At 68.0% G+C, this 57,671-nt stretch carries 45 protein-coding genes and 2 tRNA genes (2 of these 47 running past the window's edge); 20 read left to right on the top strand and 27 right to left on the bottom strand.

Translation table 11 applies throughout. The features are described 5' to 3' along the window. The 3 genes from fixJ to HWX31_RS32010 all read left to right on the top strand — a co-directional run. Window positions 1–92, top strand: the 3' portion of a protein-coding gene (gene fixJ / locus HWX31_RS32020; protein ID WP_006493245.1) for an oxygen response regulator transcription factor FixJ. 547 nt of this gene lie to the left of the window's left edge; the window shows 92 of its 639 coding nt (coding positions 548–639); the start codon falls outside the window, past its left edge; its stop codon occupies window positions 90–92. A 235-nt stretch (window positions 93–327) separates the two neighbouring features. Then, on the top strand, window positions 328–1,185 hold the full coding sequence (gene folD, locus HWX31_RS32015; RefSeq protein WP_010091935.1) for a bifunctional methylenetetrahydrofolate dehydrogenase/methenyltetrahydrofolate cyclohydrolase FolD: 858 nt from the start codon (window positions 328–330) through the stop codon (window positions 1,183–1,185). 200 nt (window positions 1,186–1,385) lie between these two features. Further along, on the top strand, window positions 1,386–3,473 hold the full coding sequence (locus HWX31_RS32010; protein ID WP_174963476.1) for a M3 family metallopeptidase: 2,088 nt from the start codon (window positions 1,386–1,388) through the stop codon (window positions 3,471–3,473). 60 nt (window positions 3,474–3,533) lie between these two features. Here HWX31_RS32010 and dinB read toward each other — a convergent pair whose 3' ends face one another. Then, complete coding sequence (gene dinB / locus HWX31_RS32005) at window positions 3,534–4,697, bottom strand: DNA polymerase IV (RefSeq protein ID WP_174963474.1); 1,164 nt, start codon at window positions 4,695–4,697, stop codon at window positions 3,534–3,536. Between the two features lie 132 nt (window positions 4,698–4,829). Here dinB and HWX31_RS32000 point away from each other — a divergent pair, with 132 nt between their 5' ends. Next, window positions 4,830–5,522: an aspartate/glutamate racemase family protein gene (locus HWX31_RS32000; RefSeq protein WP_174963472.1), complete on the top strand. Its 693-nt coding sequence runs from the start codon at window positions 4,830–4,832 to the stop codon at window positions 5,520–5,522. 13 nt (window positions 5,523–5,535) lie between these two features. After that, entirely contained in the window at window positions 5,536–5,976 is a 441-nt protein-coding gene (locus tag HWX31_RS31995) for a hypothetical protein (protein WP_174963470.1), read from the top strand. A gap of 170 nt (window positions 5,977–6,146) precedes the next feature. Here the strand turns inward: HWX31_RS31995 and HWX31_RS31990 are convergent. After that, window positions 6,147–6,223, bottom strand: a tRNA-Met gene (locus HWX31_RS31990). 187 nt (window positions 6,224–6,410) lie between these two features. Here HWX31_RS31990 and HWX31_RS31985 point away from each other — a divergent pair. The 9 genes from HWX31_RS31985 to xth all read left to right on the top strand — a co-directional run bounded on the left by HWX31_RS31985 (window position 6,411) and on the right by xth (window position 19,545). Beyond that, window positions 6,411–7,682, top strand: coding sequence for an MFS transporter (locus HWX31_RS31985; protein WP_174963468.1), 1,272 nt, complete (start codon window positions 6,411–6,413; stop codon window positions 7,680–7,682). A gap of 36 nt (window positions 7,683–7,718) precedes the next feature. Next, the gene (locus HWX31_RS31980; RefSeq protein WP_174963466.1) at window positions 7,719–9,104 is read left to right on the top strand and encodes a NarK family nitrate/nitrite MFS transporter; all 1,386 of its coding nucleotides are present in this window, start codon (window positions 7,719–7,721) and stop codon (window positions 9,102–9,104) included. A 213-nt stretch (window positions 9,105–9,317) separates the two neighbouring features. Beyond that, complete coding sequence (locus tag HWX31_RS31975) at window positions 9,318–13,043, top strand: nitrate reductase subunit alpha (RefSeq protein ID WP_174963464.1); 3,726 nt, start codon at window positions 9,318–9,320, stop codon at window positions 13,041–13,043. Further along, on the top strand, window positions 13,040–14,593 hold the full coding sequence (gene narH / locus HWX31_RS31970; RefSeq protein ID WP_174963462.1) for a nitrate reductase subunit beta: 1,554 nt from the start codon (window positions 13,040–13,042) through the stop codon (window positions 14,591–14,593). The genes HWX31_RS31975 and narH overlap by 4 nt, the downstream gene beginning before the upstream one ends. A gap of 19 nt (window positions 14,594–14,612) precedes the next feature. Next, a complete protein-coding gene (gene narJ, locus HWX31_RS31965) occupies window positions 14,613–15,266 on the top strand; it encodes a nitrate reductase molybdenum cofactor assembly chaperone (protein ID WP_174963460.1) in 654 nt (217 codons plus the stop codon). A gap of 34 nt (window positions 15,267–15,300) precedes the next feature. Continuing rightward, window positions 15,301–15,987 (top strand): respiratory nitrate reductase subunit gamma, encoded by a 687-nt coding sequence (narI, locus tag HWX31_RS31960; protein WP_076474924.1) that lies wholly within the window; start codon window positions 15,301–15,303, stop codon window positions 15,985–15,987. Window positions 15,988–16,067: 80 nt separating this feature from the next. After that, window positions 16,068–17,993 carry a type IV pili methyl-accepting chemotaxis transducer N-terminal domain-containing protein gene (locus tag HWX31_RS31955; RefSeq protein ID WP_174963458.1) on the top strand — a complete coding sequence of 642 codons (1,926 nt, stop codon included), beginning with the start codon at window positions 16,068–16,070 and terminating at the stop codon, window positions 17,991–17,993. 12 nt (window positions 17,994–18,005) lie between these two features. After that, window positions 18,006–18,689, top strand: coding sequence for a response regulator (locus HWX31_RS31950; protein WP_174963456.1), 684 nt, complete (start codon window positions 18,006–18,008; stop codon window positions 18,687–18,689). Window positions 18,690–18,768: 79 nt separating this feature from the next. Continuing rightward, window positions 18,769–19,545: an exodeoxyribonuclease III gene (xth, locus tag HWX31_RS31945; RefSeq protein ID WP_174963454.1), complete on the top strand. Its 777-nt coding sequence runs from the start codon at window positions 18,769–18,771 to the stop codon at window positions 19,543–19,545. A 19-nt stretch (window positions 19,546–19,564) separates the two neighbouring features. Here xth and HWX31_RS31940 read toward each other — a convergent pair whose 3' ends face one another. The 4 genes from HWX31_RS31940 to glnA all read right to left on the bottom strand — a co-directional run bounded on the left by HWX31_RS31940 (window position 19,565) and on the right by glnA (window position 26,044). Further along, window positions 19,565–21,673, bottom strand: coding sequence for a prolyl oligopeptidase family serine peptidase (locus tag HWX31_RS31940; RefSeq protein WP_174963452.1), 2,109 nt, complete (start codon window positions 21,671–21,673; stop codon window positions 19,565–19,567). Window positions 21,674–21,762: 89 nt separating this feature from the next. Then, window positions 21,763–23,271, bottom strand: coding sequence for a nitrogen regulation protein NR(I) (gene ntrC / locus HWX31_RS31935; protein ID WP_059649833.1), 1,509 nt, complete (start codon window positions 23,269–23,271; stop codon window positions 21,763–21,765). Between the two features lie 38 nt (window positions 23,272–23,309). Continuing rightward, a complete protein-coding gene (gene glnL / locus HWX31_RS31930; RefSeq protein ID WP_174963450.1) occupies window positions 23,310–24,452 on the bottom strand; it encodes a nitrogen regulation protein NR(II) in 1,143 nt (380 codons plus the stop codon). Between the two features lie 176 nt (window positions 24,453–24,628). Then, on the bottom strand, window positions 24,629–26,044 hold the full coding sequence (glnA, locus tag HWX31_RS31925; protein WP_029226484.1) for a type I glutamate--ammonia ligase: 1,416 nt from the start codon (window positions 26,042–26,044) through the stop codon (window positions 24,629–24,631). 396 nt (window positions 26,045–26,440) lie between these two features. On the opposite strand from glnA, the gene HWX31_RS31920 reads away from it, so the two are divergent. Continuing rightward, the gene (locus tag HWX31_RS31920; RefSeq protein ID WP_010091916.1) at window positions 26,441–26,905 is read left to right on the top strand and encodes a rhodanese-like domain-containing protein; all 465 of its coding nucleotides are present in this window, start codon (window positions 26,441–26,443) and stop codon (window positions 26,903–26,905) included. A gap of 97 nt (window positions 26,906–27,002) precedes the next feature. Here HWX31_RS31920 and HWX31_RS31915 read toward each other — a convergent pair whose 3' ends face one another. From HWX31_RS31915 to hrpA, 5 genes are all read right to left on the bottom strand, one after another. Further along, window positions 27,003–27,821 (bottom strand): competence/damage-inducible protein A, encoded by an 819-nt coding sequence (locus tag HWX31_RS31915; protein ID WP_174963448.1) that lies wholly within the window; start codon window positions 27,819–27,821, stop codon window positions 27,003–27,005. After that, window positions 27,818–28,645: an EI24 domain-containing protein gene (locus tag HWX31_RS31910; protein ID WP_174963446.1), complete on the bottom strand. Its 828-nt coding sequence runs from the start codon at window positions 28,643–28,645 to the stop codon at window positions 27,818–27,820. Before HWX31_RS31910 ends, HWX31_RS31915 begins: the two co-directional genes overlap by 4 nt. Window positions 28,646–28,787: 142 nt before the next feature. Beyond that, window positions 28,788–29,762, bottom strand: a complete 975-nt coding sequence (locus HWX31_RS31905; protein ID WP_174963444.1) for a sterol desaturase family protein — start codon at window positions 29,760–29,762, stop codon at window positions 28,788–28,790. A 16-nt stretch (window positions 29,763–29,778) separates the two neighbouring features. Beyond that, window positions 29,779–30,768, bottom strand: coding sequence for a YVTN family beta-propeller repeat protein (locus HWX31_RS31900; protein ID WP_174963442.1), 990 nt, complete (start codon window positions 30,766–30,768; stop codon window positions 29,779–29,781). Between the two features lie 165 nt (window positions 30,769–30,933). Next, window positions 30,934–35,157 carry an ATP-dependent RNA helicase HrpA gene (gene hrpA, locus HWX31_RS31895; RefSeq protein ID WP_174963440.1) on the bottom strand — a complete coding sequence of 1,408 codons (4,224 nt, stop codon included), beginning with the start codon at window positions 35,155–35,157 and terminating at the stop codon, window positions 30,934–30,936. A gap of 23 nt (window positions 35,158–35,180) precedes the next feature. On the opposite strand from hrpA, the gene argA reads away from it, so the two are divergent. Together argA and HWX31_RS31885 are read left to right on the top strand one after the other, a co-directional pair. Beyond that, complete coding sequence (gene argA / locus HWX31_RS31890) at window positions 35,181–36,560, top strand: amino-acid N-acetyltransferase (RefSeq protein WP_076474912.1); 1,380 nt, start codon at window positions 35,181–35,183, stop codon at window positions 36,558–36,560. 50 nt (window positions 36,561–36,610) lie between these two features. Next, on the top strand, window positions 36,611–36,886 hold the full coding sequence (locus HWX31_RS31885) for an oxidative damage protection protein (RefSeq protein ID WP_009692666.1): 276 nt from the start codon (window positions 36,611–36,613) through the stop codon (window positions 36,884–36,886). A gap of 123 nt (window positions 36,887–37,009) precedes the next feature. On the opposite strand, the gene HWX31_RS31880 is transcribed toward HWX31_RS31885, so the two are convergent. From HWX31_RS31880 to HWX31_RS31870, 3 genes are all read right to left on the bottom strand, one after another. Further along, window positions 37,010–38,407 (bottom strand): MFS transporter, encoded by a 1,398-nt coding sequence (locus HWX31_RS31880; protein WP_174963438.1) that lies wholly within the window; start codon window positions 38,405–38,407, stop codon window positions 37,010–37,012. A 105-nt stretch (window positions 38,408–38,512) separates the two neighbouring features. Continuing rightward, on the bottom strand, window positions 38,513–39,706 hold the full coding sequence (locus HWX31_RS31875) for a CaiB/BaiF CoA transferase family protein (RefSeq protein ID WP_174963436.1): 1,194 nt from the start codon (window positions 39,704–39,706) through the stop codon (window positions 38,513–38,515). Next, complete coding sequence (locus tag HWX31_RS31870) at window positions 39,703–41,463, bottom strand: acyl-CoA dehydrogenase family protein (RefSeq protein ID WP_174963434.1); 1,761 nt, start codon at window positions 41,461–41,463, stop codon at window positions 39,703–39,705. Before HWX31_RS31870 ends, HWX31_RS31875 begins: the two co-directional genes overlap by 4 nt. A gap of 130 nt (window positions 41,464–41,593) precedes the next feature. Here HWX31_RS31870 and HWX31_RS31865 point away from each other — a divergent pair, with 130 nt between their 5' ends. Continuing rightward, complete coding sequence (locus HWX31_RS31865; protein ID WP_174963431.1) at window positions 41,594–42,496, top strand: LysR family transcriptional regulator; 903 nt, start codon at window positions 41,594–41,596, stop codon at window positions 42,494–42,496. Window positions 42,497–42,509: 13 nt separating this feature from the next. Here HWX31_RS31865 and HWX31_RS31860 read toward each other — a convergent pair whose 3' ends face one another. From HWX31_RS31860 to HWX31_RS31845, 4 genes are all read right to left on the bottom strand, one after another. After that, on the bottom strand, window positions 42,510–43,934 hold the full coding sequence (locus HWX31_RS31860) for an amino acid permease (RefSeq protein WP_174963429.1): 1,425 nt from the start codon (window positions 43,932–43,934) through the stop codon (window positions 42,510–42,512). Window positions 43,935–44,022: 88 nt separating this feature from the next. Then, window positions 44,023–45,093, bottom strand: a complete 1,071-nt coding sequence (locus tag HWX31_RS31855; RefSeq protein ID WP_174963427.1) for a porin — start codon at window positions 45,091–45,093, stop codon at window positions 44,023–44,025. Between the two features lie 54 nt (window positions 45,094–45,147). Further along, window positions 45,148–45,537: a RidA family protein gene (locus HWX31_RS31850; RefSeq protein ID WP_059616338.1), complete on the bottom strand. Its 390-nt coding sequence runs from the start codon at window positions 45,535–45,537 to the stop codon at window positions 45,148–45,150. A gap of 32 nt (window positions 45,538–45,569) precedes the next feature. Next, on the bottom strand, window positions 45,570–46,781 hold the full coding sequence (locus HWX31_RS31845; protein WP_174963424.1) for an amino acid aminotransferase: 1,212 nt from the start codon (window positions 46,779–46,781) through the stop codon (window positions 45,570–45,572). A gap of 215 nt (window positions 46,782–46,996) precedes the next feature. Between HWX31_RS31845 and HWX31_RS31840 the strand changes: the two genes are divergently transcribed. Both HWX31_RS31840 and HWX31_RS31835 read left to right on the top strand, forming a co-directional pair. Then, entirely contained in the window at window positions 46,997–47,479 is a 483-nt protein-coding gene (locus HWX31_RS31840) for an Lrp/AsnC family transcriptional regulator (protein WP_174963422.1), read from the top strand. Window positions 47,480–47,562: 83 nt separating this feature from the next. Beyond that, window positions 47,563–47,637: transfer RNA gene (locus HWX31_RS31835), tRNA-Val, on the top strand. Window positions 47,638–48,759: 1,122 nt separating this feature from the next. On the opposite strand, the gene HWX31_RS31830 is transcribed toward HWX31_RS31835, so the two are convergent. The 9 genes from HWX31_RS31830 to hutI form a co-directional block, all read right to left on the bottom strand. Further along, on the bottom strand, window positions 48,760–49,809 hold the full coding sequence (locus tag HWX31_RS31830) for a hypothetical protein (RefSeq protein ID WP_174963420.1): 1,050 nt from the start codon (window positions 49,807–49,809) through the stop codon (window positions 48,760–48,762). A 453-nt stretch (window positions 49,810–50,262) separates the two neighbouring features. Beyond that, complete coding sequence (locus HWX31_RS31825; RefSeq protein WP_174963418.1) at window positions 50,263–50,517, bottom strand: type II toxin-antitoxin system RelE/ParE family toxin; 255 nt, start codon at window positions 50,515–50,517, stop codon at window positions 50,263–50,265. Window positions 50,518–50,527: 10 nt separating this feature from the next. Beyond that, complete coding sequence (gene relB / locus HWX31_RS31820; protein ID WP_004550170.1) at window positions 50,528–50,986, bottom strand: type II toxin-antitoxin system RelB family antitoxin; 459 nt, start codon at window positions 50,984–50,986, stop codon at window positions 50,528–50,530. A gap of 254 nt (window positions 50,987–51,240) precedes the next feature. Continuing rightward, the gene (locus tag HWX31_RS31815; protein ID WP_174963415.1) at window positions 51,241–52,668 is read right to left on the bottom strand and encodes an aspartate aminotransferase family protein; all 1,428 of its coding nucleotides are present in this window, start codon (window positions 52,666–52,668) and stop codon (window positions 51,241–51,243) included. 28 nt (window positions 52,669–52,696) lie between these two features. Next, window positions 52,697–54,034: a glutamine synthetase family protein gene (locus HWX31_RS31810; RefSeq protein ID WP_174963412.1), complete on the bottom strand. Its 1,338-nt coding sequence runs from the start codon at window positions 54,032–54,034 to the stop codon at window positions 52,697–52,699. Between the two features lie 12 nt (window positions 54,035–54,046). Continuing rightward, a complete protein-coding gene (locus HWX31_RS31805) occupies window positions 54,047–54,856 on the bottom strand; it encodes a gamma-glutamyl-gamma-aminobutyrate hydrolase family protein (protein ID WP_174963410.1) in 810 nt (269 codons plus the stop codon). Between the two features lie 566 nt (window positions 54,857–55,422). Next, window positions 55,423–56,220 carry an N-formylglutamate deformylase gene (gene hutG, locus HWX31_RS31800; protein WP_174963408.1) on the bottom strand — a complete coding sequence of 266 codons (798 nt, stop codon included), beginning with the start codon at window positions 56,218–56,220 and terminating at the stop codon, window positions 55,423–55,425. Between the two features lie 58 nt (window positions 56,221–56,278). Then, complete coding sequence (locus HWX31_RS31795) at window positions 56,279–57,655, bottom strand: formimidoylglutamate deiminase (protein ID WP_174963485.1); 1,377 nt, start codon at window positions 57,653–57,655, stop codon at window positions 56,279–56,281. Window positions 57,656–57,666: 11 nt separating this feature from the next. Next, a protein-coding gene (gene hutI, locus HWX31_RS31790; RefSeq protein WP_174963406.1) for an imidazolonepropionase crosses the window boundary here: on the bottom strand, window positions 57,667–57,671 show its final stretch. Its footprint extends 1,219 nt past the window's final position; the window shows 5 of its 1,224 coding nt (coding positions 1,220–1,224); its start codon lies beyond the right edge, outside the window; it ends in the stop codon at window positions 57,667–57,669.

The raw sequence follows: 57,671 nt of genomic DNA, 5'->3' as shown, positions 1-57,671 counted from the left end.
TCGAAGCGCACCGCGCGAACATCATGGAAAAGCTCAACGTCAACACGGTGGCCGACCTGCTGCGCCTCGCGCTGTCGAAGAAACAGGCGTGAGCCCCCGCGCGGCCCGGCCGAGCCTGCCGGGCCCGCGCCGCCCCGCCCCGATGCGGCCTGACCGCGGGGCGGCGACTTCGCATTCAGGCGGCCGGCGATCCTGCGGCCCGCCGATGACGCTTCCCGCGCATTCGCTGTCGGACGGCGGCAGGCGGACGGTATAATTCCGTGCTTTGCTGCGGCGCACCCCGACGCGCCGCACGCCCGCATTCCAACTTCCGCAGAACCCACCACCATGACAGCCCTCCTCATCGACGGCAACGCCCTTTCGAAGACCTTGCGCGCCCAGGCCGCCGAACGCGCCGCCGCGCTGACCGCCCGCGGCCACCAGCCCGGCCTCGCGGTGATCCTCGTCGGCGACAACCCGGCCAGCGAAGTCTATGTGCGCAACAAGATCAAGGCGTGCGAGGACAACGGCTTCTTCTCGCTGAAGGACCGCTATCCGGCATCGCTGTCCGAAGCGGACCTGCTCGCGCGCATCGACGCGCTGAACCGCGATCCGAAGATCCACGGGATCCTCGTCCAGCTGCCGCTGCCGAAGCACATCGACAGCCACAAGGTGCTCGAGGCGATCGCGCCGGAGAAGGACGTCGACGGCTTCCACGTCGCGAACGCGGGCGCGCTGATGACCGGCAAGCCGCTGTTCCGCCCGTGCACGCCGTACGGCGTGATGAAGATGTTCGAGGCCCACGACATCCCGCTGCAGGGCGCGAACGCGGTCGTGATCGGCCGCTCGAACATCGTCGGCAAGCCGATGGCGATGCTGCTGCTCGAAGCGGGCGCGACCGTGACGATCTGCCATAGCAAGACGCGCGACCTCGCCGCGCACACGCGGCAGGCCGACATCGTCGTCGCCGCGGTCGGCAAGCGCAACATCCTGACGGCCGACATGGTGAAGCCGGGCGCGACCGTGATCGACGTCGGCATGAACCGCGACGACGCCGGCAAGCTGTGCGGCGACGTCGACTTCGCGGGCGTGAAGGAAGTGGCCGGCCACATCACGCCGGTGCCGGGCGGCGTTGGCCCGATGACCATCACGATGCTGCTGATCAACACGATCGAAGCCGCCGAGCGCGCCGCCGCGGCCGCTTGACCAGCCTCCTCCCGCCGGCGCGCGTCCGTGCGCCGGCATCCGGCCGGCCGCCATCGGGCGTGTTCCGGCCCCGCCTCAATCGCGCCGTTAGAAACTATCGATTGGAAAGCGCGCGATGCGCCCCAATAATGTCGATATCGGGCGCCGCTGCGCCCTCCCCCCATCACCCCCGGTTCATCCGGCAACAGACAGGGAGTCTTATGTCCGCAAGCGCCAATACCAATCCGCTCCTCGACTTCTCCGGCCTGCCCCGTTTCGGCGAGATCCGCCCGGAACACGTCACGCCCGCGCTCGACACGCTGCTCGCCGATGCCAACCGCGCGGTCGACGCCGCGAGCGCGAGCGCGACGCCGGCGAGCTGGGCGGACGTCGTCGAGGCGGTCGAGCGCGCGACGGAGCCACTCGGTCGCGCCTGGGGCGTCGTCGGCCACCTGAACGCGGTCGCCGATACACCCGAGCTGCGCGCCGCATACGGCGAGAACCTGCCGCGCGTGACCGAGTTCTGGTCGAGCGTCGGCCAGAACCTCGCGCTGTACGAGAAGTACAAGGCGATCGCGGCAAGCGCCGAATACGCGACGCTGTCGGTCGAGCGCAAGAAGATCCTCGACAACGCGCTGCGCGACTTCCGCCTGTCGGGCGCCGAGCTGCCGGAAGACCAGAAGCCGCGCTTCGCCGAACTGCAGGAGCAGCAGGCCGCGCTGTCGAAGGCGTTTTCCGATCACGTGCTCGATGCGACCAATGCGTACGCGTATGTCGCGCAGGACGAGGCCGAACTGGCGGGCCTGCCCGGCGATGCGATCGAGGCCGCCCGCGAAGCCGCGCAGAAGGACGGCAAGGACGGCTGGAAATTCACGCTGCATTTCCCGTCCTACTTCCCGGTGCTGCAGTACGCGGACAACCGCGCGCTGCGCGAGACGCTCTATCGCGCGTACGCGACGCGCGCTTCCGAACTCGGTCCGCAATACGGCGGCGGCAACGCCGAGTGGGACAACACGGCGATCGTCGCCGACGAGCTGAAGCTGCGCCGCGAAGAGGCGCAGATGCTCGGCTACCGCAACTTCGCCGAGGTGTCGCTCGCGCCGAAGATGGCCGAGTCGCCGCAGCAGGTCGTCGCGTTCCTCGAGGATCTCGCGACGCGCGCGCGCCCGCACGCGGACCAGGACTGGGACGAGCTGCGCGCGTTCGCCGCGAAGGAACTCGGCCTGGCCGAGCTCGCGCCGTGGGACGTCGCGTATGCGGCCGAGAAGCTGCGCCAGCAGCGCTACGCGTTCTCGGAAAACGAGGTCAAGCAGTACTTCCCGGAACCGGCCGTGCTGAAGGGCCTGTTCACCGTCACCGAAACGCTGTTCGGCGTGCGGATCAAGGCGGACGACGCGCCGGTCTGGCACAAGGACGTGCGCTTCTTCCGGGTCGAGAATCGCGACGGCTCGCTCGTCGCGCAGTTCTATCTCGACCTGTACGCGCGTGAAGGCAAGCGCGGCGGCGCGTGGATGGACGATGCGCGCTCGCGCGCGAAGCGCGGCAGCAGCGTGCAGACGCCGGTCGCGTACCTGACCTGCAACTTCTCCGCGCCGATCGGCGGCAAGCCCGCGTGCTTCACGCACGACGAGGTGATCACGCTGTTCCACGAGTTCGGCCACGGCCTGCATCACATGCTCACGCGCGTCGACGAGCTCGGCGTGTCGGGCATCAACGGCGTCGAATGGGATGCGGTCGAGCTGCCGTCGCAGTTCATGGAGAACTTCTGCTGGGAATGGGACGTGCTGTCGTCGATGTCGTCGCACGTCGACACGGGCGCGACGCTGCCGCGCGCGCTGTTCGACAAGATGATCGCCGCGAAGAACTTCCAGAGCGGCCTCGGCACGCTGCGGCAGATCGTGTTCTCGATGTTCGACATGCTGCTGCACGTCGATTTCGATCCGGCGGGCGCGATCGGCGTGAACGACTTCGCGCGCGAGATCAACGAGCGCTACCACGTGATCCCGCAAGCGCCGTTCTCGCGCTGGCCGAACACGTTCAGCCACATCTTCGCGGGCGGCTACGCGGCCGGCTACTACAGCTACAAGTGGGCCGAAGTGCTGTCCGCGGATGCGTACGCGGCGTTCGAGGAAGCCGCCGCAGCCGGCGGCAGCGTGCTCGATGCGGCGACCGGCACGCGCTATCGCCGCGAGATTCTCGAGGTCGGCGGCAGCCGTCCGGCGATGGATTCGTTCAAGGCGTTCCGCGGCCGCGAACCGCAGATCGACGCGCTGCTGCGCCACAACGGGATGGCGGCGCCCGCGCACTGAGCGCCCCGCCCGTTTTGCACGCATCGATGACGACGGCACCGCATTGCGCGGTGCCGTTTTTCATGGCGCCGGCGGCTCGGGTTCGAATAGCGCGATCTGCCCGTGCCGCTCGGCGGTGTCTTCGTCGATGCGCACGCCGACACCGAGCAATCGCACCGGCTGCGCGCGCCGCATCAGGCCCTTCGCGAGCAGCGCGACGGCCGTTTCCGCGTTCGTCGCATCGGCGACGCATTCGACCGTCGTGCGCTGGAAATCGGCGAAGCGGATCTTCACGTACAGCTTGCGGATCGACCGCGCGGCGCCCGCGCGCACGATGCGCGCGTCGAGCTGGACGGTCAGCTTGCGAATCTCGGCCGCGCATTGATCGAGCGTCGTCAGGTCGGTCACGTAGGTCGTCTCGACGCTGACCGACTTGCGCTCCTGGTCCGCCTGCACGGGCCGCGCGTCGATGCCGCGCGACAGCTCGTAGAGGCGCCGCCCGAACGCGCCGAATTCGCGATGCAGATCGATCAGCGACCAGTCGCGCAGCTGCGCGCAGGTCTGGATGCCGAGCCGGTCGAGGCGCGCGGCCGTCACCTTGCCGACGCCGTGCAGCTTGCGCACGGGCAGCGCCGCGACGAACGCGTCGACTTCATGCGGGCGCACGACGAACAGGCCGTCGGGCTTGTTCCAGTCCGACGCGATCTTCGCGATGAACTTGTTCGGCGCGACGCCCGCCGACACCGTGACGCCGACCGTTTCGAACACCCGCTGGCGGATCTCGCGGGCGATCAGCGTCGCGCTGCCCTGGCACCGCTCGGAGCCGCTGACGTCGAGATACGCCTCGTCTAGCGACAGCGGCTCGACGTCGGCCGTGTAGTCGCGATAGATCGCCATGATCTGGCGCGACGCGGCGCGGTACTTGTCCATCGCCGACGGCAGGATCAGCAGGTCCGGGCACTTGCGCATCGCGAGCGCGGACGACATCGCCGAATGCACGCCGTAGCGCCGCGCCTCGTAATTGCAGGTCGCGATCACGCCGCGCTGATCCGGGCGGCCGCCGACCGCGAGCGGACGCCCGCGCAGCGACGGGTCGTCGCGCATTTCCACCGACGCGTAGAAGCAATCGCAGTCGCAGTGGATGATCTTGCGCACGCGCGGCGGCGCCTCGGCCGGTGGCGGCGTGCTCGGATCGGCTGGCGGAATGGTGGTCGGGCTCACGGTGCCGATACTGTACAAAAACACAGTTCCGGTTTCAACTGCCCCGTGCTGCCACGCACGGCCGCTCCGTACCGGCCGGCTTCGCGCGAAGCGTACCGCCGGGCGCGCGCTCGCGCACCTATACTCGCGGCGATACGGCAAACAGGAAGGTTGCGAATGAAGACGATCGGACTGATCGGCGGGATGAGCTGGGAATCGTCGGCGGAATACTATCGGATGCTGAACCGGTATTCGAAGGCGCTGCACGGCGGGCATCACAACGCGAAGAGCGTGATGGTGACGGTCGATTTCGCGGAGATCGAAGCGTTGCAGCGCGTGCACGACTGGCCCGCGCTCGGTGCGCACATGGCCGCCGCCGCGCGGCAGCTCGAGGCGGCGGGCGCGGACCTGATCGTGCTCACGACCAACACGATGCATCGCGTGCACGACGCGATCGAGAGCGCGGTCACGCTCCCCTTCCTGCACATCGCCGATCCGACCGGCGAAGCACTGCTTGCGGCGGGCGTCTCGCGCGTCGGCCTGCTCGGCACCCGCTATACGATGGAACTGCCGTTCTATGCGCAGCGGCTGCGCGAAAAGTTCGGGCTCGACGTGCTCGTGCCGGAGGAACGCGAACGTGATGACGTGCATCGGATCATCTACGACGAGCTGTGTCACGGTGTGGTCGACGCGGGGTCGCGCGCGACGTATGTGACGATCATCGAAGGACTTGCGAAGCGTGGCGCGCAGGCCGTGATCCTCGGCTGCACGGAAATCACGCTGCTGATCGGCGCGGAGGATTCGCCGTTGCCGGTGTTCGATACGACTGCGCTGCATGCGCAGGCGGCGGTTGAGTGGGCGGCGGAGTGACAGGCACCGCGGCATGAACAGCCCCCACTATCGCAACGTGATCGGCTTCGGCGAGATCCCTACATTTCACGATGCCGAGTTATTCGGCATCGCGCATCACCGGGCCGACCGTGAATTGCGGCTGCAATTTCGGCGTACGAACGGCGACACCGGTACGTTTCGCTTGACAGGTGTCATCGCGCAGCGCGTCGTCGACTTCGCCGACCAGAACATTGTCTCGCGGCTTCTGATTTCGCCGGCCTATCCGTTTTCGAGCGCTGAAATCGCGCATTGGCTGGCATGGCTGGGCGGCCGGGCGGATTTCAGTCCCGGTCCGGCTGATCCCGAGAGGGTCGCGCAGTGCGTCGACGATTTCTCGGCGGGCCGACACGCGCTGTTCGTTCTCGAACCATCGGCCGGCGCCGAAATGGCCGTCCTCTGTGAAACGATCCTGCTTCGACTCGACAGCGCATGATCCGCACTGAGCGGTGATACGCGAGCAGGCCGCGCGGAACTCGCTCGGCCGTTGTCGAAATTCGATACGAGCGCGCCAGGTGCGCAGAAAACAAAAAACCCGGCATCGAGCCGGGTTCTTGTTGGCGAGGTGCGCATCGGTCACTTGCGCTGCACATCGCCAGATGTGCTTGGTTGCGGGGGTAGGATTTGAACCTACGACCTTCGGGTTATGAGCCCGACGAGCTGCCAGACTGCTCCACCCCGCGTCAGAGAAATAAATTATAGGGCCCCTGCGCGCGCACGTCAACGATTTATTGCAATTTCTTGACAGCCGCGCCGATCGAACTAGTTCTTCCGCCGCGCAAAGCGCCCGCGCGCCGTTCTCCCGGCGAATAGGCGCGCACCCGCCGGCTCCTTACGCTGGGGACGTTTCTTCGTTTCGAGAGAACGTCCATGGCTGCCTCCCCTCCTTCCGTCGATCGACGCGCAATACCGGTGCTGATCTCCAACACCTTCGCGTTCACCGTCTGCTTCGCCGTGTGGATGATGTTCGCGATCCTCGGCATTCCGCTCAAGCAAACGCTCGGCCTCAACGACACCGAATTCGGCCTGATCGCCGCGATGCCGGTGTTGAGCGGCTCGCTGATCCGCGTGCCGCTCGGCATCTGGACGGATCGCTACGGCGGACGCGTCGTGTTCGTAGCGCTGATGCTCGCCACGGTCGTGCCGGTCTGGCTCGTCGCCGATGCGACGCAGCTCTGGCAATTCCTGCTGCTGGGGCTGTGCGTCGGTCTCGCCGGCGGTTCGTTCTCGGTCGGCACGCCGTACGTCGCGCGCTGGTTCCCGAAAGCGCGGCAAGGACTCGCGATGGGCATATTCGGCGCCGGCAACGCGGGCGCCGCGCTCAACAAGTTCGTCGCGCCCGCGCTGATCGCGGCGGCCGGCACCTGGACGATCGTGCCGCGCGTCTATGCGCTCGCGCTGCTCGTCACCGCCGCGATCTTCTGGCTCGGCTCGGCCACGAACCCCGCCCACCGCGGCAGCGGCGACATCACGCTGCGCGAGCAATTGCGCGTGCTGCGCGACCCGCGCGTGTGGCGCTACGCGCAGTACTACTCGGTCGTGTTCGGCGGCTACGTCGGCCTGTCGCTGTGGATGACGCAGTACTACGTCGGCGAGTACGGCTTCACGATGCAGGCCGCCGCGTTTCTCGCCGCGTGCTTCTCGCTGCCCGGCGGCGTGCTGCGCGCGATGGGCGGCTGGCTGTCGGACCGCTACGGCGCGTATCGCACGACGTGGTGGGTCATGTGGGCCTGCTGGCTTGCCTTCTTCGTGCTCAGCTATCCGCCGACCGACTTCGTCGTGCGCGGCGCGCACGGCCCGCTCGCGTTCCGTCTCGGCCTGTCGCCGGCGGCCTTCACCGCGCTGATGTTCGGCGTCGGCATCGCCATGGCGATCGGCAAGGCGTCGGTCTTCAAGTTCATCGCCGACGAATTCCCCGACCGGATGGGCGCGGTGTCGGGCGTCGTGGGGCTCGCCGGCGGCCTCGCGGGCTTCCTGCTGCCGATCCTGTTCGGCGCGCTCGCGGACCTGACCGGCGTGCGCTCGACCTGCTTCATGCTGCTTTACGGCGCCGTCAGCGTCAGCCTCGTCTGGATGCATTTCAGCTTCCGCGCCGAACGGGCCGCGCACGACCAGCTCGTGCTCGCCGCCCGCCGGTCCTGACCGTTTCCCTTCTCCCCCCGTTTCACGGAGCACATCATGTCCACGCCTGTCCTTGTCCGCTGGGATCCCGAAGATCCCGCCTTCTGGCGCACCCAGGGCCGCCCGGTCGCCTGGCGCAACCTGCTGATCTCGATCCCGGCGCTGATGCTCGCCTTCGCGGTGTGGTCGCTCTGGAGCGTCGTCGTCGTCAATCTCGATCGCGCCGGCTTCCATTTCGGCAAGAACCAGCTGTTCTGGCTCACCGCGCTGCCCGCGCTGTCCGGCGCGACGCTGCGGATCTTCTACTCGTTCCTCGTGCCGATGTTCGGCGGACGCCGCTTCACCGCGATCTCGACGGCCAGCCTGCTGATCCCCGCGATCGGCATGGGCGTCGCGCTGCGCGACCCGTCGACCGGCTATCCGACGCTCCTCATGCTCGCGCTGCTCTGCGGGTTCGGCGGCGCGAATTTCAGCTCGTCGATGGCGAACATCAGCTTCTTCTTCCCGAAAGCCGAAAAGGGGCTCGCGACCGGCCTGAACGCGGGCATAGGCAACCTCGGCGTGTCGGTCGTGCAGTTCGTCACGCCGCTCGTGATCTCGGTCGGCCTGTTCGGCGCGCTGGCCGGCGCGCCGCAAGGCGGGGCCGTCGACGGCGGCGGACCACCGGTCTGGCTGCAGAACGCCGGCTTCATCTGGGTGCCGTTCATCGTCGTCGCGACGCTGGCCGCGTGGTTCGGGATGAACGACATCGCGGACGCCCGCGCATCGTTCGCCGAGCAGGCCGTGATCTTCCGCAGGCGGCACAACTGGCTGATGTGCTGGCTCTACGTCGGCACGTTCGGCTCGTTCATCGGCTTTTCCGCCGGCTTCGCGCTGCTGACGAAGGCGCTGTTCCCGGGCGTCGACGCGGCCGCCTACGCGTTCCTCGGGCCGCTCGCGGGCGCGCTCACGCGCCCCGTCGGCGGCTGGATCTCCGACCGGCTCGGCGGCGCGCGGGTCACGCTGTGGACCTTCGCCGGCATGATCGCCGCGGTCGCGGGCGTGATCGCGTGCCTGCCGTCCGCCGGCAACGCGGGCAGTTTCGCGGGATTTCTCGCGCTGTTCGTCGTGCTGTTCGCGCTGACCGGCATCGGCAACGGCTCCACGTTCCGGATGATCCCGGTGATCTTCCTCACCGAGCGGCAGCGCGCCGCGCAAGGCGGCACCGAGGCCGACCGCCGGCAGGCGGTGGTCGACGCCGGCCGGGAGTCGGCGGCCGTGCTCGGCTTCGCCGGCGCGATCGGCGCATACGGCGGCTTCTTCATCCCGAAGGCCTTCGGCACGTCGCTCGACTGGACCGGCTCCGCCGTGCCCGCACTCGCGTGCTTCATCGCGTTCTACGCGACCTGCGTCGCGATCACCTGGTGGTTCTATGCGCGCCGCCGCGCACCGATGCCCTGTTGACCGGGGTCAAGACCGCGCGCCGCGCGCCCGCCGGCCGGCGCCGCAGCGGCGGGCCTGCGACATCGCGTCCTAGTTCGTCCGAACTAGGTCGTCTCCCGCACGCCGCCACGCCCGACGGCGAATGGGCGCCGCGCCGCGCGACGCCTAAGCTGGACACCGTCCCCTGATACCGGCCCGCGCATCGTGATCGCGCGGGCCACCGGAGAAACACGCATGAGTCATTTTCTGGATCGACTGAAATTCATGTCGCGCGTGAAGTCGACGTTCGCCGACGGCCACGGCGCCGTGGTGGACGACGACCGCCGCTGGGAAGACGGCTATCGCAGCCGCTGGCAGCACGACAAGATCGTCCGCTCGACGCACGGCGTCAACTGCACCGGCTCCTGCTCGTGGAAGGTCTACGTGAAGAACGGCCTCATCACGTGGGAAACGCAGCAGACCGACTACCCGCGCACCCGCCCGGACCTGCCGAACCACGAGCCGCGCGGCTGCCCGCGCGGCGCGTCGTACAGCTGGTACGTGTATTCCGCGCAGCGCATCAAGTACCCGATGATCCGCGGCCGCCTGATGGAAATGTGGCGCGACGCGCGCAGGACGATGGACCCGATCGCCGCCTGGGAGTCGGTCAGCCAGGACCCGGAGAAGGCTGCACGCTACAAGTCGGTGCGCGGCCTCGGCGGCTTCGTGCGCGCCGACTGGGACACCGCGACCGAGATCGTCGCCGCCGCGAACGCGTACACGATCAAGCGCTTCGGCCCCGACCGCATCATCGGCTTCTCGCCGATTCCCGCGATGTCGATGGTCTCCTACGCGGCGGGCGCGCGCTACCTGAGCCTGATCGGCGGCACCTGCCTGTCGTTCTACGACTGGTACTGCGACCTGCCGCCGGCGAGCCCGCAGGTGTGGGGCGAGCAGACCGACGTGCCGGAATCCGCCGACTGGTACAACGCCGGCTACCTGATGGTCTGGGGCTCGAACGTGCCGCAGACGCGCACGCCCGACGCGCACTTCTATACGGAGGTGCGCTACAAGGGCACGAAGACGGTCGCGATCTCGTCCGACTACGGCGAGATGGTGAAATTCGGCGACATCTGGCTCGCGCCGAAGCAAGGCACCGACGCGGCGCTCGCGATGGCGATGGGCCACGTCGTGCTGACGGAGTTCCATGCGAACGGGCGCTCCGCGTATTTCCGCGACTACGTGAAGCAATACACCGACATGCCGATGCTCGTGATGCTGCGCGATCGCGACGGCATGCCGGTGCCCGACCACTTCCTGCGCGCGTCGCATCTCGCCGGCGCGCTCGACGAGGCAAATCATCCGGAATGGAAGACGCTCGCGATCGACGCGTCGAGCGGCGACATCGTTGCGCCGAACGGCTCGATCGGCTTTCGCTGGGGCGAGGCCGCGCACGACGGCGGCGCGAAGGTCGGCCGCTGGAACCTCGAGATGAAGGACGGCGGCAGCGGCCGCGCGATCGATCCGCTGCTCACGCTCGTCGACGCGCACGACGAGATCGTCGACGTCGGCTTCCCGTACTTCGGCGGCGAGCACGACGCGCTGCTCGCGCGGCGCGTGCCCGTCAGGCGCGTCACGCTCGCGGACGGCACGACCGTGCGCGTCGCGACAGTCTACGACCTGCAGATGGCGAACTACGGCGTCGACCGCGGCCTCGGCGGCGCGCACGTCGCGGCGAGTTTCGACGACGACGTGCCCTATACGCCCGCGTGGCAGGAAAAACATACCGGCGTGCCGCGCCACCTCGTCGTGCAGGTCGCGCGCGAATTCGCGGACAACGCGGACCGCACGCGCGGCAAGAGCATGATCATCGTCGGCGCGGCGCTCAATCACTGGTACCACAACGACATGATCTACCGCGGCATCATCAACCTGCTGATGATGTGCGGCTGCATCGGCCAGAGCGGCGGCGGCTGGGCGCATTACGTCGGCCAGGAGAAGCTGCGTCCGCAGTTCGGCTGGGCGCCGCTCGCGTTCGGCCTCGACTGGTCGCGCCCGCCGCGCCAGATGAACGGCACGTCGTTCTTCTACAACCATACGAGCCAGTGGCGTCACGAGAAGCTCGCGGTCGGCGAGATCCTCGGGCCGACCGCCGACGCGTCGCGCTACGACGGCCTCACGCTGCTCGACCTCAACGCGCAGTCGGAGCGCATGGGCTGGCTGCCGTCCGCGCCGCAGCTCGGCCGCAATCCGCTCGACGTCGTCGACGACGCGGCGCGCGCGGGCCGCGAGCCGATCGCGTATGCGGTCGAGCTGCTCAAGTCCGGCGCGCTCGATTTCGCGTGCGACGATCCGGACAACCCCGCGAACTTCCCGCGCAACATGTTCGTGTGGCGCTCGAACATCCTCGGCAGCTCCGGCAAGGGGCACGAATATTTCCTCAAGTACCTGCTCGGCACCCAGCATGCGCTGTTCAGCGACGAGGCCGACGCGCTGAAGCCGTCGGAGGTGCGGGTGCGCGACGCGGCCGAAGGCAAGCTCGACCTGCTCACGGTGCTCGACTTCCGGATGAGCACGACGTGCCTGTACGGCGACATCGTGCTGCCGACGGCGACGTGGTACGAGAAGGACGACCTGAATACGTCGGACATGCATCCGTTCATCCATCCGCTGTCCGAAGCCGTGCAGCCGCTGTGGGAAAGCAGGACCGACTGGGAGATCTACAAGGCGATCGCGAAAAAATTCAGCGAGCTGGCCGGCCCCTACCTCGGCACGCGCCGCGACCTCGTCCTCACGCCGCTGATGCACGATACGCCGGGCGAGCTCGGCCAGCCGTTCGAGCCGAAGGACTGGCGGCGCGGCGAATGCGACCTGATTCCCGGCAAGACGGCGCCGTCGATGACGGTCGTCGAGCGGAACTACGCGGACATCTACCGGAAGTTCACGTCGATCGGCCCGCTGCTCGACACGCTCGGCAACGGCGGCAAGGGCATCGGCTGGGACACGCGGCACGAAGTGGCCGAAATCGCCGCGCTCGGCGGAACGGTTGCCGAGCCGGGCGTCAGCGAGGGACGGCCGCGGCTCGACAGCGCGATCGACGCCGCCGAGATGATCCTCACGTTCGCACCCGAAACCAACGGCCATGTCGCGGTGAAGGCGTGGCAAGCGCTGTCGAAGATCACCGGCCGCGACCACGCGCATCTCGCGGCGGGCCGCGAGCACGACAAGATCCGCTTCCGCGACGTGCAGGCGCAGCCGCGCAAGATCATCTCCGCGCCGACCTGGTCGGGGCTCGAATCGGAGGAAGTCAGCTACAACGCGGGCTACACGAACGTGCACGAGCTGATCCCGTGGCGCACGCTGACGGGCCGCCAGCAGTTCTACCAGGACCATCGCTGGATGCTCGATTTCGGCGAAGGCGCGTGCGTGTACAAGCCCGCGATCGACACGAAGACCGTCGCGCCGCTGCACCGGCGCATCCCGAACGGCCAGCCGGAGCTCGTGCTGAACTGGATCACGCCGCACCAGAAGTGGGGCATCCACTCGACCTACTCCGACAACCTGCGGATGCTGACGCTGTCGCGCGGCGGCCCGCACGTGTGGCTGTCGGAAACCGAGGCGCGCGACGCGGGCATCCGCGACAACGACTGGGTCGAGGTGTTCAACGTGAACGGCACGCTGACCGCGCGCGCGGTCGTGTCGCAGCGCGTGCCGGCCGGCATGTGCCTGATGTATCACGCGCAGGAAAAGATCGTGAACGTGCCCGGCGCGGAAACGAGCGGCAAGCGCGGCGGCATCCACAACTCGGTCACGCGCACCGTGACCAAGCCGACGCACATGATCGGCGGCTATGCGCAGCAGTCGTATGGCTTCAACTACTACGGCACGGTCGGCAGCAACCGCGACGAATTCGTGATCGTGCGCAAGATGAATCGCGTCGACTGGCTCGACGCCCCGCTCACCGAAGGAGAAGCGCAATGAAGATCCGCGCGCAAGTCGCGATGGTCCTGAACCTCGACAAGTGCATCGGCTGCCACACCTGCTCGGTGACCTGCAAGAACGTCTGGACGTCGCGCGAAGGCGTCGAATATGCGTGGTTCAACAACGTCGAGACCAAACCCGGCATCGGCTATCCGCGCGAGTGGGAAAACCAGGACAAGTGGCAAGGCGGCTGGCGCCTGAATTCGAAAGGCCGGCTCGAGCCGCGCCAGGGCGGCAAGCTGAAGATCCTCGCGAACCTGTTCGCGAACCCGAACCTGCCCGCGATCGACGAATACTACGAGCCGTTCACCTACGACTACGCGCATCTGCAGCACGCGCCGCTGCTGCAGACGCCGCCGACCGCGCGCCCGGTGTCCGCGCTGACCGGCCGGAAGATGGACAAGATCGAATGGGGGCCGAACTGGGAGGACGACCTCGGCGGCGAATTCGCGTCGCGCAGCCGCGACCGGCTGTTCGACCAGGTACAGAAGGACATGTACGCGACGTTCGAGAACACGTTCATGATGTACCTGCCGCGCCTGTGCGAGCACTGCCTGAATCCCGCGTGCGTCGCGTCGTGCCCGTCCGGCTCCGTGTACAAGCGCGACGACGACGGCATCGTCCTCGTCGACCAGGACAAGTGCCGCGGCTGGCGAATGTGCGTGTCCGGCTGCCCGTACAAGAAGATCTACTTCAACTGGCAGTCGGGCAAGGCGGAGAAATGCGTGTTCTGCTTTCCGCGCATCGAGGCCGGGCAGCCGACCGTCTGCTCCGAAACCTGCGTCGGCCGGATCCGCTATCTCGGCGTGATGCTGTACGACGCGGACCGGATCGAGGCCGCCGCGTCCGTCGAGCATCCGCAATCGCTGTACGACGCGCAGCTCGACCTGTTCATGGACCCGAACGATCCGGCCGTGCGCGCGCAGGCGCTCGCCGACGGCGTGCCGGCGAGCTGGATCGACGCCGCGCAACGCTCGCCCGTCTACCGGATGGCGTGCGAATGGAAGATCGCGTTTCCGCTGCATCCCGAATACCGGACGCTGCCGATGGTCTGGTACGTGCCGCCGCTGTCGCCGATCCAGAGCGCCGCGCAGGCGGGCCACATGGGGATGAACGGCATCATCCCCGACGTGCGCAGCCTGCGCATCCCGCTGCGCTATCTCGCGAACCTGCTGACGGCCGGCGACGAAGCGCCGGTGGCCGCGGCGCTCGACAGGATGCTCGCGATGCGCGCATACAAGCGCGCGCAGACCGTGCACGGCGAGCACGACGCGGAGGTCCTCGCGCAGGTCGGCCTGCGCGCCGACCAGGTCGAGGCGATGTACGCGCTGCTCGCGATCGCGAACTACGAGGATCGCTTCGTGATCCCGTCGTCGCACAAGGAGATGGTCGAAGACAGCTTCGACGAGAAAGGCAGTTGCGGCTTCTCGTTCGGCAACGGCTGCTCGGGCGGCACGTCGGACGGCACGCTGTTCGGCAGGAAGCGCGCCGAGCCGGGCGTCGCGTACGCAGCGCTGCCGGCCACGCGCAAGAAAGCCGGCGCCGCCTGAAACCGAACCGGAGAACCTGATGTCGCCCTATCCGCTGCTGTCCGTGCTGCTCACCTATCCCGACGCAGACCTGCTCGACGCGCTGCCCGACGTTCGCGCGGCGCTCGAGCGCGATCCCGGCGCGCGCGATGCGCTCGCGCCGCTCGTCGACCACCTCGCGCAAACGCCGCTGATCGCGCTGCAGGAAACCTACGTCGCGACGTTCGACCGCACGCCCGCGCATTCGCTGCACCTGTTCGAGCACGTGCACGGCGAGAGCCGCGCGCGCGGCCAGGCGCTCGTCGACCTGCTCGACGAATACCGCCGCTTCGGCTTCGAGCCGGCGACGAACGAGCTGCCCGACTACCTGCCGCTGTTCGTCGAATTCCTGGGCGCGATCGCGGCCGACGGTCACGCGGCCGACGCGCGCCGCCTGCTCGGCGACGCGATCGACGTGATCGCCGCGCTCGGCGAGCGCCTCGAACGCGCGCAGAGCCCGTACGCGGGCGCGTTCGCGGTGCTGCGCGCGCTGTCGCCGGTCGCGCCGCAACCGGTCGCCGAGCCGCCGCCGCGCACGATGGACGAGGCGCTCGAACGCTTCGGACCGGGCGCGGACGGCGTCGAGCCGCTGCCGGGCGCGATGTCCGCCGGCGTCCAGCCGATCCGCTTTCATCCGCGCCACGCGCGACCGTGACGCATCCGCTCCTGTCCAGCCAGAAGGCTTCGCCATGTCTTATCTGAACACCTTTCTCTTCGGGATCTATCCGTACCTCGCCGCCGCGCTGTTCCTGTTCGGCAGCCTCGCGCGCTTCGAGCGCGAGCAATACACGTGGAAGACCGACAGCTCGCAACTGCTGCATCGCGGTGCGCTGCGCACCGGCAACATCCTGTTCCACGTCGGCGTGCTCGGCCTGTTCTTCGGGCACCTCGTCGGCCTGCTCACGCCCGTGGCCGTGTGGGACGCGCTCGGCGTCTCGCATCACGCGAAGCAGCTCGTCGCGATGACGGCGGGCGGCATCATGGGCGCGATCTGCGCCGCCGGGCTCGCGATCCTGCTGCATCGCCGGCTCACGCACCCGCGCATCGCGGCGGTGACCCGCACCGGCGACAAGGTGCTGCTCGCGTGGCTGCTCGTCACGCTGCTGCTCGGCCTGGCGACGATCGTCGCGTCGGCGTCGCACACGGACGGCGCGATGATGGTCAGCCTGATGACCTGGGCGCAGCACGTCGTCACGTTCCGCGGCGACGCCGCCGCGCACGTCGCGCACGCGCCGCTCGTGTTCAAGGCGCATCTGCTGATGGGCATCACGCTGTTCGCGATCTTCCCGTTCACGCGCCTCGTGCACGTGTGGAGCGGCTTCGCGTCGGTCGCGTATCTCGGGCGCGCGTGGCAGCTCGTGCGGGTGCGGCGATAAGCCTCACGCGCCGCCGTGTCGCAGCCGTCGCGTGCGCGCGCGCCCGATAATCGACCGAATTCCCAACCGTTGCATCCGCCATGCAGCCGACCGACCATCCACCCGGCGCGCCGTTGCGCCATCGCCTGTCGACCCGCATCGTCGCGCTGTCGGCGGGCGCGCTCGCGCTCGTGCTCGCGATGATCGGCGGCACGCTGTGGCTGTCGTGGCAGCTCGAGGGCGCGGGCGCCGCGATCAACGACGCGGGCAGCCTGCGAATGCGCGCGACGCGCGTCTACGTCGATCTCGACCAGTACCGGCGCACGGGCCGCGCGCAGGCCCTCGACAGCGAATTCGCCGCGATCGACGGCACGCTCGCGCGGCTGCGGCGCGGCGATCCTTCGCGTCCGCTGTTCCTGCCCGCCACCGAACCGATCCGGCGGCAGCTCGACGCGGTCGCGGCGCGCTGGACGTCCGGGCTGAAGCCGCTGGCCGTGGCTGCGGCCCGCCCCGCCGCCCCGGATGCGCTGCGCACGGCCTACGCGGACGCGCTCCCCGCGTTCATCGACGACGCCGACCGGCTCGTCGGCGAGATCGAGCGCGACAACGCACGCAAGACGACGCTCCTGCGGCTGTCGCAGGCGGGGCTCGGCATGCTCGCGTGCGCGGGCGCCGTCGCCGCGGTCTACCTGCTCTACCTGTGGATCATCCTGCCCGTGATCCGGCTGCGCGACGGGCTCACGCGCATCGCGTCACGCGAGTTCGGCGCGCGCCTGTCGGTGGACACGCGCGACGAGTTCGGCGATCTCGCGCGCGGCTTCAACCGGATGGCGAACGAATTGCAGGAAGCCTACGCGGGCCTGGAGGCACGCGTGCAGGAGAAGACCGCGCAGCTTGCGTCGCAGAACCGCGAGCTGGCGGCGCTCTACGAAACGGCCGCGTTCCTGAACCGTCCGCAAACGGTGGACGACATGTGCCGCGGCTTCCTGCAACGCGCGATCCGGCAGTTCGACGCCGACTCGGGCACGATCCGCGTGACCGCCCCGGACGGCAAGAAACTGCATCTCGTGTCGGCCGAGGGCTTTCCCGAAGCGCTCGCCGACGCCGAGCGCTGCATGCCGGTCGGCGACTGCCATTGCGGCGCGGCCGCGCGCGACGAGACGGCCGTGCTGCGCGACATGCGCGGCAGCGCGACGCCGTGCGCGCGCGAGGGTCTGATCGGCGTCGCGGTGTTTCGCATCGTCACGCAGGACGCGACGCTCGGCACCTTCTCGCTGCACTTTCGCGACGCGTCGCGCCTGCCGGCCGCCGAGCGGCGCGTGCTCGACACGCTCGGCCGGCATCTGGGCATCGCGCTCGATCATGCGCGGCTTTCGGCCAGCGCGCGCCAGCTTGCCGTCGCCGAAGAACGCAACCTCGTCGCGCAAGGCCTGCACGACAGCATCGCGCAAAGCCTCAACTTCGTGAACCTGCAGGCGCAGATGCTCGCCGACGCGATCGCGCACGACCACCTCGCGGATGCGCGGGAGATCCTGCCGATGCTGCGCCAGGGCATCGAGCAGAGCTACGCCGACGTGCGCGAGCTGCTCGTCAATTTCCGCACCCGCCTGTCGCACGGCGAGCTGCACGCGGCGATCGCCGAGACGGTCGCGCGCTTCGAATCGCAAACCGGCATCGACACGACGCTCGACGATCGCGACGACGGCGGCGCGCCGCTGCCGCCGGACCAGCAGCTGCAGGTGCTGTTCATCCTGCAGGAAGCGCTGTCGAACGTGCGCAAGCACGCGCGCGCGCGGCACGTCGCCATCACCGTCGAGAACGGTGCGGCGTTCCGCCTGCACGTCGCCGACGACGGCCGCGGCTACGACCCCGCGGCGCTCGATGCGCACGGCCACACGCAGGTCGGGCTCGCGATCATGCGCGAGCGCGCGGCGCGCCTGCGCGCGACGCTCACGCTGTCCGGCGCGCCGGGGCAAGGCGCGCAGGTCGACCTGTCGTTGCCCGCCGACATGCGGCAAACCGCCTGAGGAAACGCCATCATGACGATCCGAGTACTCCTGATCGACGATCACACGCTGTTTCGCAGCGGCCTCAAGCTGCTGCTGCAGCGCCAGCCCGATTTCGAAGTCGTCGACGACGCACCGGACGGCGTCGAAGGGCTCAAGCGCGCGAAGCAGCATCAGCCCGACGTGATCCTGCTCGACCTGAACATGCCCGGCCTGTCCGGCCTCGAAACGCTGCAGCTGCTCGTGCAGGACGTGCCGGGCGCGGCGGTCGTGATCCTGACCGTCTCCGAGGATGCGGAGGAGCTGACCGCCGCGTTGCGCGACGGCGCATGCGGCTATCTCGTGAAGAACGTCGACGCGGACACGCTCGTCGCGGGCATCCGCAAGGCGGCCGCGCACGAACCGGTGATCGCGGACAGCATGACCGTGAAATGGATCGCGAGCCTGCGCGCGGCGCCCGCCGCGCCGCCGGCCGCTGCCGCGCAGCCGTCGGCCGGCGCCCCCGCGTCGCTGACGCCGCGCGAGCACGACATCGTGCGCGCGATCGCGCGTGGCGCCAGCAACAAGGAGATCGCGCGCGAGTTCGACGTGGCGGAGAGCACCGTGAAAATCCACGTGCAGAACGTCCTGAAGAAGCTGAATCTGTCGAGCCGCGTGCAGATTGCCGTCTACGCGGTCGAACAGGGCCTCGCCGGCATGCAGCCGTCCGACGGCTGACGCAGGCCGGCGGGTTCCGGGCCAGCGCGGTGCGCTCGCGGTAAGATGGCGGCCTCATGCACTTTCGCCGCCTCTATCGATGAAGATCGCCACCTGGAACGTCAACTCGCTCAACGTCCGCAAGCAGCACGTGCTCGACTGGCTCGCGCAAAGCGGCGCCGACGTGCTGTGCCTGCAGGAGCTGAAGCTGCCGGACGACAAATTCCCGCGCGCCGATCTCGAGGCCGCAGGCTATCGCTGCTGGTACACCGGCCAGAAGACCTACAACGGCGTCGCGATCCTCGCGCGCGACACCCTGCCGTTCGACGAATCGGACATCACCCGCAACGTCCCCGGCTTCGACGATCCGCAACAGCGCGTGATCGCGGTGACGATCGGCGGCACACGCATCATTTCCGCGTATTTCCCGAACGGCCAGGCGCCCGACTCCGACAAATTCGTCTACAAGATGCAGTGGCTCGACGCGCTGAACGCGTGGCTGCGCAGCGAACTGCAGCGCTACCCGAAGCTCGCGCTGCTCGGCGACTACAACATCGCGCCGGAAGACCGCGACGTGCACGACCCCGCGAAATGGGAAGGCCAGAATCTCGTGTCGCCGCAGGAGCGCGCGCACTTCGCGGGCCTGATCGAACTCGGGCTCGTCGACGCGTTCCGCCGCTTCGAGCAGCCCGAAAAGACCTTCACGTGGTGGGACTACCGGATGTTGGCGTTCCGCCGCAACGCGGGGCTGCGCATCGACCACATCCTGCTGTCGCCGGCGCTCGCCGAAACCTGCACGTCGTGCGTCGTCGATCGCACGCCGCGCACGTGGGAGCAGCCGTCCGACCATACGCCCGTGGTCGCGGTCGTCGGCTGAGCACGCTGCCCGCGCGTGGTCAGCGACGCGCGGGAGCGGGCCCGAGATGGGCCCACAGGAAACCGAATTCGGCCGCGTCGGATTCGGCGCGCTCCAGATCGTCGGCGCTGCCGTGGCCGCCGTCGGTGTTCTCCCAGTACCACACCCGTTCGTGGCCGAGCGCGTGCATGCGCGCGGCCATCTTGCGCGCATGCGCGGGATGCACGCGATCGTCGCGCGTCGACGTCGTCAGCAGCAGCGGCGGATACGTGACGCCTTCGCGCACCCGGTGATACGGCGAGTACGCGGCCAGCGCCGCCCCCTCGCGCGGGTCGTCCGGGTCGCCGTACTCGTCCAGCCATGCGGCGCCCGCGTGCAGCTTCGGATAGCGTCGCATGTCGAGCAGCGGCACCCGGCACAGCACCGCGCCGAACAGCTCCGGCCGCTGCACCATGCACGCGGCGACCAGCAGCCCGCCGTTGCTGCCGCCCTCGATGCCGAGTTGCGCGGCCGTCGTCACGCCCGTCCCGATCAGATCCTCGGCCACCGCGATGAAATCGTCGAACGAACGCTGCCGGTGCTCGCGCTGCGCGTCGACGTGCCAGCGCGGCCCGAACTCGCCGCCGCCGCGGATGTGCGCGAACGCCGCGACGCCGCCGCGCTCGAACCACGCGATGCCGAGCGCATCGCTGTAGCCCGGCAGGTTCGGCAACGCGAAGCCGCCGTAGCCGGACAGCAGGCACGGCCGCGCGACACGCGCGCCGCCGTCGCGCGCATCCAGCGCATCGCGCGGCCCGATCAGCGTGTACGGCACCATGGTGCCGTCGCGCGAGCGCGCATTGGCGCGACGCACGACGAGCCCGGCCGGGTCGAACTGCACCGGCGGCCGGTCGAGCAGCACGCGGCGCGACGGCGCATCGGCCGCACGATCGGCAAGATCGGCCAGCCAGCATTCGGGCGGATCGAGATAGGTGTCGACGTCCACGTAGACGTCGTCGTTCAGCGTCGCCTCGACGGGCTCGACGTCGATCTGCGCGTCGCCCGGCCAGTCGAACGGCCGCGCGTCCCACGTCCACGCGCCGTCGTCGGCCTGCCGCGGCTGCCACAGCAGCGTGCGGTTGTTCACGTCGTCGAGCCAGCTCGCGATCAGCGTGCGGCGCGTGTGCGTCCACGTGCACGCCGACGTCGTCGGCCCCGGCTCGAACAGCGTGTCGAATGCGCGCGAGCCGGCAAGAAACGCGTCCTCGCGGATCGCGAGCAGCGAGCCGCCCGCGTGCCGCACGCCGTCGCATTCCCAGTCGAGCCGCGGCTCCATCACGAGCCAGCCCTGCCAGAATCCGACCTCGACGTGCGTCGGCACGTCGTAGCGCGCCCACTCGCCTTCGGCGGTCAGCCGGTACGAATGCAAATCGAAGAAGTCGACGCTGCGTAATGCGCCGTGGCGGCCGTCGACGGGGTCGAACCACGCACCCGCGCTGATGTCGTCGGGCTCGCCGCGAAACACGACCGGCGCGTCGGCGAGCGGCGTGCCGCGCACCCAGCGCCGCGCTTCGTACGGATAGCCTGCCGCGGTCGAATGCGCTTCGCCGCGATCCCAGCTCACGTAGACGGTGTCGCGATCGATCCAGCCGATCGTATGATGGCCCGGCTCGTCGATCGTGAAACCGCCGTCGACGAAGCGGCGCTCGACGAGATCGAACTCGCGCACGACGACCGCGTCGGCGCCGCCCGGCGACAGCGACAGCAGCGCGCGATCGCCGTCCGGATACAGGATCGCGTCGTGCTCGAACACCCACGACTCGCCCTCTTCCTCGCCGAGCGCGTCGACGTCGAGCAGCGTTTCCCACGCCGGCCGGCCCGCGCGCCAGTCGTCCCAGCGCGCGCGGCGCCACAACCCCTTCGGATGAAGGTCGTCCTGCCACAGGTCGTACGCCCAGTCGCGCCAGCGGGTCGGAATCACCGGGCGCTCGCGCGGCAAATAGGCTTGTGCGAGGCGCGCCACGAGCGCGCGATACGCGTCGTCGTCGCGCAGCGCGACGCGCGTGCGCGCATTCTGCTCGCCGACCCACGCGCGGGCGCGCGCGCTGTCGAGCGCTTCGAGAAAACGGAACGGGTCGGCCCCGGCGGGCCAGCGGAAGGAGTCGGACATGGCGGATCGGCGCGGCAGCACACTGCGGTCAAACCGAGATTATGTCCGATCGCGGCATGCGCGGCGCCCGCGCATGCCGCACTGCGCGCTTACGGCTCCAGATGCAGTTCCTGGATCTTGCGCGTGATCGTGTTGCGGCCGATGCCGAGCCGCTCCGCCGCCTCGACCTTGCGGCCGCGCGTGAAGTCGAGCGCCTCGCGGATCACCGCGGCCTCGAAGCGACGCGCGAGTTCGTCCATCACGTCGGCCGAGTTCTCGCGCAACAAGCGCGCGACCTCGGTGCGCAGCCCGTGCTCCCACATCGGGTAGCCGGCCGGCGCGCCGCCGTTCGGCGCAGCGGCGGCCGGCGCACCCGTCACGCCGGCGAGCGGCGGCAACGCGCTCGCGTCGCTGCCCGCCGCCTGCGCGTCGGCCGCGTCGCCCATCGCGACGACGGCCGCGCCGGACGGCACGAGATCGGGCGGCAGGTCCTTGATCTCGACCGTCTGCGCGGGCGCCATCACGGTCAGCCAGTTCGCGAGGTTCTCGAGCTGCCGCACGTTGCCGGGGAACGGCAGCGACGTCAGGTACGCGAGCGCCTCGTCCGACACGCGCTTCGGCTCGACGCCGAGATCGCGCGCGCTCTTCTGCAGGAAGTGACGCGTGAGCAGCGCGATGTCCTCGCTGCGTTCGCGCAGCGGCGGCAGGCGCAGCCGGATCACGTTGAGCCGGTGATACAGATCCTCGCGGAACAGCCCCTGCCGCACGCGCGACTCGAGGTTCTGGTGCGTTGCGGCGATCACGCGCACGTTCGCGCGCAGCGGGCTGTGGCCGCCGACGCGATAGAACTGGCCGTCCGACAGCACGCGCAGCAGGCGCGTCTGCAGGTCGAACGGCATGTCGCCGATTTCGTCGAGGAACAGCGTGCCGTTCTCGGCCTGCTCGAAGCGGCCCTGGCGCGTGGTCTGCGCGCCGGTGAACGCGCCGCGCTCGTGGCCGAACAGCTCGGATTCGAGCAGGTCCTTCGGAATCGCCGCGGTGTTGAGCGCGATGAACGGCCCGTTCGCGCGCGGACTGTGGCGGTGCAGCGCCCGCGCGACGAGCTCCTTGCCGGTGCCCGACTCGCCGGTGATCAGCACGGTCGCGGCCGAATGCGACAGGCGGCCGATCGCGCGGAACATGTCCTGCATCGCGGGGGCCTGGCCGAGCATCTCGGGCGCCTCGGCGACGCGGTCGTCCTGCGGCGCGCCGCTGCGCAGGCTCTCCTCGACCGCGCGGCGGATCAGCTCGACGGCCTTGTCGACGTCGAACGGCTTCGCGAGGTATTCGAACGCGCCGCCCTGGAACGCCGCGACGGCGCTGTCGAGATCGGAGAACGCGGTCATGATGATCACCGGCAGGTCCGGCATCCGCTCGTGCACCGCCTGCAGCAGCTCGAGGCCCGAGCCGCCCGGCATCCGGATGTCGGACACCAGCACCTGCGGCGTCTCGTGGTCGAGCGCGCCGAGCGCGTCGCGCACGTTCGAGAAGCTCTTCGTCGCGAAGCTGTCGCGCGCGAGTGCCTTTTCGAGCACCCAGCGGATCGATTGGTCGTCGTCTACTATCCAGATCGGCTTCATAGGTCGGTCAGATATCTCGGTGAATCGCGGGTCGCCGCTCAGTGATCGAGCGGCAGCAAAATCTGAAATTCGGTGCGACCGGGCCGGCTTTCGACCTCGATCATCCCTTCGTGCTGCTGCACGAACGTCTGCGCGAGCGTGAGGCCGAGGCCGCTGCCGTCCTCGCGCCCGGACACGAGCGGGTAGAAGATCCGGTCGCGGATCTCGTCCGGAATGCCCGGCCCGTTGTCGATCACGTGCAAGTCCAGTGCCAGCTTGTACAGGCGCTTCGCGATCGTGATCTTGCGCGCGACCCGCGTGCGCAGCTCGATGCGCGCGTCGCCCTGCGCGATCCGCTCGCGCAGCGCCTGCGCCGCGTTGCGCACGATGTTCAGCAGCGCCTGGATCAGCTGCTCCTTGTCGCCGCGCAGGTCCGGCACGCTGACGTCGTAGTCGCGCTCGATCGACAGCCCGCGCGGGAACTCGGCGAGCATCACCGCGCGCACGCGCTCGCACACTTCGTGGATGTTCACGTCGCCGACGATGTGCGGATGCCGGTGCGGCTCGAGCAGCCGGTCGACGAGCGTCTGCAGGCGATCGGACTCCTTGATGATCACCTGCGTGTATTCGCGCAGCTCGCCGCGCTCGCGCTCGCCGAGCTCGAATTCGAGCAGCTGCGCGGCGCCGCGGATCCCGCCGAGCGGGTTCTTGATCTCGTGCGCGAGATTGCGGATCAGCTGCTTGTTGACCGCGGTCAGGTCGTGGATGCGCTCCTCGCGGTCGGTGCGCGACTGGCGCTCGTTCTCGAACAGCTCGACGAGCACGAAATCCTGCGCGCTCTCGAGAAAGCCGACGATCGCGTGCACATGCAGCGGCTCGCGGCCGGGCCGGTCGAGCACGGTGTCGAGGTGCGTCGCGTGAAAGCGTTCCTCGCCGATCGCGGTGATCGTCGACGCGAGCTCGTTCGCGTTCGGGAAGATCTCGCTCCACGGCCGCTGCGCGAGCTGGCGGCGCGAAATGTCGAGCATCGCCTCCGCGGACGGATTCGCGAACGCGATCTTCAGCGTCTTGCGGTCGAGCACCAGCACGACCGTCGGCAACGCCTCCAGCCCGGCGAGCAGCCCCGAACGCGCGAGCCGCTCGTCATCCGACAGACGCTCAGGCTGCCCCGTCTTCGCCTTGATCAGATTCTTCAGAACCATCTTGCGTGCTTATCGAGCCCTGGATGCGCAAAAATTGTGAATGCCGCGGAACAAAAAAGGGACGGCTGGGCGCCGTCCCCTTTTCAGATTCCGCTGCTCGCGCCGGGAGTTGCGCGGCGCGAGCGAACCGGCGTGGCGGCGCTTCGCCCGCTGAAGCGTCGAAGCGCCATCGCCGCTTACAGCGAGTAGTACATCTCGAACTCGATCGGATGCGTCGTCATGCGGAACTTCGCGAGCTCCTGCTCCTTCAGCGCGAGGTACGCATCGATCATGCCGTCCGTGAACACGCCGCCGCGCGTCAGGAACTCGCGATCCTTGTCGAGTGCTTCGAGCGCCTGGTCGAGGCCCGCGCAGACGGTCGGGATCTTTGCATCCTCTTCCGGCGGCAGGTCGTACAGGTTCTTGTCGGCGGCTTCGCCCGGGTGGATCTTGTTCTGCACGCCGTCGAGGCCCGCCATCATCAGCGCCGTGAAGCACAGGTACGGGTTGGCCATCGGGTCCGGGAAGCGCGTTTCGATGCGGCGGCCCTTCGGGTTCGACACGTGCGGAATGCGGATCGATGCCGAACGGTTGCGTGCCGAGTAAGCGAGCTTGACCGGCGCCTCGAAGTGCGGGACGAGACGCTTGTACGAGTTCGTCGTCGGGTTCGTGATCGCGTTCAGCGCACGGGCATGCTTGATGATGCCGCCGATGTAGAACAGCGCGAATTCCGACAGGCCGGCATAGCCGTTGCCCGCGAACAGGTTCTGGCCGTCCTTCCAGATCGACTGGTGAACGTGCATGCCCGAACCGTTGTCGCCGACGACCGGCTTCGGCATGAACGTCGCCGTCTTGCCGTACGAGTGCGCGACGTTGTGGATGATGTACTTCGACCATTGCGTCCAGTCGGCGCGCTGCACGAGCGTCGAGAACTTCGTGCCGATTTCGTTCTGGCCCTGGCCCGCCACTTCGTGGTGGTGCACTTCGACCGGGATGCCGAGCTGTTCGAGCAGCAGGCACATTTCCGAACGCATGTCCTGGAACGTGTCGACCGGCGCGACCGGGAAGTAGCCGCCCTTCGTGCCCGGACGGTGGCCCGTGTTGCCGCCTTCGAATTCCTTGGCCGACGACCACGGCGCTTCTTCCGAGTTGATCTTCACGAAGCAGCCCGACATGTCCGTGTTCCACTGGACCGAGTCGAAAATGAAGAATTCCGGCTCCGGACCGAAGTACGCGGTGTCGCCCAGGCCCGTGCTCTTCAGGTACGCCTCGCCGCGCTTCGCGAGCGAACGCGGGTCGCGCTCGTAGCCCTTGCCGTCGGCCGGCTCGACCACGTCGCAGGTCAGCACCAGCGTCGACTCTTCGTAGAACGGGTCGACGAACGCGGCGCTCGGATCCGGCATGAGCAGCATGTCCGACGCCTCGATGCCCTTCCAGCCGGCGATCGACGAGCCGTCGAACGCGTGACCGTTCTCGAACTTGTCTTCGTCAAACGCCGACACCGGCACCGACACGTGCTGCTCCTTGCCGCGCGTATCGGTGAAGCGGAAATCGACAAACTTGACGTCCTCGTCCTTCACGAGCTGCATGACGTCGGCGACGGTTTTACTCATAACCTCTTCTCCTGATTGAACAATACCGGCGGACTGGGGACCGCCTCGTTTATCGAGCTGCTCGGAGCTTGGCTTTGGCGCAGCGTGCCCCGATTCGACCGAATTCAATAAAGCAGCTTCCGTGCCATGCTTGCGCGGGCCGGGCGCAAATCGCGCCGTGGCGCGCCGCGGCGAGGCTACGCCGCGCAATTTCGGGGCCTTGCCGGTTCATCGCAAGCACCTCGATGGTGCAACCCTCCGCGCCCGGCACCACGAATGAATCATTATGGTGCATTGCGCGGATTTTGCACTCTTTTGGTGAGCACACGCGCCGTGCACGGGCCGCGTGGCGCATGGGCATCGCGCGGCAGGCGGCGCGCTAGAATGTTCGTTTGACCGATAGGGAGACCTCCTGCCATGAGTACGCTCGAACAGCTTTACGCGAAGGCCGACGAACGCCGCGCCCAAGGCGCGCTGAACTATGCCGGCGCGCTGCTGCCGGCCGAGGCATTCGAACTGCTGCAGCTCGACCCGTCGGCGCGCCTCGTGGACGTGCGCACCCGCGCCGAGCTGGACTGGGTCGGCCGCCCGCTCGTCGGCGACGGCCAGTACCTGCATCTCGAATGGACCCGCTACCCGGGCGGCGTGCCGAATGCCGAATTCGTCGACCAGCTGAAGGCGGCCGTCGAACCCGGCGCACCGGTGCTGTTCCTGTGCCGCAGCGCCGCGCGCTCGAAACTCGCCGCGCTCGCCGCCACGCAGGCCGGCTACACGAAGGCGTTCGACCTGCTCGAAGGCTTCGAGGGCGCGAAGGACGCCGAAGGCCACCGCAAGACGGTCGAAGGCTGGTGCTTCCGGAAACTGCCGTGGATCGGCGCCTGACGGCGCACGCGCGCCGCCTGCGTCATCGTCGAGCCGGGCGATGACATCCCGATGACGGGCCGCGTCGGTGAACGACTGCGACCCGTTGCGTTCTCGCTTACGACGCGCGCGTCGCGTCGGGCTCGACGACATCGCCGCCGAGCAGGTGCACGCCTTCGCGCAGCTTCACGAACGCGGCCGCGACCGCTTCCGGCTCGCCCTTCACGCCGAGGTCGATATGGCGGCGCGCGTAGATCCCGCCCCGCTCCGCATCGCCGACGCTCGGCAGGCTGAACACCCGCACGCCCGGAAAATCGCGCTCGATCTTCTCCATCAGCGGCGTGAGCGTCGATTCCGGCAGCTCGAACACGTACAGCGAGCGCTCCGCGTGCGGCGTCGCGTGATGCAGGTGCGCATAGCGCGTGTCGAGCACCCATTCGATCATCGGCCACGCCATCACCGGGAAGCCCGGCACGAAGTGGACGTCGCCGACCGAGAAGCCCGGAATCCGGTTGTAGCCGTTCGGGATGATCGTCGCGCCGCGCGGAAACACGCCCATGTTGAACCGGTGCCGGTTTTCCGGCGAGTCGAAATCGATCGGCTGGTCCGGGTCGGTGTGCGTCTCGCGGATCCGCTCCTGGATCAGCAGCTTCGCGTCCGGATGCAGCTCGAGCGGCACGCCGAGCGCCGCGGCCGCGCACTGGCGCGTATGGTCGTCCGGCGTCGCGCCGATGCCGCCCGTCGAGAACACGATGTCGCCCGCCGCGAACGCGCGGGCAAGCGTCGCGGTGATCCGCGCCGGATCGTCGCCGACGTACTCGGCCCAGTCGAGCGCGAGGCCGCGCGCGCCGAGCAGCTCGATGAGCTTCGCGAGATGCTTGTCCTGCCGGCGGCCGGAAAGGATTTCGTCGCCGATGATGATGATGCCGATACTCATGCCTGCCCCATGTCGATGGTGGTGGCGCGCGGCGTCGCGCGCAGGTCTTCCAGCGCGCGCAGGCAGTAATGGCCGAACCACAGCGCCGAAAAAACCAGAATGAACGCGTAAACCCAGATCATCGCGGCCGCGACGAACGGAAACAGCACCATCATCCAGACCGACGACACCCAGATGAAGGTCGGCAGCGTGCCGAGCAGCCCGGTCGCGACGCCGATGCCGATCAGCGGCCAGCGGTGCCGCTGCACGAGCGCGCGGCGTTCGTCGCGGCTCGCGTGCTCCGCGAGCGCGTCGTAGGTCATCACCCGATACGTGATCCAGCCCCCGATCACCGGCGGCAGCAGCGCGAAGAACGGCGGGATCAGCCACAGCGGCAGCGTGACGACGAGCGCCACGATGCCGGCGAACGCCGTCCACAACGCGTTGAACATGCTGCCGACGAAGGTGCCGCCCCGCTTCATCTCGAGCGCCGCGAACTGGCGGCTCGACAGGTACTTGACCACGACCGGCATCGAAATCGACGCGATCAGCAGCAGCACCGTCAGCACGATCAGCGGCACCGCGAGCGCCACGACGACGAACGGCGCGACGACCGCATGCAGCTGCGACATGCCGAGCAGGTCGAACACGCGGTAGAGCGCCGCCGTCAGCGCGAAGCCGTCGAGCGCGCCGCGCGCGGCGTCGATGAGCGTCTGCCACGCAAACCACAGCAGGACGCCCCAGAACAACGCGGCGACGACGAACGGCATCAGGGTGAGCCAGAGCATCCGCGGGTGCAGCGCGCTCGCGAGTGCCCGGACGAAGGAACGCAGCAAGTCGTTCATGCGAGCCTGGGTCGACGAAGAAAAACGGGGAAAGGATAAACCACGCGGCCCGTCTGCGCCAAAGCGCAGACGGGCCGCGGGAAACGAGCATCCGGCGCAGGAGCGGGCATCGCCGGACGGGCGGGAATGGCGGGCGCCGCGCTCAGGCCGACGCCGCGCCGCGCTTCGCGGGGACGAGGCGCCGGAAGATCCGCACGAACGCGAGAGCGTGCTGCGCCCAGAAGCCCTCGCCGTACGACACGCCCTCGATCTGCTCGCGGATGCCGGTCGGCTCGACCGTGCGGTTCCACGATGCGGTGCCGAACATCATGTCCCACCACGGGAACAGCACGCCGAAGTTGCAGCCGTACTTGGTGCCCTCGTGCCCGTAGCCGACCGCGTGATGGCGGCGATGGAACGTCGGGCTGACGAGCAGGCGCTCGCCGAGCCAGCCGAACGACAGCCGCGCATTGGCGTGCTGGATGCTTTGCGCGAAGTTGGTGAGCGCGGTCAGCACGACGAACTGCGACGGCGACACGCCGATCACGAGCGCGATCGCCGCGAAGAAGCACGACTGGATCACGTCGTCGAGCAGGTGGTTGCGGTCGTCGCACCACAGCGACATCTGCCGCTGGCTGTGATGCACCGCGTGCAGCTCCCACCAGATGCCGATCTTGTGCTGCCAGCGGTGATACCAGTAGCCGGCGAAGTCGAGCACGACGACGTAGATCGCGAACGTGACGATCGGCTGCGACGTGACGCCCGGCCACAGGTAGTCGAGGTTGAAGTTCGCGATGCCGTGCAGGCGCAGCCACGCCTGGAAGTTGTCGAACAGCGGCTGCAGCGCGAAGAAGAAGAACAGCGAGTAGATGCCGAGCTTCGCGATCACCGTATAGATCACGTCGACCCGCACCGCCTTGCGGTTCGTCCATTTCTCGACCGGCCGCAGCGCCTCGAGCGGGCGCAGCAGCACGAACATCGCGACGATCTGCAGCGCGCCGACGATCACCCAGTAGAGCGCGTCATAAGTATCCTCGTCATAGTCCATCAGGTTGAACTTGAAGAGGAGCGGCTGCACGATGTCGACGTACAGCCAGGTCTGGATGTCCGACACGAACGCGTCGATCAGGTGCAGCATCGTTTGCTCCCGAGCGTCACGCGCCGTTCGCCGCCTTCCACGGCGCACGGTCGTAGAAGTAGATCCCGTGCGGCGAGCGGCCGACGGCGATCGTCTGCACCAGCTTGCGCGACGCGAGGTCGATGATGCCGACCTTCTTCGCGAAGCGGAACGTCACCCACAGCGTCTTCTTGTCGGCGGACAGCTCCATGTCGTCGGGGCCGGGCAACAGGCCCGTGATGTCGCCGACGTTGGTGAGCGTGTTCTCGTCGATGATGCTGATCGTGTTCGCCACGCGGTTCGTGATCGCGACGTGCGTGCCGTCGGCGAGCGAGCGGAAGTTGTGCGCGCCCTTGCCGGTCTGGATCGTCTTCACGACCTTCTGGTTGCGCCAGTCGACGACCGCGACGTAGTCCGCGCCGGTCATCCCGACCAGCAGGTACTTGTCGTCAGGCGTCAGCCACAGGCCCGCCGGCACCTTGCCGACCGGCATCTTCCACTTGACCGTCTGCGTCGCGAGGTCGACCGCCGCGATCTCGCCGGACACCTGCAGCGACACCAGCACCGTCTTGCTGTCCTTCGTGAACGCGAGGTGGCTCGGCATCACCGCGAGCGGCACGCGCTTCGCGATCTTCAGGTCACGGCCGTCGTAGCTGTAGATGTCGAGGCGATCGAGGCGCAGCCCGGTCGACACGAACCACTTGTGATCGGGCGAGAAGCCGAGCTGGTAAGGATCCTCGATGCCTTCGACCGTGCGTTGCAGCTTGCCCGTCTTCGGATCGACGAACATCAGGCTGTTCGACACCGAATTCGCGACGATCAGCGAACCGTTGTCGGGCGTCGCCATCAGGTGGTGCGGCTCCTTGCCGGTCGGCATCGTGCCGATGACCTGGCGGCTCTGCTGGTCGATCAGGGAAAGCGTCGCTTCGGCCGAATTGAGGACGATGACGTTATTCGCGTGTGCGGCGGGCGCCAGCACCGCTGCGGCCAGCGCGAGCGTGCGGCCGAGGGAAAGGAAAGTGCGCATGAAGACTCACGTCGTAGATCGGGCGTCATTGTAAAACGGACGACCGCCCCCGCCGGTTGACGGAAACGGACGTTGCGCCACTTCGACGCAGGGCCGGCGGCGGCGTTCCCGCGCGCGCGAAAGATTTCCGCGCGGGGCGCGCCGCCGGCCGGGGCCCGGCCGGCCCTAGCGTTGCATCGACTCCCAGACCTTGTGCAGCCGCTTGACCGACACCGGCATCGGCGTGCGCAGCTCCTGCGCGAACAGCGAGATCCGCAGCTCCTCGAGCAGCCAGCGGAACTCCGCGAGGCGCGCATCGGCGACGCCGCCGCGCTGCGACACCGCGCGCTGGTATTGCTGGACGAGCGGCTGCAGGTCGCCGAACTGCTTCGCGTCGCGGGCCGGATCGGCCTTCAGCTTGTCGATCCGCAGCGCGATCCCCTTCAGGTAGCGCGGGAAGTGCGCAAGCTGAACGTAAGGCGTGTCGATCACGAAGCGCTTGCCGACCAGCGCGGCGAGCTGCTGCTGCAGGTCCGCGTGCGCGTGCGCGAACGGCTTCGCCTGCGCGAGCTTCTTCGCGAGCCCCGCGTATTCGGCGAGGATCTGCCCGACGAGCCGCGCGATCTCCTGCGCGAGCAGGTTCAGCCGGCTCCTGCCCTCGTCGCGGCGCGCGTGGAAGCTCGCGTCGTCGACGGGCAGCGGGTCCTGCAGGCACGCGCGGTCGAGCGCGGTGTCGATCAGCTGGTCGCGCAGCTCGTCCTGCGTGCCGAGCGACATGTACTGCATCGCCATCTCGCGCAGGCCCGGCAGGTTCTTCTCCAGATACTTGATCGGCTCCTTCAGCTGCAGCGCGAACAGCCGCCGCAGCCCCGCGCGGTGGATGCGCGCGGCCTCCTCCGGCGAATCGAACACCTCGACGTCGCAATGCGCGCCGCGGTCGACGAGCGCCGGGTAGCCGAACAGCGTCTGCCCGCGCCGGCGGATCTCCAGCAGCTCGGGCAGCTTGCCGAAATTCCAGGTCGTCAGGTTCTCGTAGAGCGCCGTCGCGCCGGCTTCCGCCGGGGCGGCGGTCTGCGGCGGTGCGCCCTTTTCGCCCTTGCCACCGCCCTTGCCGACGCTCTTGCCGCCCTGCGCGGCGCCCGCACCGGCGGACGGCGCCGCGGACGGGGCCGCATCGGCGTCGCCGCCGGCGGTGATCGTCGCCGCCGCGGCGATCTTCTGGAACTGCTGCTGCGCCTGCGCGCCGAGTTCGCTGCGCAATTGCGCGAGATTGCGCCCCATTGCAAGCTGGCGGCCGTGCTCGTCGATCACCTTGAAGTTCATGAACAGGTGCGCGGGCAGCGTCTCGAGCTTGAAGTCGCTCGTCTTCATCATCACCTGCGTCTGCGCGCGCACGTCGGCGATCAGCGCCTCGACGAGCCCGCCGGCGCCAAAGCGCTCGCGCCCCATCCGCTCGACAAAGCCGGCCGCGAATTCGGGCAGCGGCACGCAGTGCCGGCGCAGCTTCTGCGGCAGCGACTTCAGCAGCAGCTGCACCTTCTCCTTCAGCATCCCCGGCACGAGCCACTCGCAGCGGCGCGCATCCACTTGGTTCAGCGCATAGAGCGGCACCGCGAGCGTCACGCCGTCGCGCGGCGCACCCGGCTCGAAGTGGTACGTGAGCGCCATCTCGACGCCCGCCATCGTCGCGCGCTTCGGGAACAGCTCGGTCGTCACGCCCGCCGCCTCGTGGCGCATCAGGTCGTCGCGCGACAGGTACAGGAGGCGCAGCTTGTCTTCCGGCTGGCCGCCCTTCTTCACCTCGTCGCGATACCAGCGCTCGAACGCGGCGCCCGTGTGGATGCCTTCCGGAAGCGCCTGGTCGTAGAACGCGTAGATCAGCTCGTCGTCGACCAGCACGTCCTGCCGGCGCGACTTGTGCTCGAGCTGCTCGATGTCGGCGAGCAGCTTGCGGTTGTGCGCGAAGAACGCCAGCTTCGTGTCGAACTCGCCTTCGACGAGCGCGCCGCGGATGAACAGCTCGCGCGCGCGCGCCGGGTCCTGCCTGCCGAACGCGACGCGCCGCCGGTGGTAGACCGGCAAGCCGTACAGCGTCGCGCGCTCGAATGCGCTCACCTGCGCCGGGCGCTTTTCCCAGTGCGGCTCCGACAGCGCCTTCTTCAGCAGATGCGCGCCGACCTTCTCGATCCATTCCGGCTCGATCTTCGCGAGGCAGCGCGCGTACAGCCGGCTCGTCTCGACCAGCTCGGCCGCCATCACCCAGCGTCCGGCCTTCTTCGCGAGCGCCGAGCCCGGCCACAGGAAGAACTTGATCCCGCGCGCGCCGAGATAGTGCGGCTCGTCGTCGGCCTTCAGCCCGAGGTTGCCGAGCAGGCCCGTCATCAGGGCCAGATGCACCTGCTCGTAGGTCGCTTCCGCGTCGTTCAGCCGCCAGCCGTGCTCGCGCACGACGGTCAGGAGCTGCGAATGGACGTCGCGCCATTCGCGCAGGCGCAGGTGCGACAGGAAATTCTGGCGGCACGCGTCGATCAGCTGGCGGTTCGACTTCTTGTGCGCGACCGCTTCCTCGAACCACGCCCAGATCTTCAGCCACTGCAGGAATTCCGAGCGCTCGTCGGCGAAGCGGCGGTGCGCCTGGTCGGCCTGCTCCTGCGCGTCGATCGGCCGGTCGCGCGGGTCCTGCACCGACAGCGCGCTCGCGATGATCAGCACTTCGCGCAGCGCCTGCTGGTCGCGCGCGCCGAGGATCATCCGCCCGACCCGCGGATCGAGCGGCAGCCGCGCGAGCTCGCGGCCGAGCGGCGTCAGCGCGTTGTCGTCGTCGACCGCGCCGAGCTCGTTGAGCAGCTGGTAGCCGTCCGCGATCGCGCGGCCCGGCGGCGGCTCGAGGAACGGGAACATCTCGATCGCCGTCAGGTGCAGCGACTTCATCCGCAGGATCACCGACGCGAGCGACGAGCGCAGGATTTCCGGATCGGTGAAGCGCGGCCGCGCCTGGTAGTCGGTTTCCTCGTACAGGCGGATGCAGACGCCGTCCGCGACCCGGCCGCAGCGGCCCGCGCGCTGGTTCGCGGCAGCCTGCGAGATCGACTCGACCTGCAGCTGCTCGACCTTGTTCCGGTACGAATAGCGCTTCACGCGCGCGAGGCCCGTGTCGACCACGTAGCGGATGCCCGGCACCGTCAGCGAGGTCTCGGCGACGTTCGTCGCGAGCACGATGCGGCGCGCGTTCGACGGCTTGAACACCCGGTCCTGCTCGCCCGCGGACAGGCGCGCGAACAGCGGCAGGATCTCGGTGTGCGGCGGGTGATGCTTGCGCAGCGCTTCGGCGGCCTCGCGGATCTCGCGCTCGCCGGGCAGGAACACCAGCACGTCGCCCGAGCCTTCGCGGCACAGCTCGTCGACCGCGTCGACGATCGCGTCCATCAGGTCGCGCTCGGCCTCGCGCGCGGTCTTCACACGGTCGCGGCTGGCGGTGCCTTCCGCGTTCTTGACCGCCGGGCGGTCCTCCGCGACCGGGCGGTAGCGCATCTCGACCGGGTACAGCCGGCCGCTCACCTCGATGACGGGCGCGGGCCGCTCCTCGCTGCCGAAATGGCGCGCGAAGCGGTCCGCATCGATCGTCGCCGACGTGACGACCAGTTTCAGGTCCGGGCGCTTCGGCAGGATCTGCTTCAGGTAGCCGAGCAGGAAGTCGATGTTCAGGCTGCGCTCGTGCGCCTCGTCGATGATCAGCGTGTCGTACGCCCTCAGGAGCGGATCGGTCTGCGTCTCGGCGAGCAGGATGCCGTCCGTCATCAGCTTGACGGACGCGCCGGGCGCGAGATTGTCGGTGAAGCGCACCTTGTAGCCGACCACTTCGCCGAACGGCGTGCCGAGCTCCTCGGCAATGCGGCGGCCGGTCGACGACGCGGCGAGCCGGCGCGGCTGCGTGTGGCCGATCAGGCCGGTGCCGCCCGCGCCGAGGCCGCGGCCGAGTTCGAGGCAGATCTTCGGCAGCTGGGTGGTCTTGCCCGAGCCCGTCTCGCCGCACACGATGACGACCTGATGGCCGGCGATCGCGCGCGCGATCTCGTCGCGCTTGCCCGACACGGGCAGGCTTTCGGGGTACGTGATCGGCGGGACCGGATTGGGCGTGACGGCGGCGCGCGGCGGACGTTCGCGGCGCGGTGCGCGCGCGTCCTGCGCGGCGGGCTCGCGCGGCGCGTCGCGCCGTTCTCGTTGCGGCTCGCGCTGCGGCTGGGCCTGCGAATCGCTGCGTCGCTCGCGTTGCGGCCCGCCCTGCGGATTGCCCGTCGGCGCGCGTGGTGTCCGGCCCTCAGGCTTGCGTGCGTCGGCCGCACCATCCGGGTGCTCGGCCGACGGCGCGTTGGCCCGCGTCGGCGCGGGACTTTTAGGTACATTCGACATGGGGGCGCATTATAATCCCGCCCATGAATTCCCAAACCGACCTCCCCCCCGCCCAGTCCGGCGCCGCGAACCCGCCGGCCGCCGACGATTCGGCCGCCAGCCACGCGCAGTTCGTGGACTGGATGCGCTCCGTCGCGCCCTATATCCACAAGTTCCGCAACAGCACGTTCGTCGTGGGATTCGGCGGCGAGGTGGTGCAGCAGGGGCTGCTGAACGCGCTGGTGTCCGACATCGCGCTGCTGCAGGCGATGGGCATCCAGATCGTGCTCGTGCACGGCTCGCGGCCGCAGGTCGAGGAGCAGCTGAGCCTGCACGGTGTCGAATCCGAGTTTTCGCACGGGCTGCGCATCACCGATGCGCGCGCGCTCGAATCCGCGAAGGAAGCGGCGGGCGAAGTGCGCCTCGACATCGAGGCCGCGATCAGCCAGGGCCTGCCGAACTCGCCGATGGCGCACGCGCACATCAGCGTCGTGTCGGGCAACTTCGTGACGGCGCGGCCGGTCGGGATTCTCGACGGGGTCGATTTCGCGCATACGGGCGTCGTGCGCAAGATCGACGCCGAATCGATCCGCCATTCGCTCGCGAGCCGCAAGCTCGTGCTGCTGTCGCCGCTCGGCTTCTCGCCGACCGGCGAGGCGTTCAACCTGTCGATGGAAGACGTCGCGTCGGCCGCCGCGATCGCGCTGCGCGCCGACAAGATCATCTTCCTGACCGAAGGCCCCGGCATCGTCGACGACGAAGGCGAGCTGGTCCGCGAAATGTCGCTCGACGCGGCCGCCGATCTGCTCGACTCGGGCAACATCCAGGGCGACGACGCGTTCTTCCTGAAGCATTCGATCCGCGCGTGCCGCGGCGGCGTGACCCGTGCGCACCTGATCCCGCAGTCGCTCGACGGCAGCATGCTGCTCGAGCTGTTCCTGCACGACGGCGTCGGCACGATGATCTCGTACGAGAACCTCGAGAGCCTGCGCGAAGCGACGCCGGACGACGTCGGCGGCATCCTGTCGCTGATCGAGCCGCTCGAGACGGACGGCACGCTGGTGCGCCGCGGGCGCCACCAGATCGAGCGCGACATCGACCACTTCTCGGTGATCGAGCACGACGGCGTGCTGTTCGGCTGCGCGGCGCTTTACCCTTATCAGCAGGAAAAGATCGGCGAGATGGCGTGCCTGACCGTCGCGCCCGAGGCGCAAGGCTCCGGCGACGGCGAGCGGCTGCTCAAGCGCATCGAGCAGCGCGCGCGGGCGCGCGGCCTCACGCACATCTTCGTGCTCACGACGCGCACCGAGCACTGGTTCCTCAAGCGCGGCTTCGTGAAGGTGAGCGTCGACGACCTGCCGGAAGACCGCCGCAAACTCTATAACTGGCAGCGCAAGTCGCTCGTGCTGATGAAGCAGCTCTGAGCGCAGGCCCGACTGCCCTCCCCCCAGACCGATTACAGGAGAAGTACACGATGGCTCGAATGATCCAATGCGCGAAGCTCGGCAAGGAAGCCGAAGGTCTCGATTTCCCGCCGCTGCCGGGCGAACTCGGCAAGCGCATTTACGAAAGCGTGTCGAAGGAAGCGTGGCAGGGCTGGCTCAAGCAGCAGACGATGCTGATCAACGAAAACCGCCTGAACATGGCCGACCCGCGCGCGCGCCAGTACCTGATGAAGCAGACCGAGAAGTACTTCTTCGGCGAAGGCGCGGACCAGGCGTCCGGCTACGTGCCGCCGACGGAAGGCTGACGCGAGTCGCGCGGCCGGCTTCGGCCGGTCTTGCAGCGATATCGAAAACGGCACCGTGCGACGCGCGGTGCCGTTTTCGTTTTGGGGGGCGGCTTCCGGCGGCGACAGCGCGCGCCGCGCCGCTCACCCCGCCGGCTTCAGCGCGCCGCCCTCGCCCGCCTGCTCCGGCCCGCTCGCCGTGTTTTCGGCGCCCCATTCCGCCGCATCGCTGCGCTCGGCGCTCGACAGCTCGTCCGCGCGATGGCCCGTGCGGTTCAGCAGCGCCAGCATGCAGACGAGCGACACGCACGCGTAGAGCCCCGACGCGATCGCGACGCCGACGATGCTGCCCGTCGCGTTGAGGATCGCCTGCGCGAGCACCGGCGTGCCGCCGCCGACGACGAGCGCGCTCAACTGGTACGCGAGCGACAGCCCCGTATAGCGGATGTTCGCCGGAAACACCCGCGCGAGCACGCCGCCGACCGCGCCGTAGAACATCGCCGACGGAATCGTCGACACGCACATGCCGGCGACGGCGATCCAGTACGAGCGGGTTGCAAGCGCGTGGAACATCACCGGCATCAGCACGATCTCCGGAATCAGGATCCAGCACATCGCGCGCCGCATGTCGATCTTCGACACGAGCCATGCGCCGACGGGCTGCATCAGGAACTGCACGACGAGCGACATCGACAGGATTCCGAGGAACGTCCCCTGCGCGTAGCCGAGCTCCTTGGTCGCCCACGACAGTGCGAACGTGCTGCGGAAATACGTGACGTTGATGACGGGCAGCGTGCCGGCCGCGAGCAGCACGACCGGCCAGTGATCGCGCACCACGTCGCGCAGCGGCAGCTTCACCGTGCGCTTGCGCTGCAGCACGCGCCGCATGTCGGCCGACTCCTCGAGCCTCAGGCGGATCACCATGCCGACGACCACGAGCACCGCCGACAGCAGGAACGGAATGCGCCAGCCCCACATCAGGAACGCGGGCGTCGGCAGCGCGCTCAGCGCGAAGAACGCGCCGGTCGCGAGCAGGTTGCCGGTGGGCGAGCCCTGCTGCGCGAACGCCGCGTACAGGATGCTCCGGTGCTTCGGCGCGTTTTCGCTCGCGATCAGCACCGCGCCGCCCCACTCGCCGCCGACCGCGACGCCCTGCAGCACACGCAGCACGACGAGTCCGGCCGGCGCCCACACGCCGATCTGCGCGTAGCTCGGCAACAGGCCGATGCCGGTGGTCGCGAGCCCCATCATCACCAGCGTGATCACGAGCGCGATCTTGCGGCCGACGCGGTCGCCGAGATGGCCGAACACGATCCCGCCGAGCGGACGCGCCGCGAAGCCGGCCCAGAACGTGACGAACGCGAGCAGCGTCGCGACGCCGGGATTCATCGTGCTCGAAAAGAACACCTTGCCGAACACGAGCGCGGCGGCCGTGCCGTAGATATAGAAGTCGTACCACTCGATCGTCGTGCCGACGAACGCGGCAAGCGCGGCGCGGCCCGGCCGCGGGTTCGCGGCGGGAAGGGATTGCGGACGGGTCATCGTTGTCTCCATGTCTGTAGTCGGTGGCGCGACTGCCGCGCGCCTTGTCCGGTTTGGCCGGTTTGGCCGGTTGGCCTGGCTGGGCCGCCGGCCGGCGGCCTCGCGTCAGTCGGGCGCCTTCAGCACGCCGGCGTCGAGCAATTGCTGCTGCAGCGCCGGATCGACCCCGAGACGGTCGAGCACCGCGCGCGTGTCGCGGCCCAACGCAGGCGGCGGCGAGCGATAGGTCGCCGGCGTGCGCGACAGCCGGATCGGCGACGCGGTGCCGCGGTAGCGGCCGATTTCGACGAGCAGGTTCCGGTGCAGCGTATGCGGGTCGCGCGCGACGTCGGCGACGGTCTGCACCGGGCCGCACGGCACGCCGGCCGCCATCAGGTCGCGCGCGAGCGGCGCGCATGCATGCGCAGCCAGCAACGCCTCCAGCGCGGCCTTCAGCTCGGGCCGGTGCGCGCAGCGGCTGCGGTTGTCGACGAAGCGCGGATCGTCCGCCAGTTCCGGCGCGCCGAGATGCGCGACGAGCCGCGCGAACTGCCGGTCGTTGCCGACCGCCAGGAAGATCGGCGCGGTCGCGGTGCGGTAGCCGTCGTACGGCGCGATGTTCGGATGCGCGTTGCCGCTGCGTTCCGGCACGCGCCCGGAGCCGAAGAAGTTCGGCAGATGCGGATGCAGCAGCGACACGCCGCAGTCGTAGAGCGCGATGTCGATCGACTGCCCCTGCCCGCTCCTTTCGCGCTCGGCCAGCGCGAGCAGGATCCCGGCGAGCGCGTTGAGCCCCGTCACCATGTCGACGATCGGCAGGCCGATGCGCATCGCGTCGCCGTCGCGCTCGCCGTTGACGCTCATCAGCCCGGCCATCGCCTGAATCACCGCGTCGTAGCCGGGCAGCCCGCCGAGCGGGCCGTCGGCGCCGAAGCCCGTCACCGCGCAGTGGATCAGCCGCGGAAAGCGCGGCCGCAGGTCGCGCGCGTAGTCCATGCCCCAGCGCGCGAGCGTGCCCGGCTTGAAGTTCTCGACCAGCACGTCGGCCTCCTCGAGCAGACGCCACAGGATCGCGCGGCCCTCGTCGCGCGACAGGTCGAGCGCGAGCCCCTCCTTGTTGCGGTTGACGCCGATGAAGTACCACGCGGTGTCGTCGAGAAACGGCGGCCCCCAGCCGCGCGTCTCGTCGCCCGCGGGCGGTTCGATCTTGATGACCTGCGCGCCGTGGTCGGCGAGCGCCTGCGTACAGTACGGGCCGCCGAGCACGCGGCTCAGGTCGACGACCTTCAGGCCGGCCAGTGCGCCTTGCGTCCCGTTCATCGCTCGACCTCCGGAAGCAGGTCGAGCGCCGCGTCGAGCGACACCGGCGCGCCGCGCAGCAGCGCGTCGACCGTCGCCGCCTCGTCGTGGCACGCGCGGCGCGACGACGGCGCGAGCGGATCGACGGGCAGCAGCTTCTCGCGCACGATCAGGTGCGCGAGCGCGAGACGGCGATGGTCCGGCGCCGTGCATACGCCCTCGCATGCCATCAGGATCGCCGCGCTCGCGTAGTACAGCGCGGACGCGGCCTGGCGCACGCCTGCGTCGTCGCCGCTCGTCGCGACCTGCGCGAGCGCATCGGTTGCGCGCGCGAGCACGCGCCTGAACACGGTGCGGCTCGCGTCCGGCAACGGCGCCTGGCCGAGCCGGTCGGCGAGGAACGCATGCAGCGCGTCGAGCGCCCGCTCGCGCTGCGCGGCGCGCGCGACGTCGAGCGCGACGATGTTGCTCGTGCCTTCCCAGATCGAGCCGAGATGCGCATCACGCACGAGCCGCGCGTCGCTCCATTCCTCGATGTAGCCGGTGCCGCCGCGCACTTCCATCGCGTCGCCCGTCACGCGGCGCGCGTCGCGGCACGCGCGGAACTTGATCAGCGGCGTCAGGATCCGCACGCAGCGCGCGGCCTCGGCATCGCCGGCGTCGGCCTGCTGCAGCAGCAGCGCGATCCGGATGAACATCGTGCGCGCGGCCTCGGTCGGCAGCAGCATCTTCATCAGCTGCCGCTGCATCAGCGGCATCTCGATCAGCTTGCGGCCGAACGCCTCGCGATGCATGGCGACGTGCAGCGCCTCGTTCATCGCGCGCCGCATCAGGCCCGCCGCACGCACGCCGTTCGACAGCCGCGACATGTTGATCATGTCCGCCATCTGGTGGAAGCCGCGGCCGATCTCGCCGATCAGGTACGCGTGCGCGCCTTCGAGCGCGATCTCGCCGCTCGCCATCGACCGGCTGCCGAGCTTGTCCTTCAGCCGCACGATCCGGTAGTGGTTGCGCGTGCCGTCCGGCAGCGTCTTCGGCAGCAGGAACAGCGCCAGGCCCTTGATGCCGTCCGGCGCGCCGTCGGGCCGCGCGAGCACCATCGCGAGATCCGCGTCCGCGTTCGAGCAGAACCACTTGTCGCCGTACAGGCGCCACACCGTGTCGCCGTGCGCGTCCGTGTCGCGCGCCGCGCGCGTCGCGACCCGGCCGACGTCGGAGCCCGCCGCCTGCTCGGTCATGAACATCGCGCCCTGGTACAGCGTGTCGAAGTCGCGCGACGCGAGCATCGGCAGATAGCGCGCGACGAGCTCTGGCTCGCCGAAGCGGCGCAGCGTGCGGGTCAGCGAGTCGGTCATGCTGACCGGGCAGCACAGCCCGAATTCCGCCTGCACGAACAGGAAGGTCAGCGCGTACTTGACGAGCGGCGACTCGGGCGCGCGCTGGTGGCTCAGCGACGCGAGCCCGAGTTCCGCATACGCGACGCGCTCGAGCGCGACGTACGCGGGATGCTTGTCGATCCGCTGCACGGGCTCGCCGCGCCGGTTGCGATGCTCGAGCACCGGCGGATGCTTGTCCGCGCATGCGGCCCATTCGTCGAGCTCGCCGCTGACGCGCGCGCCGAGCGCGCGCAGCTGCGGTTCGAGTTCCGCATAACGCGCATCGCCGAGATGGAGCCTCAGCAGCACGCCCAGATCCGGATCCGCGGTGAAGAAATTGATGCCCCGGGTGTCGGGGATATTGGACGCGCCGGGGGTCGGCGCGCGATCGGTGTCGTTCATGTCGGTGTCTCCTGCCCCATGCAAAGCGGTCCGCTCAGCGTAGGCGTGGGATCGATAAGCGTCCAATACAGGATTTATCCGGTACGATAGAAAGCGCTTATCGATGCCGAAGCCGGGGGAGGAAGACGCGATGGAACTGAAGCAGCTTCGATATTTCGTCGCGGTGGCCGAGGAGCTGCATTTCGGGCGCGCCGCCAAGCGGCTGTTCATCTCGCAGCCGGCGCTGAGCTTCGACATCCGCAAGTTCGAGGACGCGCTCGGCGTGCAGCTGTTTGCGCGCACCAGCAAGTCGGTCGCGCTGACCAACGCCGGCGAGGTGCTGCTCGGCGAGGCGCGCCGGCTGCTGCTGCAGGCGGCCGAGGCCGAGCGCCTGACGGTCCGTTCGGCGTCCGGGTACGCGGGGCGGCTGCGGGTCGGCTTCGTCCATTCGATGCTGTATCGCGGGCTGCCCGATGCGGTGCGGCGCTTCGAGGCCGACTACCCGGGGGTCGAGATCGTGCTCTCGGAAATGAACACGCAGGCGCAGGTGCAGGCGATCCAGCGCGGCCAGATCGACCTCGGCTACGCGCACTGGGGCCACTTCCCGCCCGAGGTCGATTCGACGCCGATCTATGCGGAGCCGTTCGTCTGCTGCCTGCCGGCCGGACATCCGCTCGCGCGGCGCCGGCAGGTCGCGCTCGCCGCGCTCTCGGACGAGCCGTTCATCCTGTTTCCGCGCGACGCGGCCCCGCACTATCACGACCTGATCATCGCGCAATGCGTGAATGCGGGCTTCAGCCCGCTGATCCGTCACGAGGCGCGGCTGTGGCAGACCATCCTGTCGATGATCGAGTTCGGGATGGGCGTCGCGCTCGTGCCGCGCGTGCTGCAGCAGGTGAAGAGCGACCGGCTCGCGTTCCGGCCGCTGAAGGACGCGCCGCTCGAATCGCGCACGCTCGAGCTGAAGCGCAGCGGGAGCGCCGAACCGGTCGCACTGCGCTTTGCGGACTATCTGCGCGCGTCGATCGATGCGCTGCCGGCGCTTGAAGGGTGAGCGCGCGCGGGCGTCAGTCGGCGCCCGGCTGCAGCGCGGGCTGCGCGCGCCGGTACCACACGCCGTACACGACGGACAGCACGGCGAGGAACGGGATGCCGAAGATCAGCGTCATGTGGAATTCCGGCGTGAAGTACGTGGTAACCATCACCGCGAGCATCAGCCCCGCGCCGAGCAGCGTCAGCAGCGGAAAGCCGCGCATCCGGAACGCAGGCAGCGGCAGCCCGCTCGCCGCGCGGCGGCGCCGGAAGCAGTAATGCGTGACGAAGATCATCATCCACGTGAACAGCGCGCCGAACATCGACACCGACATCATGATCGTGAACGACGCGTCCGGATACAGCACGCTCAGGACCGTCGCGAGCGCGATGCCGAGCGTCGACAGCAGCAGCGCGCCGAGCGGCACGCCGCGCGCGTTCACTTCGCCGAGCGCCTTCGGCGCATGCCCCGCGCGCGACAGGCTGAACATCATCCGCGTCGTGATGTAGAGCTGGCTGTTCATCGCGGACAACGCGGCGACCAGCACGACGAAGTTGATCAGCCCCGCCGCGCCCGGCAGACGGATCGCCTCCATCACCTTGACGAACGGGCTTTCGTCGCGGCCGGCGGCCGTCCACGGCACGATCGCGAGCATCAGTGCGAGCGTGACGAGATAGAACAGCACGAGCCGCACGATCGTCGAGCGGAACGCGCGCGTCACCGCGCGCTCGGGGTCCTGCGCCTCGCCGGCAGCCACCGCGATCATCTCGATGCTCAGGTAGCTGAAGATCGACACGATCACGGCCACCCAGGTCCCCCACGCGCCTTTCGGAAAGAAGCCGCCGTGCGCGACGTAATGATGGAGACCCGCGCGCGCCGCGCCGCCGCCGACCAGCGCCGGATCGCCGAACACGACGTACGCGCCGAGCATGATGAAGCCGACGATCGCCGCGATCTTCACGACCGAGAACGCGTATTCGACCGAGCCGAACACGTCGACGCTGCGCGCGTTGACGAACACGAGCAGCGCGGAGAAGCCGACGATCCACAGCCAGCCCGGCACGCCCGGGAACCAGTACTTCATGTATAGCGCGATCGCGGTGACTTCGGTGCCGACCGCGAGCACGATGCACGCCCAGTACGCGTAGCGCACGAGAAAGCCGGCCCACGGGCTCACGTAATGCTCGGCGTACGCGCCGAACGAACCGGACGTCGGGTGCGCGACCGTCATTTCCGCGAGACAGCCCATCAGCAGCAGCGAGATGAATGCGCCGATCGCGTAGCTGACGAGCACGCTCGGGCCGGCGAAGCCGATCGCGAAACCGCTGCCGAGAAAAAGCCCGGTGCCGATCGCGCCGCCGATCGCGATCATCGCCATCTGCCGCGCGGAAAGCGTGCGGCGCAGGCCCTGCTCGCGCGCCGCGATGTGCTGGAAGTGCCCTTTTGATTCAGGTTGCATCGAGTGACCTCGTTCGATATCGATTGTCGTGGCGAAACCGCGAACGGCGCGCGGCGGCGTTGCGGCCGTCGCGCGCCGTTCGCCCGGCTCAGAACATGTGGCGCAGCCCAACCGCGACGCCGGTCTGGTTGCCGCGGCCCGGCAGTTCGGTGAACGCGCCGCCCGATACCTTGTTGTAGTCGACCGTCGCGTAGAGCTGCGTCGCCTTCGACAGCGCATACTCGGCTTCCAGCACGCCCGTGTAGCGCTTGCCGCGATTGCCGGCCACGCCGTTCACGTTCCGGATGTCGTCGTAGTAGGCCGCGCCCGTCACCGACACGGCCGGCGTGAACCGGTAGCTCGCACCCGCGTAGAAGATCGCATCCCGGCGCGGATCGTCGGCGAACGAGCCATAGGTCACCTTGCGGCCCGGCGCGTTCAGCAGCGCCTGATCGAGCACGCCCGAGCGGTCGATGCCGCCGAGATAGCCCGCGTACAGCGTCGCCGCGCCGAACGTGTAGCGCGCACCCGCGCCCCACGCCTGCTGCGCGCGGCCGTTCAGGTCGCGCACCTGCTGGTAGGTCGCGCCGGCCATCAGCCCGCCTTGCGTGTATGCGGCGCGCACGCCCCAATAGGCGTTGGCGCTCATGCTGCCGGCCACGCCGCCGAAGCCGTAGCTCGCGCCGACATTCAGCCCGCCGAACGTGCCGTCGTAGCTGACGGCGTTGCTCGCGCGGCCCTGCGTGAGGAAATACGGCCACATGTTCGCCGTGTAGTTGCCGACGGTCAGCGGATCGAGATCGCCGAACAGATTGAACGCCTCGGTCGCCTGCCGGCCCAGCTTGACCGTGCCCCAGTCGCCAGACAGGCCGACGTAGGCATAGCGGCCGAACAGCGCGCCGTCGAGCTGGCCGTTCTGCGGCTCGAACCCGCTTTCGAGCCGAAAGATCGCCTTCAGCCCGCCGCCGAGCGCTTCGTCGCCTTTCATCCCCCAGCGGCTGTTCGTGATCGCGCCGTTGGTCAGTTGCACGCTTGCACCGTTCGCCCCGTCCGCGTGCGTCGTGTAGCGGATGCTCTGGTCGACGATGCCGTACAGCGTGACGCTGCTTTGCGCCAACGCGCCGCCCGATACGAGCAGCCCAGCCATCATTCGCAGTGCAAATCGATGATGCTTCTCCATCTTCTCCTCCAGTCCTTGTTGTGGTGGTGTGTGTTGCTGTGTTGAAGCGTGCCGCTATGCGCCGGAAACGGGCGGCAACGCGACGTACGCGACGAGCTCGACGCGCATCGCCGGATGCGCGAAGCCCTGCACGCCGACGCAGGTCCGGTTCGGGTAAGGCGCGCGGAAATGCCGCCGGTACTCGGCGTCGAATTCGGGCATGTCCTTCACGTCGGACAAGTAGACGAGCACCTGCGCGACGTCGTCGAGCGTCGCACCCGCGGCGGCCACGGCCTTCGCGAGATTCGACAGCGTGAGGCGCGCCTGTTCGGTCATCGTGTCGCCGTCGATCGCGCCCGCCGCGTCGACGGGGCCGTGCCCGGTAAACATCAGCCCGCCCGCGCGGGTCGCCCATGAGAACGGCTGGCCGAGTTGCGGCAGGTCGACCGGAATCTGCTCTGGCATCGTCTGCTCCTTTGCCGGTTGGGTTTGGACCGTCAGGCCGCTTGCCGCGCGGCGCCGAGCACGTCGGCGATAGCGGCCGCGACGTGCTCGACGTTTGCGTCGTTCAGGCCCGCGATGCACATGCGCCCCGAGCGCAGCAGGTAGACGCCGTGCAATGTACGCAGGCGATCGACGTCGGCCGCGCCGATGCCCGTGTAGCCGAACATCCCCCGCTGCGCGACGAGCGCGTCGAACGACCGCTCCGGCAGCCGTGCATCGAGCCGTTCCTTCAGCGTGCCGCGCATGCGCTTGATGCGCGTGCGCACGCCCGCGACCTCGTCTTCCCAGCGCGCACGCAGCATGTCGTCGTTCAGCACCGTCGCGACGAGTTGCGCGCCGAACAGCGGCGGGCTCGAATAGGTGCGGCGCACGCCGGCCTGCAGCTGGCTCAGCACGGTCGCGGCCTCGCCCGCGTTCGCGCAGACGATCGACAGGCCGCCGACACGCTCGCCGTACAGCGAGAAGTTCTTCGAGAACGAATTGCCGACGATCACCGGCAGGCCGGCATCGGTCATCGCCCGCACCGCCCACGCGTCGTCCGCGAGGCCATCGCCGAAGCCCTGGTACGCCATGTCGAGGAACGGAATCAGCCCGCGCCGCGCGAGGACGTCGATCACCGCGCGCCACGCGTCGCGGCTCGGATCGAGGCCCGTCGGATTGTGGCAGCACGGCTGCAGCAGCACGACGCTGCGCGGCGGCAGCGCGTCGAGCGCCGCGAGCATTGCGTCGATGCGCAAGCCGTTGCGCTGCGCGTCGTAATACGGATACGTCTGCACGTCGAGGCCCGCCGCCGCGAAGATCACGCGGTGGTTGTCCCAGGTCGGGTCGCTGATCCAGATCGCGCTGTCCGGGAAGTAGCGCTTGATGAACTCCGCACCGAGCCGGATCGCGCCCGAGCCGCCGAGCGTCTGCAACGTCGCGACGCGCCGTTCCGCGAGCGCCGCGCAATCGGCGCCGAACACGAGCCGCTGCACGGCCTGCCGAAAGCCGGCCAGCCCTTCCATCGGCAGATACGTATGCGGCGCGCCCGCTTCGCGCAGCCGCTCGGTCGCGATCCGCGTGCTGTCGAGCACGGGAATCCTGCCCGCGTCGTCGTAATAGAGGCCGATGCTGAGATTGACCTTGCGTGGGTGCGCGTCCTGCTGGAAGGCCTGGAACAGCGACAGGATCGGGTCGCCCGGATAGGCGGGAATGTGATCGAACATGACGGAGTGACGGTTGGGATTGAACGGCGTCGCCGCACGGAGCGACGCGTGCGGCCGGTGCGGGCGGCGGCGCGGTGACGCCCGCCGGCCCGGTCAACGTATGGCTCGCATGTTATCGAGGACGAAATAAAATGAGCTTCACATTTCGCTGACGATTCGCGGGATTTGCAGTAGAGTCTGCTATATCCAGCCCAAGATTCAGTGGAACCTGCGAAATGAACCTCGACCGAACCGACATGCGGATCCTCCGGCACCTCGAGCGCGACGGCCGGATCAGCAACCAGGACCTCGCGAACGCGGTCGCGCTGTCGCCGTCCGCGTGTCTGCGGCGCGTGAAGCTGCTCGAGGAGCGCGGCGTGATTGCCGGCTATCGCTGCGCGATCGAGCCGAAGCAGGTCGGCGTCGCGTTCGAAGCCCTCGTGCACGTGACGATGCGGCCCGACGAGCCCGAGTGGCACGACCGCTTCGTCGACGCGCTCCGGCAGTGGCCGGAAGTCGTGTCCGCACAGATCGTCACCGGCGGGGCGAACTACGTGCTGACGGTGCGCGCGCGCGACCTCGACCACTACTCCGATTTCGTGATCAATACGCTGTACCGCGCGACGGGCGTGATGTCGATCAACTCGAGCATCGTGCTCGCGACACTCAAGCGCGACGGCTCGATCCTCGATCTGATCGAGCCGTCATCGACCGGTTGACCGACTTGTGCGAGAGTCCGTGAAAAAATTTGCAGAAAGTACTTTACGAACCCGAAAAACCCTGACATAATTTCATCTTCTTTGGGCGGTTAGCTCAGCGGTAGAGCACTGCCTTCACACGGCAGGGGTCACTGGTTCGATCCCAGTACCGCCCACCAAAGAATTCGCCGCTTGTGGCGACGCGTCAAACGCTGGATCGAGCAGTTCTCTCCGGCGCCAGCGCAAAGCCACTAGGCAAAGAAAAAGCCCTGCACTTGCAGGGCTTTTTTTTCGTTCGCATCTCCCGCGCTAACGGGATGCTCTGACACTGCACATGCGTAACTCGAGACCGGATCTGTCAGTCAGCGTCAGTCAGGTCTGAGATTGCTTCGCCGTCGCTTCATCAAGGACCGTGATCGACCCACAAGGGACGGCCGCGATTCTCCAGAGCGGTCGTTCACTGGCGAAGCACGGCCGAAACCCGTGTCTGCGTCTTATCGACGGCGAATTCTGTGGGGCATCGCGGCGTGCTTGCGATGGTGTTGTCCCGCACTATAGAGCTATTTTCTATCCACTCACGCTCGCCTAGTATCTTCGACTCGCCTACATCCCCCAGCGCGTAGTGTTTGTCAGCGGCACTGTCCGGCCGTGGCGCGTCGGCCTCCACCATCGAACGGATTTAGATTTCTTGGGCAACGTGGAATACTCGACAAACACGCTGAGTTCGCCAACGGAGTAGAGCCACGTCGCGCAAACCGTAGACCCACGCACGTTTATGCCTTCGATGTGCGTCACCCCGGCACTTCTCTTACCCGTGTCGTCCCTCAAGAAGGCGAACCCAAGGGTCACACTCTCAAGCGTTTTGGCGTTTAGCAAAGCGTTTGCGAAAGGTCGTATGTCGATTGGAATGTCTTCTTCAATGATTCTGCAACCAAATAGTTTTACGAAATACAACTGTAGATAGATCGCGGCGCACCTAGTGTGATGCGGAAAGATTCGCCCCAAATCAACGTAGCCTAAGTTCGGCAACGGCATGAAGTGCCGCCGAAGGTAGTCCGAAAACCGATCCCATGCCCTATCGTAGGGTTGAGTAAGGCTGCTGTTGCAACGATTGCAGATGAGCGCCTTCGATTTCAGCAAGTCTGCTTTCACACTGCCCAATCTAACGTTTCGGCGTCGCGACGTATGAAAGAACAGTGGAGTCTTTTGCGAGACCGGCCCGAAGTAATTTCTGAGGTCGGATGCCTTGACGAGATGCTCCCCCGTTCCCGCCTCATCCCCACATATCCAACATTTCATAGTCACCCCTTCAGGGAAAAATCGACAATGCCCGTCTCGATCTCGCCGTTATCCATTCGTACAACCTGGAGCGTTATCTTGGATAGATACCTGGTGGGAGAAGCTATCCACTTCATCACAACTGTCTTTTCTTCACTTCTTGGCTTTTCCTTACCCAGTTGATGTTCTTGCAAAAGGTCTTGAATCACGCCAGCAGCGAGGTCGGGAACGCTCAGCAAATCATCCAAATGACTCTTTTCAGTAAAGGATTTGCCAAATCCCCCGCCAGCAAAACCCTGCTCTGTATACAGTGCGAGTACACGCAGGAACGTCGCCTGTGTGTCGGCGAAGTTCCGCTCCTTATAATCCTCGTTGATTAGATCGTTGTCGCTGTACCAAATGAACTTTTGATTGTCAGTTACCAACAATGACGTGAACGCGGCCAGTATGTTGCAAACGCGAAGCAACTTCTCGGCGGCATGACCGTCCCAAGTGCCGAGGCTGTGGCTTGACAAGTGCTCGATAATGATCGGGTGCGCTTGCCGCTTATCCGCGGCGAAAACAGTGTCAATCCGCTTGTCGATAGCCACGGTAATGATCGCACCGTGAATAAAGTTATCGACCAGTTCGAGGTATTCAGGGAGCGCGCGGCTTCTCGGGCCGCTCTTAAGTTTCTTGTAGGCGAATTCGCTGTAGGGCGCGACTAGCCCGTGTTTTTCCCTCAGTTCCTTTACCTTCTTGGCAAACGGGCCGACCTTGTCGTAGGCGAGAAAGAGGAACGAGTACGTATAGAAGCGCGCCGTCGGGTGTTCGCCTCCAAAGTCAGACATTACGGCAACACCCTTGTCGTCCGAGAAATCAGGCAGTTCCTTGATCTTCCTAACGAGATCGACCAAACGGTGAGAGAAGTATGGGTATTCTGGCCTCACCAACGGTAGATCAAACGGCCCGCTCTTGTTTATCTTCTGCTGCGGCGGTGCCGACACAACAACGAGCTTTAACGAAGCGGGCGAGTTGCCAGCGGCCTGCGCAGCCGCTGCTGCGACAGTCGCCTTTTTGAAAGGTGGTTTCATCGCTTCGCAAAAGGAAAGGGATATATCAGATGATATTCCCAAGTTTGTCGCAAAGGAAAAGCCCGCACGCGGCGGCCATCAGTTCAATTGCGTCGCGCCGCTCACCACGTCTCGGCTTCCTCCGGGTTCCCGAGTGCGCCCTCCTCGCAGCGCCGCACACACATAGCGGTGCAATGGCGCAGGGAGAACGCACAGTTGGTTCAAAATTAAGAATCCCGACTACGCCCGCTCGGCAGCATTGGGTTTCGGATGGCACGAAGAACACTGACTGGCGAGGCGCCAATGCTTGAATTCAATGCTGCGTGGACACCGTATCCAAAGGGCGCCCACGACGAACGACTCTTGATGGCCGAACCGAGTCAGACGATCTGACGCTGTCTGTTTGGTCTAGTCCAGCCTTATACACTGCACACTATTGCAAAAAGAATCGCTCTAGCTGATGCTGCCCCCCCGTCAATCTGGCCACTGTTGCCGCGCATGCTTCACGTTCAGAATTTCGACTATGTCTGCATCAATGCTGTACACGACAATGTAGTTGTGATGCACCACCATCTCTCGCGTTCCTGATACGCGCCCCGCTCGGTACAGCCTCGGGCGAACCCTCAGCCCCTCCGCCTTTTCACGAATCGTATGCACCAGGGCTAACGCAGCATCCGGATCGTCCTCCCCGATAAACTCCAAGATACCCAACAGGTCTTCCTCGGCCATCGGCCGCCACTTAAGTCTTAGCACGCTTCCCCTTTCGCATCGCTTCGACGCGGGCCAGAGCCTTTTTCATTACGTCCTCATGCTCGATACTCGGGCGCGGGTCGTCGATCGACGCCTGCACCTGCTCGCGCAACCACTTGTCATAGGCCGCCGCATTCGCGTGCGTTTGCTTCATCGCCGCTGCCCGATCGGGACGGCTTGAACGCTCGATCTCGACCTCATCGGGTCGCCATGCTTCGAGCGAGAAACGCCCCGACTGCAACCCAAGTTCGCGTATCACCTCAAGCGCCTTGACGGGGTTCCGAAACGCACGCGGCCGGCGATTGTTCGACGTGACCAGCACGGCCGTTCCAGCCGTCCGCGTCTCCAGCTCGACGTAAAATGAACCGCCCTCAGCCTTGAGAACAGCCGACAGGACACCGCCCGCATGTGCGGCGGCAGCAGCCTGAGACACATCCAACGTTTTCATGGCACAACCTTTAGTAGATAACGGCACGATCTATAATACATCGTGCCACAGCCAATAACATTCCGCCCCCTTTATTTGACGTAAAACCCCATCCAGTCGTCAGCACCTCACGCCTTGGAGTACAGCAGGGCCATTGATTCCATCTTTCGATCCCAGTACCGCCCACCAAAGAATTCAAGGGCCTGCGTCTCACGACGCAGGCCCTTTTCGTTTTCGCGATGCAGCCTTTCGCACACGCCGATCACCCCACCCGCTCAGCCGATCCCCACCCGCTCCGCCGTCGCATCGAACGCCCGCTTCGCCTTCTCGACGATCTCGTCGACCTCGGCCTCGCCGACCACGAGCGGCGGCGACAGCAGCATCCGGTCACCGGTCGCGCGCATGATCAGGTTGCCGTTGAAGCAGAAGTCGCGGCAAATCGTGCCGACCTCCCCGCCATGCTCGAAGCGCACGCGCCGCGCCGGCTCGCGCGCGAGCTGAACGCCCGCGACGAGCCCCGCGCCGGCAATCTCGCCGACGATCGGATGCCCGCCCAGCGCGTCGCGCAACCGGCGCTGGAAATACGGGCCGATGTCGCGCTTCACGCGCGCAACGATCCCTTCGTCGCGCAGCAGCTTCAGGTTCGCGACCGCGACCGCCGCCGCGACCGGATGGCCCGAATACGTCATCCCGTGATGGAATTCGCCGTGCTCGATCAGCGCCTGCGCGACCCGGTCATGCAGCGCCACCGCACCCATCGGCACATAACCGCTCGTCAGCCCTTTCGCGAGCGTCATCAGGTCCGGCTCGAAGCCGAAGTGCTGGTGCGCGAACCATTCGCCGATGCGTCCGAAGCCGCCGATCACCTCGTCGGCGACGAGCAGGATGTCGTACTCGCGGCAGATCCGCTGGATCTCCGGCCAGTACGTCGACGGCGGAAAGATCACGCCGCCCGCGCCCTGGAACGGCTCGCCGATGAACGCGGCGACGTTCTCCGCGCCGAGTTCGAGAATCTTCGCTTCGAGCTGCTGCGCACGCGCGAGGCCAAACGCTTCGGGCGTTTCTCCGGCCTGTGCCTCGCCGAAGAAATACGGCTGATCGATGTGCACGACGTGCTCGACCTTCGACGGCATCTGCTCGTGCATGTAGTCCATCCCGCCCAGCGTCGCGCCCGCGATCGTCGAACCGTGATAACCGTTGCGACGCGAGATCACGTATTTCCTGCGCGGCCGGCCCTGCACGCGCCAGTACTGGTGCACGACGCGCAGCACGGTGTCGTTGCCTTCCGAGCCGCTGTTGCAGTAGAAGAAATGGTTGAAGCCCGGCGGCGTGACTTCGGCAAGCAGCTTCGACAGTTCGATCACCGGCGGATGCGTGGTCTTGAAGAACGTGTTGTAGAACGGCAGTTCCTGCAGTTGCCGGTACGCGGCGTCGGCGAGTTCCTTGCGGCCGTAGCCGACGTTCACGCACCACAGGCCGGCCATCCCGTCGATGATCTTGTTGCCGTCCGAATCCCACAGATAGACGCCGTCCGCCTTCACGATCACGCGGCTGCCCGCGCGATTGAGCGCGCCCATGTCGGAGAACGGGTGGATGTGGTGAGCGGCGTCGAGCGCGCGGTATTCGGCGGTGGTGCGGGCCTGCGGGGTGCGGGCCGCGGGGGCGGCCGGCTCGATCCAGGCCGGTTCGTTGCGATCGGTCACGTGTCCTCCGGAGTGCGGTGGTGCGCGCTCACACATGCAGCAGCAGATGCCGGCGCTCCCATGAACTGATCACGCGGAAGAACGCCTCGTATTCGGTTTCCTTCAGCGCGAGATACGCCTTCACGAACTTGTCGCCGAGAATCTCCGCGAGCGGCGTGCACGCAGCCATCGTCGAGATGCCTTCCTCGAGATTGCGCGGCAGCTGGTAAGGCAGGTCGTAGCCGTCGGACGCGAGCGGCTGGGTCGGCTCGAGCCGCTGCACGATGCCGAGATAGCCGGCGGCGAGCGTCGCCGCGAACGCAAGATACGGGTTGCAGTCGACGCCCGGAATGCGATTCTCGATGCGGCGCGCCAGCGGGCTCGACTGCGGAATGCGGAAGCCGACCGTGCGGTTGTCGTAGCCCCACTGCACGTTGATCGGCGCAGCCATGAAGCGCGACAGCCGGCGGTACGAGTTGATGTACGGCGCGAAGATCGGCATCAGCGCCGGCGTGTACGTCTGCAATCCGGCGAGATAGCCGCGAAACAGCGGCGTCACGTCGCCTTTCGCATCGGTGAACAGGTTGCGGCCGGTTTGCGGATCCGCGAGGCTCTGGTGAATGTGCATCGCGGAGCCGGGCTCGCCTTCCATCGGCTTCGCCATGAACGTCGCGTACATGTTGTGCCGCAGCGCCGCTTCGCGCACCGTGCGCTTGAACAGGAACACCTGATCCGCGAGCGACAGCGCGTCGCCGTGCATGAAGTTGATCTCCATCTGCGCAGCGCCGACCTCGTGGATCAGCGTCTCGATGTCGAGCCCCTGCATTTCGCAGTACTCGTAGATGTCCTCGAACAGCGGGTCGAATTCGTTGACGGCCTCGATCGAATACGACTGCCGGCCCGTCTCCGCGCGCCCGGTGCGGCCGACCGGCGGACGCAGCGGCAGGTCGGGATCGGCGTTCATGTCGACCAGGTAGAACTCGAGCTCGGGCGCGACGACCGGCTTCCAGCCCTTCTCGTGATACAGCTCGAGGATGTGCCGCAGCACGTAGCGCGGCGAGATCTCGACCGGCGAGCCGTCGAAATGCACGCAGTCGTGAATCACCTGCGCGGTCGGGTCGACCGCCCACGGGATCAGGGAGATCGTCGACGGGTCGGGCACGCACACCATGTCGGGATCGGTGACGCCGGTCAGTGTGCCGTCCTCCGGATAGTCGCCGGTGACGGTCTGCACCATCACCGCCTGCGGCAGGCGCATCGATTCGCCGGACTCGAACTTGTTGCGCGGGATGATCTTGCCGCGCGCGATGCCGGCCATGTCGGGAATGATCGCCTCGACCTCGGTGATGCGATGCTGCCTGAGGAATTCGTCCAGTGCGGGTTGCATGATCGGCCTCTTTCAGTCCACGACACGTGCGTCCGGCGGCGCGGTTTCGCCGTCGACGGCCGCACGGATACGGTGCGTCATGTGCGCGCGGCACGCCGCGCCGAATGCCGCGAAAATGTCGCGCGACAGCGGCTGCTCGGCGAACCGCCATTCGGGATGCCACTGCACGCCGAGCGCGAACGCGCGCGCGCCGCGCACGCTCACCGCCTCGATCAGTCCGTCGGGCGCGCTCGCCTCGACGACGAGCCCCGCGCCGATGCGCGCGATGCCCTGGTCATGCAGCGAATTGACCGTCGCTTCGCACGCGCCGCGCGCGATCCGCTGCAGCAGGCCGCCCGGCGCGAAGCGCACGACGTGCGCGGGACCGTATTGCGCGTCGAGCGGATCGGACGGCGTCTCGCGATGGTCGGCGAACCCCGCGGTCGCATGCAGCCGCTGATGCAGCGTGCCGCCATACGCGACGTTCATTTCCTGCATCCCGCGGCAGATCGCGAGCACCGGCACGCCGGCGTCGATCGCCGCGCGCATCAGCGGCAGCGCGGTCGCGTCGCGCGCCGGATCGTGCAGCGTGCCGGGCGCGCTCGCGGACCCGCCGTAATGATGCGGCTCGACGTTCGAATGGCTGCCGGTGAACAGCAGGCCGTCGACCGCCGCGACGAGCGCGTCGACCGGCTGGCGCACGCCGAGCGCAGGCAGCACGAACGCGAGCACGCCCGCGCCGTCGACGAGCGCGGCAAGGTACTTCTCCCCCGCCGCATGCGTCGGGTGCGCGCCGCGCATCATGCGATCGGCGGTCACGGCGACGATCGCGCGCGCCCTCATGATCGCGTCTCCCGGAACATCGGCGCGCGCATGCGCAACGAAGCGCCGCATGCGTCGCGCTGCGCAATGCGGTGCGGCCCGGAACGGATGAGGCAATCGGCGCTAGGGCAACAACGACGCGCTGCCGTCGCACTGAATCGCGCTGAACGCGCGCGTGGTCACGAGATTGAAGCGGCGCAGGCCGCGATGGGACATGACGGTGAGGCGAGGCTCGCTGGACAAGGCGGAATGCGTGCCGCGATCGGCATGCCGGAGCGGACCGGCAGGACGCGGCGCGCCCGCCGACGGACTTCGCGTCCGCTGGATCGAAGGGCTGGCGGCTTTCACGATCGTACTCGACTGACGGATGAACGCTGAACACGTGTCGCATTGCAGTGCGCGGTTCAACCCGTGCAGCGACACGCAAGCAAGCCGTCGTTTGTGACGGCTTCCTGACATTCAGCTTATATCACCTAAAAATTGCGTCAAATTTTCAGGCGTCCGCGTCGGTATTAACCCTGACAAAACAAAGGCGGCATCGATTCGCAGAATCGATGCCGCCTCGTGCAATGCGCCGCCGGTCGCGTTCAGCGATACGCGAGCGCGGTCTCGGCGAGCGTCTGCAGCAGCGGCGACACCCGCGCGGCGCGCGCTTCGTCGTACGCGTACGGACGCGTCTCTTCCATGTACGTGATCTGCGCGAGCTCGAGCTGCACGGCCTGCACGCCCGTCTCGGGCACGCCGTAATGACGCGTGATGTAGCCGCCCTTGAAGCGGCCGTTCGCGACCGCCGTATAGCCGCCATGCGCGATCACGCGCTCGGCCAGCACCTCCGCGAGGCCGGGGGCGGCGCTCGCGCCGTTCGCGGTGCCGAAGTTGAAGTCCGGCAGCCGCCCGTCGAAGAAGCGCGGCACGTGCGAGCGGATCGAATGCGCCTCCCACACCAGCACGCGGCCGTGCTCGCGTTTCACGCGCGCGATCTCGCCCTGCAGCGCTTCATGGTACGGCCGCCAGTAGCGGTCGCGGCGGCGCAGGATCTCGTCGTTGCCGGGCAGCGCGCCGGCCGGATAGAGCGGCGCCTTGTCGAACGTGTCGACCGGCACGAGGCCCGTCGTGTCCTGCCCCGGGTACAGGTTCTCGTTGTCGGGCGGCCGGTTCAGGTCGACGACGTAGCGCGCGTGCGACGGCACCAGCACCGATGCGCCGAGCGCGACGGCGAAGCCGTACAGGCGCTCGAGGTGCCAGTCGCAATCGTCGACGAAGCACGCGTCGGGCGTCATCGTCGCAGCGATGTCGTCGGGAATGAACGTGCCCGCGTGGGGAATCGAGATCAGCAGCGGCAGCGTGCCCTGCTTCAGCGTGAATACAGCCGGTTGGTCGGTCATGTCGGTCCCGTGTCGGTCGGACGGCGCGCGCCCCGCGGCGCGCGCCGGTTGCCGCGCGTCAGCGCAGCAGTTGCGCCAGCGCGGCGCGGTAAGCGGCATACGCGGCGGCTTCGTCGCGATGGCGGCGTTCGCGCACGACGCATTCGCCGCCCGTGTAGACGTCGCGCACCGGCGTGTCGCCGTGCTCGGCGAACACCGCGCCGGACAGCCACGCCGCGCTGTCGTGCTCGGCAATCGCCGGATGATCGGGATCGAGCACGAGCCAGTCGGCGCGGCAGCCCGCGCGCAGCGCGCCGATCCGCCGCCCGCTCGCCTGCGCGCCGCCGGCCAGCGACGCGTCGAACAGGCGATCCGCGACCACCGGCTGCGCGTCGCTCGCGAGCACGTTGCGCGCGCGGTGCACGAGCCGCTGCCCGTATTCGAGCAGGCGCAGCTCGGCGCGCCAGTCGACCGATGCATGGCTGTCCGAACCGATGCCGATCACGCCGCCGTGCGCGAGATAGTCGACGGCCGGAAACACGCCGTCGCCGAGGTTCGCTTCGGTCGTCAGGCACAGGCCGGCGACCGCGCGGCGCTGCGCGAGCGCCGCGGTCTCGGCCGCATCGACGTGCGTCGCATGCACGAGGCACCAGCGCGCATCGACGTCGAAGCGGTCGAGCAGCCACTGCACGGGCCGCGCGCCGTACGCGCGCACGCAGTCGTCGACCTCGGCCGTCTGTTCGGCGATGTGGATGTGCACGGGCGCGTCGTCGGGCAGCCCGTCGAGCAGCGTGCGCAAGCCCGCTTCGGACACCGCGCGCAGCGAGTGCGGCGCGACGCCGTAGCGCAACGCGCCGTCTTCCGGCGCGGCGCGGCGCATCGCGTCGAGCAGTTCGAGCAGGCCGTCGGGCGTGTTGATGAAGCGGCGCTGGTCGTCGCGCGGCGGCTTGTTGCCGAAGCCCGCGAACTGGTACGACACCGGCAGCATCGTGATGCCGATACCGGCCGCGCGCGCCGCGTCGATCACGCGCACGCCGAGCTCGGCGAGCTGCGGATAGCGTGAGCCGTCCTGCGCGTGATGCACGTAGTGGAATTCGCACACCGACGTGTAGCCGCATTTCAGCATCTCGACGTACAGCCAGCGTGCGATCGCCGCGAGCGCGTCGGGCGTGATCTTCAGCGCGAAGCGGTACATCAGGTCGCGCCAGCTCCAGAAGCTGTCGGACGGGTTCGCGCGGTATTCGGTGAGCCCCGCCATCGCGCGCTGGAACGCGTGCGAGTGCAGGTTCGGCATGCCGGGCAGCACCGGCCCGGCCGCGCGCGCGACGCCCGCCGGCGCGTCGGTGTCGGGCGTCACCTCGGTCAGCGTGCCGGCCGCGTCCCAACGCAGCAGCACGTTGCGGCGCCAGCCTTCAGGCAGGTAGGCGTGCGCCGCGAACAACGTCGTGTCGGTCATCGTGGGTCCCATCATC

It is taken from the genome of Burkholderia ubonensis (assembly GCF_902833085.1).
Taxonomy (GTDB): domain Bacteria; phylum Pseudomonadota; class Gammaproteobacteria; order Burkholderiales; family Burkholderiaceae; genus Burkholderia; species Burkholderia ubonensis.
Note: the sequence above shows the minus strand (reverse complement) of the source record. Positions and strands in the feature narration are given on the sequence as shown.

Bases quoted from the DNA above. Each gene is read 5' to 3' on its own strand.
- relB (WP_004550170.1), bottom strand. From the start codon at position 50,986: ATGAAAACGTTGGATGTGTCTCAGGCTGCTGCCGCCGCACATGCGGGC.
- HWX31_RS31850 (WP_059616338.1), bottom strand. From the start codon at position 45,537: ATGCCAGAGCAGATTCCGGTCGACCTGCCGCAACTCGGCCAGCCGTTC.
- HWX31_RS31955 (WP_174963458.1), top strand. From the start codon at position 16,068: ATGCAGCCGACCGACCATCCACCCGGCGCGCCGTTGCGCCATCGCCTG.
- HWX31_RS32010 (WP_174963476.1), top strand. From the start codon at position 1,386: ATGTCCGCAAGCGCCAATACCAATCCGCTCCTCGACTTCTCCGGCCTG.
- glnL (WP_174963450.1), bottom strand. From the start codon at position 24,452: ATGGTTCTGAAGAATCTGATCAAGGCGAAGACGGGGCAGCCTGAGCGT.
- HWX31_RS31805 (WP_174963410.1), bottom strand. From the start codon at position 54,856: ATGAGGGCGCGCGCGATCGTCGCCGTGACCGCCGATCGCATGATGCGC.
- HWX31_RS31840 (WP_174963422.1), top strand. From the start codon at position 46,997: ATGAACCTCGACCGAACCGACATGCGGATCCTCCGGCACCTCGAGCGC.
- HWX31_RS31950 (WP_174963456.1), top strand. From the start codon at position 18,006: ATGACGATCCGAGTACTCCTGATCGACGATCACACGCTGTTTCGCAGC.
- HWX31_RS31920 (WP_010091916.1), top strand. From the start codon at position 26,441: ATGAGTACGCTCGAACAGCTTTACGCGAAGGCCGACGAACGCCGCGCC.
- HWX31_RS31915 (WP_174963448.1), bottom strand. From the start codon at position 27,821: ATGAGTATCGGCATCATCATCATCGGCGACGAAATCCTTTCCGGCCGC.
- HWX31_RS31880 (WP_174963438.1), bottom strand. From the start codon at position 38,407: ATGACCCGTCCGCAATCCCTTCCCGCCGCGAACCCGCGGCCGGGCCGC.
- HWX31_RS31885 (WP_009692666.1), top strand. From the start codon at position 36,611: ATGGCTCGAATGATCCAATGCGCGAAGCTCGGCAAGGAAGCCGAAGGT.
- HWX31_RS31855 (WP_174963427.1), bottom strand. From the start codon at position 45,093: ATGGAGAAGCATCATCGATTTGCACTGCGAATGATGGCTGGGCTGCTC.
- argA (WP_076474912.1), top strand. From the start codon at position 35,181: ATGAATTCCCAAACCGACCTCCCCCCCGCCCAGTCCGGCGCCGCGAAC.
- HWX31_RS31985 (WP_174963468.1), top strand. From the start codon at position 6,411: ATGGCTGCCTCCCCTCCTTCCGTCGATCGACGCGCAATACCGGTGCTG.
- xth (WP_174963454.1), top strand. From the start codon at position 18,769: ATGAAGATCGCCACCTGGAACGTCAACTCGCTCAACGTCCGCAAGCAG.
- HWX31_RS31875 (WP_174963436.1), bottom strand. From the start codon at position 39,706: ATGAACGGGACGCAAGGCGCACTGGCCGGCCTGAAGGTCGTCGACCTG.
- folD (WP_010091935.1), top strand. From the start codon at position 328: ATGACAGCCCTCCTCATCGACGGCAACGCCCTTTCGAAGACCTTGCGC.
- hutG (WP_174963408.1), bottom strand. From the start codon at position 56,220: ATGACCGACCAACCGGCTGTATTCACGCTGAAGCAGGGCACGCTGCCG.
- HWX31_RS31825 (WP_174963418.1), bottom strand. From the start codon at position 50,517: ATGGCCGAGGAAGACCTGTTGGGTATCTTGGAGTTTATCGGGGAGGAC.
- HWX31_RS31870 (WP_174963434.1), bottom strand. From the start codon at position 41,463: ATGAACGACACCGATCGCGCGCCGACCCCCGGCGCGTCCAATATCCCC.
- hrpA (WP_174963440.1), bottom strand. From the start codon at position 35,157: ATGTCGAATGTACCTAAAAGTCCCGCGCCGACGCGGGCCAACGCGCCG.
- HWX31_RS31810 (WP_174963412.1), bottom strand. From the start codon at position 54,034: ATGCAACCCGCACTGGACGAATTCCTCAGGCAGCATCGCATCACCGAG.
- narH (WP_174963462.1), top strand. From the start codon at position 13,040: ATGAAGATCCGCGCGCAAGTCGCGATGGTCCTGAACCTCGACAAGTGC.
- HWX31_RS31830 (WP_174963420.1), bottom strand. From the start codon at position 49,809: ATGAAACCACCTTTCAAAAAGGCGACTGTCGCAGCAGCGGCTGCGCAG.
- narI (WP_076474924.1), top strand. From the start codon at position 15,301: ATGTCTTATCTGAACACCTTTCTCTTCGGGATCTATCCGTACCTCGCC.
- glnA (WP_029226484.1), bottom strand. From the start codon at position 26,044: ATGAGTAAAACCGTCGCCGACGTCATGCAGCTCGTGAAGGACGAGGAC.
- HWX31_RS31860 (WP_174963429.1), bottom strand. From the start codon at position 43,934: ATGCAACCTGAATCAAAAGGGCACTTCCAGCACATCGCGGCGCGCGAG.
- HWX31_RS31980 (WP_174963466.1), top strand. From the start codon at position 7,719: ATGTCCACGCCTGTCCTTGTCCGCTGGGATCCCGAAGATCCCGCCTTC.
- HWX31_RS31995 (WP_174963470.1), top strand. From the start codon at position 5,536: ATGAACAGCCCCCACTATCGCAACGTGATCGGCTTCGGCGAGATCCCT.
- HWX31_RS31865 (WP_174963431.1), top strand. From the start codon at position 41,594: ATGGAACTGAAGCAGCTTCGATATTTCGTCGCGGTGGCCGAGGAGCTG.
- HWX31_RS31905 (WP_174963444.1), bottom strand. From the start codon at position 29,762: ATGCTGCACCTGATCGACGCGTTCGTGTCGGACATCCAGACCTGGCTG.
- HWX31_RS31975 (WP_174963464.1), top strand. From the start codon at position 9,318: ATGAGTCATTTTCTGGATCGACTGAAATTCATGTCGCGCGTGAAGTCG.
- HWX31_RS31845 (WP_174963424.1), bottom strand. From the start codon at position 46,781: ATGTTCGATCACATTCCCGCCTATCCGGGCGACCCGATCCTGTCGCTG.
- ntrC (WP_059649833.1), bottom strand. From the start codon at position 23,271: ATGAAGCCGATCTGGATAGTAGACGACGACCAATCGATCCGCTGGGTG.
- HWX31_RS31910 (WP_174963446.1), bottom strand. From the start codon at position 28,645: ATGAACGACTTGCTGCGTTCCTTCGTCCGGGCACTCGCGAGCGCGCTG.
- HWX31_RS31940 (WP_174963452.1), bottom strand. From the start codon at position 21,673: ATGTCCGACTCCTTCCGCTGGCCCGCCGGGGCCGACCCGTTCCGTTTT.
- narJ (WP_174963460.1), top strand. From the start codon at position 14,613: ATGTCGCCCTATCCGCTGCTGTCCGTGCTGCTCACCTATCCCGACGCA.
- HWX31_RS31900 (WP_174963442.1), bottom strand. From the start codon at position 30,768: ATGCGCACTTTCCTTTCCCTCGGCCGCACGCTCGCGCTGGCCGCAGCG.
- HWX31_RS31795 (WP_174963485.1), bottom strand. From the start codon at position 57,655: ATGACCGACACGACGTTGTTCGCGGCGCACGCCTACCTGCCTGAAGGC.
- HWX31_RS32000 (WP_174963472.1), top strand. From the start codon at position 4,830: ATGAAGACGATCGGACTGATCGGCGGGATGAGCTGGGAATCGTCGGCG.